The organism is Stenotrophomonas maltophilia (assembly GCF_013464485.1).
Taxonomy (GTDB): domain Bacteria; phylum Pseudomonadota; class Gammaproteobacteria; order Xanthomonadales; family Xanthomonadaceae; genus Stenotrophomonas; species Stenotrophomonas maltophilia_AW.
The window spans coordinates 1-56,257 of the sequence record NZ_RAUX01000010.1 but is presented as its reverse complement, the minus strand read 5'-3'; the positions used below and the strand labels follow the sequence as shown (position 1 = coordinate 56,257).

Below are 56,257 nucleotides of genomic sequence, written 5' to 3'. Positions count from 1 at the left end.
GATGGCAGCTTCCTGCGCCTGAACCCGCTGATGTCGATCATCACCAACATCGATGCGGACCACCTGGAGAACTACGGCAACGACTTCGCCCGCGTGCAGGCCGCATTCGCCGAGTTCCTGCAGCGCCTGCCGTTCTACGGCCTGGCGGTGCTGTGCATCGATGACCCGGAAGTGGCCGCACTGGCCGCCAAGACCCCGCGCCACGTGATGAGCTACGGCATGAGCCCGCAGGCGGATGTGCGCGCGGAGAACGTGGTGCAGGAAGGCTCGCGCATGCGCTTCACCCTGCGCCTGCCGCAGGGCACCAGCCAGGAAGTGGTGCTGGCGCTGCCGGGCAGGCACAACGTGCTGAACGCATTGGCCGCCGCCGCAGTGGGCTGGCAGCTGGGCGTGGCCCCGGACGCCATCGCACGCGCGCTGGAAAGCTTCGCCGGCGTGGGCCGTCGCTTCAATGACCTGGGCGAAGTGACCACCGCCAGCGGTGCCAAGGTCCGCATCATCGATGACTACGGTCATCACCCGAGCGAGCTGGAAGCCGTGTTCGCCGCCGCCCGTGGTGGCTGGGCCGACAAGCGCCTGGTGGTGGCCTTCCAGCCACACCGCTACAGCCGAACCCGCGACCAGTTCGACAAGTTTGCCGCCGTGCTGTCCAGCGTCGATGCGCTGGTGCTGAGCGAGGTCTACCCGGCCGGTGAGGAACCGATTGCCGGTGCCGATTCGCACGCGCTGGCCCGGGCCATCCGTGCGCGCGGCCGCAGCGAGCCGGTGGTGGTGGGCAAGGCCGCCGAACTGGCCAGCGTACTGCCGGACGTGCTGCAGGACGGTGACCTGCTGCTGATGATGGGGGCGGGCGATATTGGCGCTGTCGCAAGCCACATCGCCGTGGAAGGTTTCAAGGCGGAGGGTGAAGCGTGAGCACGCTGACCTTCCCGCCGCTGCGCGTGACCGACCCGGCCGTGTTCGGCCGCGTCGCCGTGCTGCTGGGCGGCAGCTCCAGCGAGCGCGAAGTGTCGCTGGACTCCGGCCGCAACGTGTTGGAAGCCCTGCAGTCACGTGGCGTCGATGCGTTCGCCGTGGACGGCATCCCGGCGCTGGCCAAGGCGCTGGCCGCTGGCGGCATCGACCGCGTGTTCAACATCCTGCACGGCCACAACGGTGGCGGTGAGGACGGCATCGTGCAGGGCCTGATGGATGCCTTCGGCGTGCCGTACACCGGTTCGGGCGTGCTGGGTTCGGCGCTGAGCATGGACAAGATCCGCACCAAGCAGGTGTGGCTGTCGCTGGGCCTGCCGACCCCGCAGTACCGGAAGGTCGACGCGTCGAACGTGCATGCGCTGGCGGCCGAACTGGGCCTGCCGGTGGTGGTGAAGCCGGCCAACGAAGGCTCAAGCGTAGGCATCAGCCGGGTCACCGACGACGCCGGTCTGGATGAGGCCGTGGCGCTGGCCGCGCGCTACGACGGCCAGCTGCTGATGGAGCAGATGGTGGTGGGCGACGAACTGACCGTGGCTATCCTCGGCAATGTTGCGCTGCCGTCGATCCGCATCGTGCCCAAGGGTCAGTGGTACGACTACAACGCCAAGTACATCGCCGAGGACACCCAGTACCTGTGCCCGGGCCTGGACGGTGAGGACGAAGACGAGATCCGGCGCATCGCGCTGGCCGCGTTCCGTGCTGCCGGTTGCCGTGGCTGGGGCCGCGTGGATGTCATGCGTGATCGCAGCAGCGGTCGCTTCTTCCTGCTGGAAGTGAACACCGCGCCGGGCATGACCAGCCATTCGCTGGTGCCCAAGGCGGCCGGCCAGGCCGGCATCAGCTTCGAAGAGCTGGTGTGGCGCGTGCTGGAACAGACCCTGGAGGCCCCGCACGCATGAACGCGGTGCTGCGCATCTTCGTCTGGCTGTTGGCGCTGTCGGTGGTTGCACTGCCGGTGGTGGCCGTGGTCAATGGCTGGGTCGGCGCCGAGCGCTGGCCGCTGGCGAAGCTGCGCGTGCATGGTGAGTTCAAGCGTGTACCGGCCGAACAGCTGCAGCAGGTGCTGCTGCCGTATGCGCGCGCCGGGTTCTTCGCGGTCAAGCTGCAGGATGCCCAGGACGCACTGGAAAAACTGCCGTGGGTGGAAAGCGCGCGGGTACGCAAGCAGTGGCCGGATGTGCTGGAAGTGACCCTGGTCGAGCACAAGCCATTCGCGCGCTGGGGCAACGATCGCCTGGTCTCCGAGCAGGGCAAGCTGTTCCCCACGCCGAAGAAGCTGGCCGACCTGGCGCTGCCTGAACTGGACGGTCCGGACAGCCAGACCGAAGAAGTGATGAAGCTGTACAGCGACTCGCGTGCATTGTTCGCACCGGCCGGCGTCGATGTGCGCCGGGTGACGATGGATGCACGCGGCAGCTGGTCGCTGGTGCTGAGCAACGGCACTGAAGTGGTGGTGGGCCGTGACGACGCGCGCTCGCGCATGCAGCGCTTCGTCAAAGTGCTGCCGCAGCTGAACCGCCAGGACGCGCCGATCGAGCGCGCCGACCTCCGTTACACCAATGGTTTCACGCTGAGCTGGGGTACCCCGGCCACGCCGGCGAAAACGCCGGCGACCTCGGCCAGCAGGACGCAGGAAAGGACATGAATCGCAAGGGTGACAAATCGCTGATCGTTGGCCTGGACATCGGCACCTCCAAGGTGGTGGCGCTGGTGGGCGAGTATTCGCCGGGCAACCCGATCGAAGTGATCGGCATCGGCTCGCATGAGTCGCGCGGTTTGAAGCGCGGCGTGGTGGTGGACATCGAATCGACCGTGCAGTCGATCCAGCGCGCGGTGGAAGAAGCCGAGCTGATGGCCGGCTGCGAGATCCGCTCGGTGTACGCCTCGATCTCCGGCAACCACGTGCAGTGCAAGAACTCGCCGGGCATCGTGCCGATCCGCGACGGGGAAGTGACCTGGGGCGACCTGGATCGCGTGCTCGATGCGGCCAAGGCGGTGGCGATTCCGGCCGACCAGAAGATCCTGCACGCGATCCCGCGCGAGTACGTGCTGGACGACTCGCAGGAAGGCATTCGCAACCCGGTCGGCATGACCGGCGTGCGCCTGGAGGTGCATGCGCACCTGGTGGTGTGCGCGCAGTCGGCCGCGGCCAACATCAGCAAGTGCGTGCAGCGCTGCGGCCTGCAGGTGGATGACCTGGTGCTGTCCTCGCTGGCCTCCAGCGTGGCCGTGCTGACCGCCGACGAGCGCGAGCTGGGCGTGGTGCTGGTCGACATGGGCGCCGGCACCACCGATATCGCCGTGTTCGTGCAGGGCGCGATCTGCCACACGGCCTCGCTGCCGATCGCGGGCGATCACGTGACCAACGACATCGCGCACATGCTGCGCACGCCCACCCCGGAAGCCGAGCAGATCAAGGTGCGCTACGCCTGCGCCCTGGCCCAGCTGGCCACCGCCGAGGAAAGCATCCAGGTGCCGTCGGTGGGCGACCGCCCGCCGCGCCGCATGCCGCGCCATTCGCTGGCGCAGGCGGTGCAGGGCCGTTACGAGGAGATCTTCGAGATGGTGCAGGCCGAACTGCGCCGCTCCGGCTTCGAGGGGCTGGTGCGCGCCGGCATGGTGCTGACCGGTGGTGCTTCGAAGATGGAAGGCGTGGTCGAGCTGGCCGAGGAAATGCTGCAGATGCCGGTGCGTGTGGGCATCCCGCAGCACGTTACCGGCCTGGGCGAAGTGGTGGGCAACCCGGTGCACGCCACCGGCGTGGGCCTGCTGCTGATGGGCAGCCAGATCGAGCACCCGCGGCGGCCGTCGCTGCCCACCGGGCGCGCTGGAAGCATGTTCAAGAAACTCAAGACCTGGTTCCGCGGCGAGTTCTGACGCGGAACCGGCAACACCCGGGTGACCCCCGGCAGCAACACCGGCAACACGACGCAACAACGCAACACACAACCCACACAGCCGCAACGCAGGCATGCAGCAGGACGGCAGGACGCCCGAATGCCCATGCCAGCCAAAGCGGATACAACGAGGACACGGACATGGCGCATTTTGAACTGATCGAAAAGATGGCACCCAATGCGGTGATCAAGGTGGTTGGCGTGGGCGGCGGCGGCGGCAATGCCGTGGCGCACATGGTCAACTCGGCAGTGGATGGCGTGGAATTCATCACCGCCAACACCGACTCGCAGGCCATCAAGAATTGCGGTGCCAAGCTGCAGCTGCAGCTGGGTACCAACGTGACCAAGGGCCTGGGCGCAGGCGCGAACCCGGAAGTCGGCCGCCAGGCCGCGCTGGAAGACCGTGAGCGCATCATGGACGCCCTGCAGGGCGCGGACATGGTGTTCATCACTGCCGGCATGGGCGGTGGCACCGGCACCGGCGCTGCACCGGTGGTGGCGCAGCTGGCCAAGGAAATGGGCATCCTGACCGTGGCCGTGGTCACCAAGCCGTTCCCGTTCGAAGGCCGTCGCCGCATGCAGGTGGCGCTGAAGGGCATCGAGGAACTGAGCCAGCACTGCGACTCGCTGATCACCATCCCGAACGAGAAGCTGATCACCGTGCTGGGCCGCAACGCGACCATGATCCAGGCCTTCCGTGCCGCCAACGACGTGCTGCAGGGCGCCGTGCAGGGCATCGCCGACCTGATCGTGCGTCCGGGCCTGATCAACGTCGACTTCGCCGACGTGCGCACCGTCATGTCCGAAATGGGCCTGGCGATGATGGGTACCGGCACCGCCCGTGGTGATGACCGTGCCCAGGCCGCTGCTGAAGCCGCGATCCAGAACCCGCTGCTGGACGATGTGAACCTGGCCGGTGCCAACGGCATCCTGGTCAACATCACCGCCGGCGCCGACTTCACCATGGCCGAGTTCGACGAGATCGGCCGCACCATCGATGGCTTCGCTTCCGAAGACGCCACCGTGGTGGTCGGCACCGTGCTCGACCCGGACATGCAGGACGAGGTGCGCGTGACCGTGGTCGCCACCGGCCTGAACCGCGTGTCGGCCAGCAAGACCCAGCGTCCGGGCGAGCGCGCGCCGATCAAGCTGGTCCGCAACGCCACCACCGGCCAGCCGGAATTCGGCGACTTCGACAACGGCGGCGACGCCGTGTCCAAGGCCGTCGGCGGCATGGGCCTGGGCCTGCGTCGCGCCAGCAGCGATACCGCGGCGGCTTCGGCTCCGTCGGCGCCGTCCTCCTCGGCCCCGGCCGCGGCGGAACTGCCGAACGATTACCTGGACATCCCGGCGTTCCTGCGCCGCCAGGCGGACTAAGCGGGGCGGCCCGGGGTTGTCCTCCCCGGGTTGCGCCACCATGTCCTGAAAACGCGGGCGCCGGGCCAGGATGGGCCCGGCCGCCCTGCTTCATGTGCGTCCCTTTGGCGCGCCGGTGTGTCCTGCCTGCCTTTCAGCCGGGGTAGGGGGCCGTGCGTGTTAATCTAATGTGTCACTTCCGGTCCATCCCCCATGATCCAGCAACGCACCCTCAAGAACACGATCCGCGCCACCGGCGTTGGCCTGCACAGCGGTGACAAGGTCTACATGACCCTGCGCCCGGCACCGGTCAACCATGGCATCGTGTTCCGCCGCGTGGACCTGGACCCGGTGGTGGAAGTGCCGGCCAAGGCCGAGCTGGTCACCGAAGTGACCCTGTGCACCGGCCTGACCTGCAACGACGCCAAGATCCAGACCGTCGAACACCTGATGTCGGCGCTGGCCGGCCTGGGTGTGGACAACATCATCGTCGAACTGTCCTCGGCCGAGCTCCCGATCATGGACGGTTCGGCCGGCCCGTTCGTGTTCCTGCTGCAGTCGGCGGGCATCGTGGAACAGGATGCGCCCAAGCGCTTCATCCGCGTGCTGAAGACCGTGGAAGTGACCGAGGGCGACAAGGTGGCCCGCTTCACTCCGTACGAGGGCTACAAGCTGGGCTTCACCATCCAGTTCGACCACCCGATGATCCCGGCCAAGCAGTCGCGCCAGGAAATCGAGTTCTCGACGCTGGCCTACACCAAGGAAATCTCCCGCGCGCGCACCTTCGGCTTCATGCGCGACCTGGAGTACATGCGCGAGCGCAACCTGGGCCTGGGCGGTTCGATGGACAACGCCATCGTGCTGGACGAGTTCCGTGTGCTCAACGAAGACGGCCTGCGCTACGCCGACGAATTCGTGCGCCACAAGATCCTCGACGCGATCGGCGACCTTTATCTGGCCGGTGGCCAGGTGCTGGGCGCCTACGAGGGCTTCAAGTCCGGCCACGCGCTCAACAACAAGCTGGTGCGCGCGCTGATGGCCGACGCCACGGCCTGGGAATGGGTCAGCTTCGATTCGCCGGCCACGCCGGACCCGGTCGAATACGCCACCCCGGCCTACGCCTGATTCATGTAACTTATTGAAATTAAAGATAAATGCGCCGCCTTCAAGGGCGGCGTTGTCGTTTCTGGAACCCGCATCGCATTCAGCATGCTTGACGGCCATCAAGGCTGGTTCGAAGTCACGGTTTTGTGAACCTGTTGGATCGGAAGCCTGAATTTAACGTCGTTTTAACAACAATCTAACGACAGGCCCCCGGATGGCAGCTAGGATGCGACCCGGCCCCCGAAATGTTTCACGCCGTGGTGACACGTGCGACGGGGAGCGGAGCCGGATGCTCCGTTGTCGTCAGGACCGCTTCTTCGGCTTCGAAGGAACGTCCTGCAGGCAAGCCAAGGCGTCGCGTAGCCCTTTGTGCGTGGCGGCTGAAACTGCGTGGGGGCCATTCCGGTTGTCGATCGCTGGGGAGCGTGAGGGAGTGGTGGACGCAGTCTTGATGGTCACCCTGGTGGCCTTCAGCCCGATGGAACGGGCCGCGTCGAGCAACTGGGCTTCGGCAAGCCGCAACTTGGCATGCCAGACCGGGGACTCGACGAGAAAAACGAGGTGTTCCCCGTCCACATTGGCCAGCCGGCAACGGCTGCGCAGAGGTGGCGGCAACTGGGGGCGCAACTGACGGTCCAGCGCGTCGAGCCACAAGGCACGCCGCAGCGGGTTCCCGCTTTTGTCCGCCATCACCGCATCCAGCGCCGGTTTCGGCACTGACGCGGGGCGAACGCTGGATTTCGGCTCAGACATGAAAACTCACTGATGGCATTCAAAAAGATCGTAATCAAAACGCGTGAAGGACAGGCCAAATCGTCGCCGATCACGCGTTTGCGGTTCTATTTCGAGGACCGCCCCCGCGCCCTGCTGGGCAGCGTGCTCGGGGTAGGCTGCATTATCGGCCTTGCTGGCGGCATTGGCGCCAGCGCGCTGAATGATTCCCGCCTGCAGGCCAAGGTCGAGCGCCAGGACGCGGAGCTGGCCAAGGTCAAGCGCGATGCGCAGACCCAGGTCAACGCACTGGCGGCCCGCCTCGGCGAGCTGCAGGCGCAGGCCACCCGCCTCAACGCCCTTGGCGAACGGCTGACCCAGATGGGCAAGCTGGAAGACGGCGAATTCGACTTCAACGAGACCCCCGGCCTCGGTGATGGCGATGCCGGCGGCCCGACCAGCGACATCCCGGTCAAGGACGTCAACGCCGACTTACAGGTGCTGGAGCAGCGCTTCGCTGCTTCAGGCCGTCAGTTGTCGGTGATGGAATCGCTGATGTTCGACCACCAGCTGCAGCAGAACGCCGTGCCCTCGCGCATGCCGATCCGCAACAGCTACGTGACCTCCGGCTTCGGCACCCGTGCCGATCCGTTCGGCCGCGGTGCCGCCACCCACAAGGGCATGGATTTCCACGCCAAGGTCGGTGACCCGGTGATGGCCGTGGCCGAAGGCGTGGTCAGCTTCTCCGGCGTGAAGGGCGGCTACGGCAATGTGGTCGACGTCGACCACGGCAATGGTTATGTCACCCGCTACGCACACAATTCGCGCCTGGTGGTGAAGGTCGGCGACCTGGTCCGCGCCGGGCAGGAAGTGGCCAAGGCCGGTTCCACCGGTCGTTCGACTGGCGCCCACGTGCACTTCGAGGTGTGGGAGAACGGCAACGTGGTCAACCCGCGCAAGTTCCTCGGCGACGGCGGCAACACGCCGGTCGGCCGCGTCAGCCGCGGCTGATCCCCGGTCCGGGGGGGGATCCCATTCGCCGTGGCGAAAGGGATTCGACCCCGCATCTGTGTTTCTTTGCCGAATCCGGGGCGATCGCGACCGGATCGGCGCTTGAAACCTCAGCCGGCCGTCCCAAGCTACAATGGGTGTTGCCATCGACAGGGCGCCAGGCGCCCTGTTTCGTTTGCGGCGGACGGATCCCAAGGGGGAGGCCGGGCGTCGTGTCCATCCAACCCGGTTCCTTCAATGATCAACAGCCTGCTTACCCGCGTATTTGGCAGTCGTAACGAACGACAGCTGCGCCAGCTCAACCGCATCGTCGCCAAGATCAATGCGCTGGAGCCGGAGATCGAGAAGCTTTCCGACGAGCAGCTTCAGGCCAAGACGCCGGAGTTCAAGCAGCGCATCGCCGATGGTGAAGCCCTGGACAAGGTGCTGCCGGAAGCGTTTGCGGTCTGCCGCGAAGCCGGCCGCCGCGTGCTGGGCATGCGCCATTACGACGTGCAGCTGATCGGCGGCATGGTGCTTCACCTGGGCAAGATCGCAGAAATGCGCACCGGTGAAGGCAAGACCCTGGTGGCAACCCTGCCGGTGTACCTCAACGCGCTGGAAGGCAAGGGCGTGCATGTGGTCACCGTGAACGACTATCTGGCGCGCCGCGACGCCGCGCAGATGGGCAAGCTGTACAACTGGCTGGGCCTGAGCGTGGGCGTGGTCTACCCGGGCATGCCGCACAGCGACAAGCGCGAAGCCTACGCCTCGGACATCACCTACGGCACCAACAACGAATTCGGCTTCGACTACCTGCGCGACAACATGGCGCTGTCCAAGGCCGACCGCTACCAGCGCGGCCTGCACTACGCCATCGTCGACGAAGTCGACTCCATCCTGATCGACGAAGCGCGTACCCCGCTGATCATCTCCGGCCCGGCCGATGATTCCCCGGAGCTGTACATCCGTGTCAACCGCGTCGTGCCGAACCTGGTCAAGCAGGAAGCGGAAGACGGCGAAGGCGACTTCTGGGTCGACGAGAAGGGCAAGCAGGTGCACCTGTCCGAAGCGGGCATGGAGCACGCCGAGCAGCTGCTGGTCGAGGCCGGCATCCTCGACGGCGAGACCGAAGGCCTGTATGCACCGCAGAACCTGACCGTGGTCCACCACCTCAACGCCGCACTGCGCGCGCACGCGATCTACCAGCGTGACGTGGACTACATCGTGCGCGATGGCGAAGTGGTCATCGTCGATGAGTTCACCGGCCGTACCCTGTCCGGCCGCCGCTGGTCCGATGGCCTGCACCAGGCCGTGGAAGCGAAGGAAGGTGTGCCGGTCCAGCGCGAGAACCAGACGCTGGCGAGCATCACTTTCCAGAACCTGTTCCGCATGTACAAGAAGCTGTCCGGCATGACCGGTACGGCTGATACCGAAGCGTTCGAGTTCCAGAGCATCTATGGCCTGGAAGTGGTTGTGATCCCGACCAACCGCCCGACCATCCGCAAGGACAGCCCGGACCAGGTGTTCCTCAACCGCAAGGGCAAGTTCAATGCGGTGCTGGCGGACATCGAAGAGTGCGCCAAGCGTGGCCAGCCGGTGCTGGTGGGTACCACCTCGATCGAAACCTCGGAAATGCTGTCCGAGCACCTGCGCAAGGCGGGCGTGAAGCACGAAGTGCTCAACGCCAAGCAGCATGACCGCGAAGCGACCATCGTCGCCAATGCCGGCCGTCCGGCGGCGGTGACCATCGCCACCAACATGGCCGGCCGCGGTACCGACATCGTGCTGGGCGGTTCGCTGGAAGCGGAAATCCACGAGCTGGGCGAAGGCGCGACCGATGAGCAGAAGGCCGCGGTCAAGGCCGACTGGCAGAAGCGCCACGAGGCGGTCAAGGCTGCCGGCGGCCTGCACATCGTCGGTACCGAGCGCCACGAGTCGCGCCGTATCGACAACCAGCTGCGTGGCCGTTCGGGCCGCCAGGGTGACCCGGGTTCGTCCCGCTTCTACCTGTCGCTGGAAGACAACCTGATGCGCATCTTCGCCTCCGACTGGGTGCAGAAGGCCATGCGCATGATGGGCATGAAGGAAGACGACGTCATCGAGGACCGCCTGGTCAGCCGCCAGATCGAGAAGGCGCAGCGCAAGGTCGAGGCCCACAACTTCGACATCCGCAAGAACCTGCTGGACTTCGACGACGTCAACAACGACCAGCGCAAGGTGATCTACGCCCAGCGCGACGAACTGCTGGACGCCGAATCGGTGAAGGACAACGTCGATGGCATCCGCGACGACGTGATCTTCGACGTGGTGGCCCGCTTCGTGCCGCCGAATTCGATCGACGAGCAGTGGGACCTGCGTGGCCTGGAAGCGACCCTGGAGTCGGACTTCGGCCTGCAGATGTCGCTGACCGACCTGGTCAAGTCGCACGAAGAGCTGGACGCCGAAGCCATCGCCGCCAAGGTGCAGGAGCGCGTCAACCAGCACTTCGCCGAGAAGGAAGCCGGCGTGGGCGAAGAGACCATGCGCGCGCTGGAGAAGCACGTGATGCTGACCGTGCTGGACCAGAGCTGGAAGGAGCACCTGGCCCGCATGGATTACCTGCGCCAGGGCATCTACCTGCGCGGTTATGCGCAGAAGCAGCCGAAGCAGGAATACAAGAAGGAAGCCTTCGAGCTGTTCTCGGACATGCTGGAAAACGTCAAGCGCGAAGTGGTGACCCTGCTGTCGCGCGTGCGCATCCGCAGCGACGAGGAAGTGCAGGCGCTGGAAGCGGCCGAACGCCAGCAGGCCGAAGCCCGCCTGAGCCAGTCGCAGTTCCAGCACCAGGACGTGGGCGGCTACAGCGCCGACGAGGAAGCCGCGCAGGTGCAGGCTGCCCAGCAGGGCATCGCACAGGTGCAGCGCGACGAGCCGAAGATCGGCCGCAACGATCCATGCCCGTGCGGCAGTGGCAAGAAGTACAAGCACTGCCACGGCCAGCTGAGCTGACCCCGAAGAGCCCCGCGAAAGCGGGGCTCTTCTTTTATGGCGGCTGTTTCGCAGGGCTGATCCGGCCGGATCCGAGATTGCGCGGGCCGCCCTGTTCTGGGCATGCTTCATCCATGCCTTCCCCCACCCGATCGATCCACGTTGTGGCCGCCGTCATCACCGACGCCCGTGGCCGCGTGCTGCTCAACCGCCGTACAGAGAACCGCGACATGGCGGGGCTGTGGGAGTTTCCCGGCGGCAAGCGCGAATCCGGCGAGACCTCCGAACAGGCGCTGGTGCGCGAACTGCGCGAGGAACTGGGCATCGAGGCCGATGTCGGCGAGTGGCTGATGGACGTGCCGCAGCGCTATCCGGACAAGCACCTGACCCTGGAAGTGCGCCACGTGCGCAGCTGGAAGGGCACGCCACGCGGGCGCGAAGGCCAGGCGATCACCTGGGTGGCGCCGGACAAGCTGGGCCGCTATTCAATGCCGCCGGCAGACCTGCCGGTGGTGGCCGCGCTGCGCCAACCGGACAGCTACCTGATCACCCCGGCACCGGGCGAGGATGGCAGTGGCGTACAGCGCTGGCAGGACCAGCTGCAACGCGCCGTCGCGGCAGGCCGGCAGCGCATCCAGCTGCGCCTGCCGCCGGCGCATCCGCAGCGGCAGGCGATGGTCGAGCAGGCTGTGCGTGCGCATCGCCGCAGTGGCGTGCAGTGGCTGCTCAACCGCGATATCGAGCTGGCACGCGCATTGGGCGTGGGCGTACATCTGGGTAGCGAGCAGTTGCTGAAACTGTCGCAGCGTCCGCTACCGGAAGGCCAGCTGGTTGCCGCATCCTGCCATGACCTGCAGCAGCTGCAGGCGGCACAGCAGCTGGGCTGTGACTTCGCGGTGCTGGGCCCGGTGCAGGCCACCGCCAGTCATCCCGAGGCTGTGCCGCTGGGGTGGGATGCGTTCGCCGAGCTGCGTGCACAGGTGTCACTGCCGATCTACGCACTGGGTGGCATGGGCAGCGGCCATATCGCCGAAGCGCGTCGCCACGGCGGGCAGGGTATTGCGGCCATTCGCGGGCTGTGGCCGGAGTAACGCGCGCACGCGGGGCGCTGACCCCATCGGTAGATCCACGCCATGCGTGGATGGATGCCCGCGATCACAACGTGATCCAGAAGCACCCGTACTGTCGCCGCAGCCCCAGTACCGTAGAGGCACGCGCCACGCTACCCGGCAAGGTCTGCTCCAGGCGCAGGCCGACTGGATGCCGCGCCACTGCGGGCTCAGGGTCAGAGCCCTGCGCAGCAGGGCTCTGACCTTCATCCTGCGTTTGCTGCAGTGCCTGTGAGGGATACACCGGCACCACATCCACCAGCGGCCGCCGTGCCAGCGATTCCAGCTGGCCGAGAATGCGCTGCGCGCCTGCGTCGGACACCGCGCCCCACAGGTACAGCGAAGACAGCCGATTGACGTCGTTGCTGAGGATGCCGTTGCGCAATGCGTCCACGAGCTCGCTCAGCCGGCGCGGGCAGCGCGCACCCAGGATGTCGCGCGGTGCGGTGTTGCCGGTGGGGGCGGGCGGCGGTAGCCGTGACCGTGCGCCCACGCTGTCACAGGGGCGGTCGGTGTAGACGCTCTGCCCCTGCGCATCGGTGCAACGGTTCAGGCGCGGGGACTGCGCATGGGCAACAGGGGCCATCGCGCACAGCGGCAACAGCACCAGCAGGAGGGAAAGGCGGATCATCCACGAAGGGTAGCGCCGATCCGGTTCGCATGGCGTGCTTTCAGCCCTGCAGCAGTTTCAGCACCGAGGTGGTCGGCTTGGCCAGGTTCAAGGTGTAGAAATGCAGGCCCGGTGCGCCGCCTTCGATCAAGCGCTGGCACAGCCTGGCCACCACTTCCGTGCCGAACGAACGCACCGATTCGGCATCATCGCCATAGGCCTGCATCTTGCGGCTGATCCAACGCGGAATCTCCGCACCACACTGTTCGGAGAAGCGACGCAGCTGGCTGAAGTTGGCAATCGGCATGATGCCCGGGGTGATCGGAACCTGCACGCCCAGCCGCCGCACTTCGTCGACGAAATGGAAGTACGCGTCCGGGTTGAAGAAGTACTGGGTGATCGCCGCATCGGCGCCGGCATCGATCTTGGCCTTGAAGTGTTTCAGGTCGGCCAGTGCGTCGGAGGCCTGCGGATGCGTTTCGGGGTACGCGCCCACTTCGATATGGAACGCATCGCCGTGCTCGGCGCGGATGAAGTCGATCAGTTCAGCGGCATAGCGCATGTCGCCGGGAAAGCCCATGCCCGACGGCAGGTCGCCACGCAGCGCGACCAGGCGGCGGCAGCCGATGGCGCGGTACAGCTTGAGCAACTCGCGGATTTCCTGGCGGGTGCCGCCGACACAGGACAGGTGCGGCGCGGCATCGAAGCCATGGTGCTGGTTGAGATGGCGCACGGTTTCGGAGGTATAGCTCAGGGTCGAGCCACCGGCGCCGAAGGTACACGACACGTACTCGGGGCCGTAGTCCTTCAGCTTGGCCGCGGCGCGGTCCAGCTGGCTGCGCTGTTCGTCGGTCTTGGGCGGATAGAACTCGAAGCTGATGGCGGTCATGGCGCGGGCGGCGGCGGCAGGTGCGAAATAGTATATCGCTTCATCAAGATGGATGTTTGATGGTTGCGTGAGGGCCCGCCAACCCCGGCCCGCGACCGTTCGCCCCGTCGTGCGGCCGCTGCTCCGAAATCGCAACCGGGACGCCTCGGCCCGGCCCACGCTGCTCCCATCCCGGCAACATCCACCCGACGAAGGAGCAGACGATGAAGATCTTCCTGGCACTCTGGTACGCAATGAAGGCGCTGGCCCGGCTGGCGATGATCGGCATGGCGATGGCCGTGCTTGGCTCAGGTCCGGCCCATGCGGCCGCCGCCACAGGCACCGGCAAGGTGCAGGTCGAGGTGGTCGGCAAGGGTCGCCCGCTGCTGATGATTCCCGGCCTCAACAGCAGCGCCGAGGTCTGGCGCGAGACCTGCCTGGCGCTGAAGGACGTGCAGTGCCATCTGGTGCAGCTGCCGGGCTTTGCCGGCGCTGTGCCCGCCGACCCGCGCCCGGCCGACTTCCTGCCGGCGATGCGCGGGCAGCTGCTGGCCTACCTGCATGACCGGCAGCTGGGCCCGGTGGTGGTGGTCGGGCACAGCCTGGGCGGCCTGCTGGGCCTGCAGATGGCGCAGGCCGAGCCGAAGGCGGTCAGTGCACTGGTGGTGGTCGACGCACTGCCGTTCCTGCCGGCGGCGCGTGACCCGAACGCCACCGCGAACAGCGTGCGGCCGATGGCCGACCAGCTGCGCAAGGGCATGCTCGCCGCCGATGCCGCGCAGTGGCAGGCGCAGCTGAAAGCCGGCCTGCCGGGCATGACCCGTGATCCGCAGCGCCAAGCAGAGCTGGGCCGCTGGGGCGAGAGCAGTGACCGCCAGACCACCGCCGATGCCATGCATGCGGTGATGACCACCGACCTGCGCGACAGCATCGCCTCGATCAGCGCGCCGACGCTGGTGCTGGGCAGCTGGGCCGGCTACCAGCCGATAGGCGGCACCGAGGACAGCACGCGCGCGGTGTTCCAGGCCCAGTACGCGAAGCTTCAGGGCGTGCAGATCGCGATGAGCGCACAGGGCTTCCACTTCCTGATGTGGGATGATCCGCGCTGGCTGCAGGAGCAGGCGCAGCGTTTCCTCGCCGCGCACCCCTGACCCTTGTCCTCGCCGAGAGCCCGCATGGACGCCACCACTTCATCTCGCCGCTTCTGGACGCTCAATGCACTGGCATGGGCGGGTTATGCGATGTACGGGCTGTGGGCGGGGATGCGGATCGGCGGCGGCGTGGTGTTCAGCGGCATCGTGTTGATCACCGTCAGCGTGGCCGCCTGCCTCTGGCTGTGCAGCGGCATGCTGCGCGCGGTGGCGCTGCGCCAGCGCTGGTGGGAGGGGAGCCTGGGCAGCCTGGTGTTGAAACTGGCCGCCGGTGTGGTGGCCGGTGCCAGCGTCGCGCAGGCGATGACGGCGGCGCTGCTGCTGCCGGCGCTGGCACTGGGCTGGGTGCAGCTGCCCGGCGGCCACGCGGATTACCGATGGTCTTCGCTGCTGGTGTACTGGATGAACACCGCGCTGTTCCTGCTGATGTGGACCGGCCTGTGGGCCGGCCTGCACGGCCTGCGCCGGGCGCGCCACAGTGAACTGGCCCGGCTGCGCGCCGAAGCCGAACGCAGTGCACTGGAGCGTGATGCACTGCGTGCACGGCTCAACCCGCACTTCATGTTCAATGCGCTGAACAACCTGCGCGCGCTGATCCTGGAAGACCCCGAGCGCGCCCGCGACATGGTCACGCGCCTGTCGCGCACGCTGCGCCAGGCGCTGGCGCACAACCGCAGTGAGCAGGTCACGCTGGCCGAAGAACTGGCGGTGGTGGACGACTATCTGGCGATCGAGGCCATCCACTTCGAGCAGCGCCTGCAGGTAGCTCGGCGCATCAATGCTGACGCCCTGCAGGCGCAGTTGCCGGCGATGGCGCTGCAGTTGCTGGTGGAAAATGCGATCAAGCACGGCATTGCCAGCCGCCCCGGTGGTGGCGAGGTACAGATCCAGGCCACGCTGGACGGCGATGTATTGCGACTGCAGGTGGACAACCCGCTGGGCAGCACCAGCGAGCCTGCCGACGGGCATGGCGTCGGCCTGGCCTACCTGCGTGCGCAGCTCGGTTCGCGCGGCCTTTTCACCCTGCAACCGGTCGGCGACCGCATGCAGGCCCTGCTGGAGATTCCACAATGAGTGCCATGCTGCGTGTGTTGATCGTTGATGATGCTCGGCTGGCGCGGCAGGAGCTGCGTACGCTGTTGTCGGCGCTGCCATGGGTGCAGTGCGTGGGTGAGGCCGACGATGTGCCTGCCGCGCGCGAGGCGATCGCCACGCTAGCGCCGGACCTGGTGCTGCTGGACGTGCAGATGCCTTCCGGCAGTGGTTTCGATGTGCTGGATGGCCTGGAGACGGTGCCGGCGGTGGTCTTCGTTACTGCCTACGACACCTACGCGGTGCGCGCATTCCAGGCCAATGCGCTGGATTATCTGGTGAAGCCGGTGGAGGCGCCGCGCTTGCTGGAAGCGTTGCAGCGGGCGCGCCAGCGCGAGGTGGTGGCGGGCGAAACGCCGGAGCCGCGCAGCACGCTGGGCGCGCAGGACCAGGTGTTCGTGCGCGAGGGTGATCGTTGCTGGTTCGTGGCGATCTCCGAGATCCGACGACTGGTGGTGGATGGCAACTACACGCGGCTGTGGTTCCGCGACCAGAACGCCCTGCTGACCCGCAGCCTGAGCGCGCTGGAAGCACGCCTGCCGCAGGATCTTTTCTTCCGCGCCAACCGCAACACACTGGTCAACCTGCGCCGTATCCGTGGGGTGTCGCCCAGCATCGGCGACGGCTATGACCTGGCGCTGGATGATGGCAGCGAGGTGGAAGTGTCGCGGCGGCAGGCGCGGGAGCTGCGCGAGCGGATGGCGTTGTAGCTGCCGCTACCGCTCGGCACTGACGGGGCTGGACCGCCGGAGGCGCTTCATGCCTCGGCTGGCTGCCCCCTCAAGCGGGCCATCACCCCGCCACCGCCGTGCTGGATGACCAGTTCGAGCCCGTAGTGGCTGCACAGTCGCCGCATGATATCCAGGCCCAGGCCGTTGCCCTCGCTGCCATCACGCTTGTCGAATGGCCGCGGCTCGGGCCAGTTGCCAAGGAAGGGCGAAGCACCTGCCGTGTTGTGCACCAGCAGCTGAGCGTCCTGCCATGCAATCAGGACCTGGCCCTGCGCGGTATGCGCGAACGCATTGCCGACCAGATTGGCCAGGACTACGCGCAGGGCCGCCTCGGGCGCGCGCAGCGTGGCCCCGTCGGGCACAGTCAGCTGTACCTCGACCGGCCGTGCAGCCAGCAACGGAGACTGCTCGATGATCACTCGTTCCAGCAGCGGCACAAGTTTGACCGGCGGAGCGCCGTGGCTGGCGGTTTCCTCGCGAGCCAGCGCCAGCAGCGCCGCAATGGCCTGCTGCAGCTGCAGTGCCGAAAGACGGATATGCTGCACATGCTGGCGGCCACGCTCGGACAGGCCCGACTCGCTGGCCAACTGGCCTGCCGCACTGGAGATGACGCTCAAGGGTGTGCGCAGTTCGTGGCTGGCATCGCGCGTGAACGCGTGTTCGCGGGCAACGAAGGCAGCGACGCGTGCGGACAATCCATCCAGGGCGCGCGCGAGCACGCCAATCTCGTCATCGTCGAAACGTGCTGCCAGGCGCACGCCGGGGCCTGGTTCCGGCTGCAGCGCTTCAACCTCCTCGACCAGCGCGTAGAGCGAGCGTGTGCTGCGATGGGCGAGCCAGATGCCGAGGACGATCGCCGCGATCAGGACCAACAGTGCTGTGCCGGCAAGCAGCATTACGACCCGATCGCGGATCGGCCGGACCACCAGTTGCGCACTGACCTCCGACACAAGCCAAGCAGGGCGGGCGCCGGCCGGGGGATCGATTCGCTTGAGATGGTAGTGCCGACCATCGACACCCGCGAACTCCGAGCGCCACGGTTCCTTTGCGAACTCGCTGCGCAGATCGTCGGGGAAGGTAGAGGGTGAACGATGCAGCTGGATTGCGGCATCGGCAGGTGTACGCCAGTCCCCTTCGAGCGCGTGCCAGGCGAGCTGAGCCCGTGCTTCACGGTCCAGTTGGGCGTTGAAGATGCTGTCTTCCACCACATACATGAACACCAGCGAGTAGGTGCCGAACACCGTGGCGGTGAACAGCGCGAAGGCTGTGAATGTGATCAGCAGTCGACGGCGCAGGTGCTGGGTGGGCCGAGGTTTCATGGCGAAGCTTCCAGACGGAAGCCGACACCGTGGACGGTGCGCAGCATCTCGCCTTCGAACGGCCTGTCCAGTACCTGCCGCAACAGGTACAGATGCGAGCGCAGCGGGTCGGAAGGAGGTGCTTCATCCCCCCACAGGCGTTGAACGAGCTCGCTGCGGGTGACGGTTCGCGGCCAGGCCTCGGCCAGTACGAGCAGGATGCGCTGCGGAACCTGTGCCAGCTCCAGCAGCAATCCCGCGCGCCAGGCCTGGCCGCTGCGGCGGTCGATGCTCAGCGGCCCAATCTGCAGGAGGTTCGGTTGACCCACGCGATGGCGGCGGGCGAGGGCGAGACAGCGGGCGAGCAGCTCGGCATCGTCGAAGGGCTTGACGAGATAGTCATCCGCGCCCGCAGCGAAGCCCTGCAGCTTGTCGTCGATCGCATCGCGTGCGGTCAGCATCAGGATGGGGACGTGCCGATCACTGCACTCGCGCAACCGACGGCAGACCGTCGTACCATCGGTGCCCGGCAACCCGATATCGAGCAGCAGCACATCCGGCGGTGACGCCAGCGCCAACTGCAGCCCGACGTGTCCGCCAGCGGCGAAATCGACCAGATGGCCATGCGCCTGCAGCATGTCGATGATGGCCGAGGCCAGCGGCAGGTTGTCTTCAATCAACAGCAGGCGCAGGCGCTCGGCGTCCATGGTCAGGGCTGCATGCGGGCCAGGAGAGCGTTAGCTTCGTCCAGACCGGGCTGCTTTTCCAGCACAGCCAGTACCTGCGAACGGGCCAGATCGGTCCGGCCCAGGCGCCAGTGCGCTTCTGCCATCGCGACCTGCAGCCTCGGCTCGTCCATATGCGGGCTGGCCAGCTGCATGATGGACAGCGCGTCGGCGGTTGCAGTGGCGTCCTTTGCTGCTTTCAGCTGGTAGAAACCCAGCATGCCGATCAGCTCGACGTGATGGTCGGACGGGTGCTGCGCCAGTATCTGCGCCGCCTGACCATCACGCTGCTGCAGGTGCTGCTCCACCAGCGCCATGCTGCGCTCATCGCGCCATGCCTGGCGTGCCAGTGGCACACGCCCGCTGGCGCGCACGAAGGCGTCAGCCAGTGCGGCGGTCGAGAACGGGTTCTGACCGGTCAGCAGGCGTCCATCGACTACGACCTTGGGCATCATCAGCGGTGCCTCCTGCCAGCGTGCGCCCAGCTCGCGCATGCGCGGTTCAAGCTGGAACGCGAATTCCTTCGCCCAACGTTTGCCGAACAGTGCTTCTTCCTCTTCCGTGAATCCGGTCATGGCGCGGCCTTCCACCATGGCCCGGCCATCGGGAAGGCGAACACCCGCCAGTGCGGCCGGACCATGGCATACCGCCGCGACCAGTCCTCCCTGCTGCCAGATTCCGGCAATCGTGGCATGCAGGGCCTTGTCGGCCGGAAGGTCGAACATGGCACCCTTGCCGCCGATCACCAGGACGCCCTGGTAGTCGCTGGCACGCAGTTGTGCAGTGGGCACGGTCGCGGCAAGCTTGCCCATGGCCTGGGAATCGGCAAGGACGGCTGCGTTGAAGGCCTCGGAGGGGTTGTACTTGTCAGCCTCGACGGCGCCGCCACGCGGACTTGCCACGTCGATGTCGAAGCCGTTCTGCTTGAGGATGAGCCAGGCCTGGGCGAATTCGTCCATCTCGAAGCCCGGACGGGTCTTCCCTTGGTCCCGGCCTTCGCTGCTGACGACGAGCAGCACGCGCGATGGTGCGGCAGACGCGGAAGATGGGGCCATGGCAGGGAGGAGAAGGACGGCCAGCAGGCCGGACAGCAGGGGGGAGCGGAAGCGGTTCATGCAGGACTCTCCGGGAGATGTGCGCGCACTGTGGCCGGCAAATGTGAAGCAGACTTCAAGCGCATCGACGGTTACCCTGAGGGCCTGTTCCCGTTCGTGCATGCCATGTCCATCGTCCTCACCGACTTCGCCCGTCCCCGCCTGTTCCCGCGCGTGCCGCGTGGCAACACCATCCAGGACTGTACTGCCGAGCAGTTCGAGGCACACCTCAATGCGCACGCGCCGCTGAAGGTGCTCGATGGCTACGCCCCGTTCTGCAAGCTGTTCGTCTACGAGAACTGGACCAGCACGCGTTGCCTGACGGTGCCGGTCACCGAGGCCAACCGCCACCAACTGCGCAGCGGCTATGAGGCGCGCAACCGCGAGGAACTGCCGGTGCTGGTGCGCTGGTTCGAGGGCGTGGAATCACCGCGCGCGAACTACCTGGTGGTGATCCTGTACAGCGCCGGGCAGCTGGCGAAGGAAGGTTCACCGATCGAGGCCGACTGGGGCATCGTCGGCTGCATCTACACCGCCGAGCCGGAAGAGGTACCGATGGCGCCGATCACGATGATGCGCAATGCGCTGGGCGTGGAGGAGGGCGGTTCCGGTGTGCCGCTGGACCGGGAGGCCTACCGGCGCTCGGTGGCGTTCTGGGAGAACAACGCCAACTGGCGGCCCTGAGCCCACGCTGTGGCCGGACAGCCGGCATGTGAACAGCGGGACGGCAGTGAAGCGCTACCATGGCGGTGAATCAACGCAGGGAGCACAGGGATGGATGTTCGCCGTTGGATGCCGTTTGCATGGATCGCCGCAGGCCTGCTGGCCGCAAGTGAAAGCTCGGCAGCAAAGTACGATGCAGGCGCTGCCTGTGGGGCCCTGTCCGACGTGACGCAGATCCGCGACGTGGGCGTGGGTTCACTGCAGGCGCAGGCAACCTCGGGGCGTTGCACGTTCCATGTGGAGGCGGATGACGCAGCAGCGCTTTCGCGTCAGCAGTCGTTGCTCCAGAGCGTGTCGGCGATCGCCTGTGGTGCGCCAGCCACCACCCGGCCTTCGCAAGGGGCTGCGGGCTTCGACCTGCAGATGCCTGCGCGTTGCCCGCTCTCTTCCAGCACGCCGTTGATTGCCCGGGAAGGAGGCTGGCACCAGCGGCGGCTCTCGTCGGTTCCGGCGTATCCTGCGGCCGCCATGCGCGAAGCCCAGCAGGGCGGTGTCGAGCTGATGCTGCTGCTGGATGCACAGGGCAAGACCCAGGCGATCATCCTGTCCCGATCCAGTGGGTACCCACTGCTCGATGCGGCGGCGCTCAAGCACGCACGTGACTGGCGTTATGAGCGTGAAGCGGTGGGCAAGGCGCCAAACATGAGCCTGATACGCGGAACGGTCACGTTCAAGCTCAACTAAGGCGTCTGCAGGGCGGGCTCGGCCTTCCACTCCCACCAGCGGTAGTGGTACTCGCGCTCGGTCGCGCTCCATGGCTGCGCGCAGCAGGTGCACGTCAGCCGGTAGCATTCACCCCAGCCGTCCTCCGCTTCGCCCCGTGCACGCAGCTGCACGTGACCTTGTTCCAGCAGCGGCTCGGGGCTGAAGAACACATAGGTTGGATACAAGGCGCACAGGCAGCCTTCGCGCGCCTGCCAGTAACGCAGCCGTTGCAGGGCCGCCTTGAGGTGAGCCTGGTTGCTGATCAGCATGCCGCCAAGGGCGATGCCTTGGCAGCTGCGTTCGATCGTATCCACATGCGCGACCAGCGCGTCCAACGATGAGGCGCTGAACAGCCGAGCGACCGTACGCGCGGCATCGGTGATGCGCGTTGCATCGCGCGACAGCAGGTCCTGCAGCAGCATATCGGCCTGTGCATCGTCGAGCCGGGGTATCGGCGCTGCAGACCACGGCCAGCGCATCAGCGGACCTTGCCGATGGCAGCGTAGTGGCCGGCAGTCAGCCGCAGCAGGTCGGCCGGCGCCAGTTCCACTTCCAGGCCGCGGCGACCGGCGCTGACATGCAGCGCTGGCAATGCCTGCGCACTGGCATCCAGGAACGTGCGCAGTCGCTTCTTCTGCCCCAGTGGGCTGATGCCACCGACCAGGTAGCCGGTCGCGCGCTGCGCGGCGTCGGCGGCGGCCATCTCGCACTTCTTGCAGCCGGCCGCTTCGGCCAATGCCTTCAGGTCCAGCTGGCCGGCCACCGGCACGATCGCCACCAGCAGTTCGTGTGCCTCAGTGCTGGCCAGCAGGGTCTTGAACACCTGGGCCGGATCGAGGCCGAGCTTGTCGACGGCCTCGCCGCCATACGATTCGGCGTGGGCGTCGTGCACGTAGCTGCGCACGGTGTGGGCGATCTTCTCGCGCTTGAGCAGATTGACGGCCGGAGTCATGGACGCATCGTAGCGCGTGGAAAAGGCAATGCCTTGACCGAGCCTACTGCCTGGCGCTGGCGGATGCAGTGCCGGGCAAGCCCGGCACCCACCAGAAGCGCAGGAACGGTAGACCAATGCAGAACGGGCGCCCGAAGGCGCCCGTTCCGTGTGTCGCATGCACTGGTAGTGCCGGCCGCWGGCCGGCACCCCGCAGGCATCAGTAGCGGTAGTGGTCCGGCTTGAACGGGCCTTCCACCGGCACGCCGATGTAGTCAGCCTGTTCCTGGCTCAGGGTGGTCAGCTTCACGCCGATCTTTTCCAGGTGCAGGCGGGCCACTTCCTCGTCCAGCTTCTTCGGCAGCAGGTAGACCTTCTTCTCGTAGCTGTCCTTGTTCGCCCACAGGTCGATCTGTGCCAGGGTCTGGTTGGCGAAGCTGTTGGACATCACGAAGCTCGGGTGGCCGGTGGCGCAGCCCAGGTTCACCAGGCGGCCTTCGGCCAGCAGGAAGATCGCGTTGCCGTTCGGGAAGATGTACTTGTCCACCTGCGGCTTGATGTTGACGTGCTTGATGCCGGCGAACGACACCAGCGCATCGACCTGGATCTCGTTGTCGAAGTGGCCGATGTTGCAGACGATGGCCTGGTCCTTCATCGCGCTCAGGTGCTCGATGCGGATGATGTCCTTGTTGCCGGTGGTGGTGACGTACAGGTCGGCACGGCCCAGGGTCGATTCGATGGTGTTGACTTCATAGCCTTCCATCGCCGCCTGCAGGGCGCAGATCGGGTCGATCTCGGTGACGATCACGCGCGCGCCGTACGCACGCAGCGAAGCGGCGCAGCCCTTGCCGACGTCGCCATAGCCGCAGACCACGGCCACCTTGCCGGCCAGCATCACGTCCATCGCGCGCTTCAGGCCATCGGCCAGCGACTCGCGGCAGCCGTACAGGTTGTCGAACTTGCTCTTGGTGACCGAGTCGTTGACGTTGATTGCCGGGATCAGCAGGGTGCCGGCCTGGGCCAGCTGGTACAGGCGGTGCACGCCGGTGGTGGTCTCCTCGGAGACGCCCTTCCAGTCCTTGACCACGCGGCCCCAGTAGCCCGGGCGCTCCTTGGCGACGCGCTTGAGCAGGTTCTTGATGACCTGTTCTTCGTGCGAGGCGGAGGCGGTGTTGACCCAGTCGCTGCCGTTTTCCAGCTCGTAGCCCTTGTGGATCAGCAGGGTCACGTCACCGCCGTCGTCAACCACCAGCTCCGGGCCGGTCAGGGTGCCGTCGGCCAGGGTGAAGGTCAGCGCGTCCAGGGTGCAGTCCCAGTACTCTTCCAAGGTTTCGCCCTTCCAGGCGAACACCGGGGTGCCGGTGGCGGCGATGGCGGCAGCGGCGTGGTCCTGGGTCGAGAAGATGTTGCACGAGGCCCAGCGCACGTCAGCACCGATGTCCTTCAGGGTCTCGATCAGCACCGCGGTCTGGATGGTCATGTGCAGCGAGCCGGTCACGCGCACGCCCTTCAGCGGCAGCTCGGCCTGGTACTTGCGGCGGATCGACATCAGGCCCGGCATTTCGTGCTCGGCGATGTCCAGTTCCTTGCGGCCCCAGTCGGCCAGCGTGATATCGCGGATCTTGTAGTCACCTTCGGTGGAGAAGGTCTTGGCAACAGCGTTCATTCGTGTGCTCCGGTTGTGGACGAGCGGGTGCTCGCATCTAGCCGGGCGCCGTTGTTACAAAGCCACCTTACCGAGCCTGGCCGGGCCTCGTGGGATCCGGTCGCAGCGCCCCTCGGCAGGGGAGAACCCCCATTATATCGCGGCCCCGGCATGACATCCCGATGACCCAACCATCGGCAGGTGGGATCGCGTGCACGGCCTGTTAAGGTCGGTGTTTTCACGCATCACACAGGTGGAACGATGAGCATGCACGCGCGCCGCACACGGCGCTGGACCGGCCTGGTCCTGTCGATGGGACTGCTGGCGGTGGCTCCGCTGGCCTGGGCCGCGTCCCCGCAGCCCGCCCAGGTACAGGCCCAGGGCGTCAACGGCTACGAACTGCCTTCGGCGGCGCTGCAGGCGGTGGTCGACGCACCACGCGCGCCCTCGCTGTACCTGTCGCCACGCCGCGACGTCGCCGCGATGATGCAGATGCCGTCGCTGCCGTCGATCCAGGTGGTGGCGCAGCCGGAACTGAAGCTGGCTGGCCTGCGCATCAATCCGCGCACCTTCTCCGACAGCCGCTTCAGCTTCGGCGAGAAGCTGTGGCTGATGAACGTGGCCGACGGCAAGGAACGGCAGATCAGCGGCCTGCCGGCCACGCTGTCGATCGCCAGCGTGATGTGGTCGCCGGACCAGAAGTGGCTGGCCTTCAACCAGGTCGACGCCGCCAGCGGCGCCAATGAACTGTGGCTGGTGGACGTGGCCGGCGGCAGTGCCCGTCGTCTGGTTGCCGGCCTGAACACGGTGATCGGCAGCGGCTACCAGTGGTTGCCGGACGGCCGCGGCTTGGTAGTCTTCACCCGCCCGGCCAACCTTGGTGCGGCCCCGGCCGCCGACGGCATTCCGACCGGCCCGGCCGTGCAGCAGACCAGCCAGGGCGGCGGCGTGGTGTCGATCCGCACCTACCAGGACCTGCTGAAGAACGAGGTCGACGCGCGCCAGTTCGATTACTACGCCACCACCCAGCCGATGGAAGTCAGCCTGGATGGCAGCACCCGCGCGATCGGCGCAGCCGGCATCTTCATGGGCTTCTCGGTATCGCCGGATGGTCGCTTCGTACTGCGCCAGCCGGTGCAGCGGCCGTACTCGTACGTGGTGCCGGTAAGCAGCTTCCCGCGCCGCATTGAAGTGATCGACCGTGCCAGCGGCAAACTGGTGCACACCGTGGCCGTGCGTCCGCTGGTGGAAGGCCTGCCGACCGGCAACGATGCCGAAGTGACCGGCGTGCGCGATATCAGCTGGCGCGGAGATGCCGATGCCACCCTGGTCTGGGCCGAGGCGCAGGATGGTGGTGATCCGAACCGGGAGGCCAAGGTGCGCGATGCAGTGCTGATGCAGGCCGCGCCGTTCGACAAGCCGCCGGTGACCCTGGCCCAGCTCGGCAGCCGCCTGGCCGGCATCAGTTGGGGCCGTGGCGATCTCGCACTGCTGACCGAATCGTGGTGGAAGACCCGCAGGACCAAGACCTGGTTGATCGCCCCGGACAACGCCGGTACCGAGCCACGCCTGCTGTGGGATCGTGACGCGCAGGACCGCTACGCCGATCCGGGCCGGGCGCTGATGGTCAGCGATGCGCGCGGTCGTTCGCTGCTGCAGACCAGCCCCGACGGCAGCAGCCTTTACCTGGCCGGCGCCGGTGCTTCGCCGGAAGGCGACCGCCCGTTTGTGGACCGCTTCGACATCGCCAGCGGCAAGGCCGCCCGCCTGTTCCACTCGCAGGCGCCGAGCTACGCGCTGCCGGTGGCATTGCTGGACGACCAGGCCAGCTCGCTGCTGCTGAGCCGCGAGAGCCCGGATGAGCCGGCCAACTTCTACGTGCAGTCGCTGACCGATGCCGGTGCTGCGCCGCGCGCGCTGACCCACTTCGCCCATCCGCTGCCGCAGCTGAAGGGCGTGCAGAAGGAGCAGATCCGCTACAAGCGCAAGGATGGCGTCGACCTGACCGCGACCCTGCTGCTGCCGCCGGGCTACGACCCGAAGCGCGACGGCCCGCGCCCGCTGCTGATGTGGGCTTATCCGGGCGAGTTCAAGAGCGCGGCTGCGGCCAGCCAGGTGACCGATTCGCCGTATCGCTTCAATGCGGTCAGCTACTGGGGCCCGCAGGCGTTCCTGGCCAAGGGCTATGTGGTGCTGGCCAGCCCGTCGATGCCGATCATCGGCGAGGGCGACAAGGAGCCGAACGACACCTACATCGAACAGCTGGTGGCCAACGCGCAGGCAGCGGTGGATGAAGTGGTGCGCCGTGGCGTGACCGATCGCGATCACATCGCCATCGGCGGCCATTCCTATGGTGCGTTCATGACCGCCAACCTGCTGGCGCACACGCGCCTGTTCAAGGCCGGCATTGCCCGCAGCGGCGCCTACAACCGCACGCTCACCCCGTTCGGCTTCCAGGCCGAAGAGCGCAACTACTGGCAGGCGCAGGACGTCTACCAGAAGATGGCGCCGTTCAATTACGCCGACAGGATCAAGGATCCGATCCTCTTCATCCATGGCGTGGACGACAACAACTCTGGCACGTTCCCGATGCAGAGCGAGCGCATGTTCGCGGCGGTGAAGGGCCTGGGCGGCACCGCGCGGCTGGTGATGCTGCCGAACGAATCGCATGCCTACCGTGCACGCGAGTCGATCATGACCATGCTGGCCGAAAGCGAGCGCTGGCTGGAACAGACCATCGGCCCGGCCGAGCAGGGCAAGGCGAAGAAGAAGCGCTGATGCCTGCATGAGGGCGGCCCCTGCAACAGGGGCCGCCATGACGCGGTGGGGTAGAGTCGACTGTTAGTCGACTGCTCTCCTGTCAGATCTTCGAAAACCCGCGCTGCGCGCGAGAGTCGACTAACAGTCGACTCTACCCAGTCGGAGTTCCCCGCACGGTGGTTCCAGTCGGTGTTTCCCGCACAGTGGTTCCAGTTCGTGCTTCCCCTCCGGTCACATCAGGCGATGCATGCAGATGAAACCATTTTTGCATCGCAGCACGAGGTCCGATCTGGGATAGGCTTGGGCTCAGGATCCGTTGACCGAGGCCCGTGCGTCGCCGATGAACGAGTACCGCAGCAGCATCGAATTCGCTTCCCCCGATCTTCCCCTTCGCGATGACGTGCGCCGTCTCGGCGCACTGGTTGGCGACCTGCTGGTCGAACAGGTGTCGGCCGCCTTCCTTGATGACGTCGAGGACGTGCGCACCCGCGCCATCGCCCGCCGCGAGAACCAGGCGCCGCTGTCCGAGCTGGCCGATGGCCTGGCCGGGCGTACGCCGCAGCAGGCCGAAACCATGGTGCGGGCCTTCAGCACCTACTTCCAGGTGGTCAACATCGCCGAGCGCGTGCATCGCATCCGCCGTCGCCGTGACTATCAGCGCGCCGGTACCGCCGGGGCGCAGCCCGATGGCCTGCAGGATGCGCTGCAGCACCTGAAGGCGCAGGGCGTGGGCCTGGACGAACTGGCGCAGTGGCTGCCGCGCATCGACATCGAACCGGTGTTCACCGCACATCCGACCGAGGCCGTGCGCCGCGCGCTGCTGGAAAAAGAGCAGCTGATGGTGGCCAGCCTGGTCGACAACCTCGACGGCCAGCGCACGCCGGGCGAGGCCACTGCCGATGCCGCGCGTTTCCGCATGGCGCTCACTGCGTCATGGCAGACCACCGATTCCTCGCCGGTGCGGCCCACGGTCGACGACGAACGCGAGCATGTCGGCTTCTATCTGGTGCAGGTGCTGTATCGCGTGATCCCGGTGCTGTACGAATCACTGCAGCAGGCGCTGCGCGATACCTACGGCGAAGAACTGCCGCTGCCGCGCCTGCTGCGCTTCGGCACCTGGGTGGGCGGCGACATGGACGGCAACCCGAACGTGGATGCCCACACCATCCGCAATACGCTGGATGCGCAGCGGCAGGCGGTGCTCGGGCGCTACCAGAAGGAACTGCTGCAGCTGGCCAGCCTGCTCAGCCAGTCCACCGAGCGGGTGGGTGTCAGTGATGCCCTGCAGGCGCGCGTGGCGCACTACCAGCAGCTGCTGCCGCAGGTGCAGTCGCGCCCACGCCATGCCGACATGCCCTACCGCCTGCTCAATGACCGCATGCGTGCACGCCTGCAGGCCACACTGGATGACGGCGAAGGCGCCTACGCCGGTCCTGATGAACTGATCGAGGATCTGCAGCTGATCTTCGACAGCCTGCGCGCCAACCGCGGCGAACATGCCGGTGGCTTCGCCGTGCAGCGCCTGCTGTGGCGGGTGAAAACGTTCGGTTTCCATCTTGCGCGGTTGGACGTGCGTCAGGAATCGAGCGTGCATGCGCGCGCACTGGCTGCGGTGCTGGGCGGCGAAGAAGGCTGGCAGGCGCTGGATGCGCTGGGTCGTGCGCGCCGGCTGGGCCCGCATGCCAGCGGCGAGGAGGCGCTGCCCAAGGGGGATGACGAGGGCAACCAGCGGCTGGATGCGGTGTTCGCCGCACTGGCCGACGCACGCGCCCGGCATGGCAGCGACGCGCTGGGCAGCTACATCATTTCCATGGCGCACGACCGCAGCGACGTGCTGGCGGTGCTGGCGCTGGCGCGCCGTGGCGGCCTGGTGGAAGAGGGCGGTTCGGTGCCGCTGGATATCGCGCCGCTGTTCGAGACCGTGGATGACCTCATGCGCGGCACCGCGACCCTGCGCGACCTGCTGGCCGATCCGGTGTACCGCGCCCATCTGCGTGCACGCGACGACGTGCAGATGGTGATGCTCGGCTATTCGGACAGCAGCAAGGATGGTGGCATTGCCGCTTCGCGCTGGGGTCTGCAGCGTGCGCAGGTGGAACTGCTGGAGGTGGCGGCCGAAGCCGGCATCCGCCTGACCTTCTTTCATGGCCGTGGCGGCTCGATCAGCCGTGGCGGTGGCAAGACCACGCACGCGGTCGATGCGTCGCCGCGCGGCAGCATCGATGGCCGCCTGCGGGTGACCGAGCAGGGCGAGGTGATCCATCGCAAATACGGCATCCGCGCGCTGGCCCTGCGCTCGCTGGAACAGGCCGCCGGTGCAGTGCTGCGCGCCAGCCTGCGCCCGCGTGCCGCCGAGCCGCGCGAGGATGAGTGGCGGCCGGTGATGGACGTGGTGTCATCGGCCAGCAGCGAGGTGTATCGCGCGTTCGTCGGCCAGGCCGGCTTCATGGACTACTTCCGTACCGCCACGCCGATCGACGTGATCGAGCGGATGACACTGGGCTCGCGGCCGTCGCGCCGGCTCGGCCAGGACGCGGCACTGGGCAATCTGCGTGCGATTCCCTGGGTGTTCGCCTGGAGCCAGGCGCGGGCGGTGATTCCTGGCTGGTACGGCGTAGGCAGTGGCCTGCAGGCCGCGGTTGATGCCGGCCACGAACAGACCCTGCGCGATATGGCGCGTGACTGGCCGTTCTTCCGCACCTTCCTGGACGACATCGCGATGGTGCTGTCCAAGGGCGATATCACCATCGCCGAGCAGTTCTCGAAGTTGTCGGGCGAACTGCACGGGCGCTTCTTCCCGCAGGTGCAGCGCGAACTGGAACTGACCCGGCACTGGTTGCTGGCGTTGATGGACCAGCAGACGCTGCTGGACCACGATGCGCGATTGGCGCTGTCGATCCGCCTGCGCAATCCCTACGTCGATCCGATCAGTGTGCTGCAGGTGGATCTGCTGCAGCGCTGGCGGGCCAGCGGCCGCGAGGATGAGGATCTGCTGCGTGCGCTGGTGGCCTGCGTGAACGGTGTTTCGCAGGGCGTGCAGAACACGGGGTGATCCGCATCCGCCGGGCATGGCCCGGCGCTACCTGCCTCGGTGGGTGCGGGGCTTGCCCCGCACGCCCTCATTCCTCCGGCGAAGGCGGGTTAGACGCCAGCAGTTCCAGGTGCCGCTGCTCCATTTCCTGGCGCAGCTGGCGGCGGATCAGCGCGGCCGCCTGGCGGCGCTTTTCGTCCGAGGTGACCGGCTGCAGCGGCGGCACCGGCGTCGGCCGGCCTTCCTCGTCCACCGCCACCATGGTGAAGAAGCAGCTGTTGGCGTGGCGCACGCTGCGCTTGAGGATGTCCTCGGCCACCACCTTGATGCCGATCTCCATCGACGAGGTGCCGGTATGGTTCACCGAGGCCAGGAAGGTGACCAGCTCGCCCACTGCGATCGGCTGGCGGAACATCACCTGGTCCACCGACAGGGTGACCACGTAGCTGCCGGCATAGCGGCTGGCGCAGGCGTAGGCGACCTGGTCGAGCAGGCGCAGGACCGCGCCACCGTGGACCTTGCCGGAGAAATTGGCCATTTCCGGCGACATCAGCACGGTCATGGACAGCTGGTGGGTTTTGAGTTCGGTCGACATGCGCCGATTGTATCGGCAACCGGTAGTGCCGGCCGCWGGCCGGCAACCACGCGATTGTTTMCGGAGACCATKAAAAAGCCGGCCAGCGGCCGGCTCTACCAGAAAGCAGAAGGGCCGCGTGAGCGGCCCTTCGTGCTTCTTACTTCAGCTTCGCATCGGCGCGCAGGGCGGCGGCGCGGTCGGTCTTCTCCCAGGAGAAGGCCGTGGCGTTGACGGTCTCGCCTTCGCCGTTGAGGTAACTGAACTCCTTCGGCTTGCGGCCGAAGTGGCCGTAGGCCGCGGTCTGCTGGTACATCGGGTGGATCAGGTCCAGCATCTTGATGATGCCGTACGGACGCAGGTCGAAGTGCTTGCGGATCAGCTTCTCGATCTTGTCGTCGCTGATCTTGCCGGTGCCGAAGGTGGTGACCGAGATCGAGGTCGGCTCAGCCACGCCGATGGCGTAGGAGACCTGCACTTCGCAGCGGTCGGCCAGGCCGGCGGCAACCACGTTCTTGGCAACGTAGCGGGCCGCGTAGGCCGCCGAACGGTCGACCTTGGACGGGTCCTTGCCGGAGAACGCGCCACCACCGTGACGGGCCCAGCCGCCGTAGGTGTCGACGATGATCTTGCGGCCGGTCAGGCCGCAGTCGCCCACCGGGCCACCGATCTCGAACTTGCCGGTCGGGTTGATGTGGAACTTGGTGCCCTTGTGCAGCCACTTGGCCGGCAGCACCGGCTTGATGATTTCTTCGCGGACGGCCTCGATGAGGTCCTTCTGCTTGATGCCCGGGGCATGCTGGGTCGACAGCACCACGGCGTCGATGGCCGAGACCACGCCGTTTTCATAGCGCAGGGTGACCTGGCTCTTGGCGTCCGGGCGCAGCCACGACAGCGGCGAGTTCTTCTTCTTGCGGATCTTGGCCTGCTGCTCGACCAGGCGGTGCGACAGGTGGATCGCGGCCGGCATGTAGCTGTCGGTCTCGTTGGTGGCGTAGCCGAACATCAGGCCCTGGTCGCCAGCGCCCATTTCTTCCGGTTTCTTGCGGTCCACGCCCTGGGCGATGTGCGGCGACTGCTTGCCGATCAGGTTCAGCACGCCGCAGGTGGCGCCGTCGAAGCCGACGTCGGAGCTGTCGTAGCCGATGTCCGTGATGACCTTGCGGGTCAGCGCTTCCAGGTCGATCCAGGCGCTGGTGGTGATTTCACCGGCCACGATGGCAACGCCGGTCTTGACCATGGTCTCGCAGGCCACGCGGGCGCGCTGGTCCTGGGTCAGGATCGCGTCCAGCACCGCATCGGAGATCTGGTCGGCAACCTTGTCCGGATGGCCTTCGGAGACCGACTCGGAGGTGAAGAGATAGCTGGACATCAGGCGTAATATCCCTTGATTCGGATGGAAAGATGGGCGCGCATGATACACGGGGTGCGCCGCCTGTGCATTGTGAACCGGTACCGGTTGCCGGTGGTTAAGCCCGCGTAGGCCCGGCAAAGGCTGTCCTGCCGGGATTGGGGCCCAGCCTCGAGGCCCAGTGTTCCACCAGCGTGACAACGGGCCGGGCCGGTGCCGGCCTCGACTGCGCGCGCGTCAGGGTCCCCATGACTTGCCGGGCCGTCATCGTTCTGCCCCGAAACCGCCATCTGGCTGCCGTCTGCCGGGCGCAGGCTGTCGGCCAATCCGGCCGCCGGGCATGAGTGGATCCGCCATGCAGGAACTTGAACAGCGTCTCCAGCAACGCTTTCCCGATTGGTTCCATGGCCGTCGCGGCCAGCTGGCGCGGCCGTTGCTGCGCAGCGTCGGCCGCTGGTCGCGCCTGGACCAGATCGAAGCCTTCCTGCAGCGCAGCGCTGGATTGCGCGGATTCGGCTTCGTCGCCGCCGGACTGGAGTTCATCGACGGCCAGTACGAGGTGGACCCGGCGGCGCTGGCGAAGATCCCGGCCACTGGCCGCCTGCTGATCGTCGCCAACCACCCGTCTGGGGCGCTGGACGCACTGGCGCTGTTGGATGCGGTCGGACGCATCCGCCGTGACGTGCGGATCGTGGCCAACGACCTGCTGGGGGCGATCGCGCCACTGCAGGATCTGCTGTTGCCGGTACGCATCCTCGGTGGCAAGGCACAGCGCGGCAGCCTGCATGCGGTCGAGGAGGCGTTGGCTGCCGAACAGTGCGTGATCGTGTTTCCGGCCGGTGAGGTCTCGCGGCTGTCGCTGCGTGGCATCCGCGATGGCCGCTGGCAGCGCGGTTTTGTCCGCTTCGCTCGTGCGGCAGGTGCGCCGGTGCTGCCAGTGCGGGTGGAGACGCGCAATTCGGCGCTGTTCTACGGCGCCTCGACCCTGTTCAAGCCGGCCGGCACCGCGCTGCTGGCGCGCGAGATGTTCACCCGCCGCGGCCGTCCGCTGCGCCTGTGCATCGGTGAGCCGATGCAGCTGGGCAAGGGCGGCGACCCGGGCGCGCAGCTGCTGGCCGTGCGCCGCGCGCTGTACGCGCTGGGCCGCAACGGGGCGACCGGCAATGCTGCTGCCTGCGCAGGTCCCGAGCCATTGGCCGCACCGGTGCCGCCTTCGCAGGTTGCCGCTGGCATCACTGCGGCCACCCAGCTGGGCCAGACCGCCGATGGCAAGCAGATCCTGCTGGCGACCTGCAGCGCAGACTCGCCGCTGCTGCTGGAGCTGGGCCGCCTGCGCGAACTGACCTTCCGCCAGGTGGGCGAGGGCACCGGCCGCAGCCGCGACCTGGACGACTACGACCTGCAGTACGAACACATCGTGATCTGGGACGCGGCGGCGCAGCGCATCGCCGGTGCCTACCGCATCATGCGCGGCGCCCAGGCACTGGCCCGGCAGGGTCTGTCCGGGCTCTACAGCGCGTCGCTGTTCCGCTATTCCGACGACGCCATCACCCACATCGCCGAAGGCCTCGAACTGGGCCGCAGCTTCGTGGTGCCTGATTACTGGGGCAGCCGCAGCCTGGACTACCTGTGGCAGGGCATCGGCGCCTACCTGCAGTGCCGGCCCGGCATCCGCTACCTGTTCGGCGCGGTGTCGATCAGTGCGGCACTGCCGCGTGACGCGCGCGAACAGCTGGTGGCGTACTACCAGCGCTACTACAGCGGTACCGCAGGCCTGGCCGAGTCGAACCGGCCGTTCCAGTATTTCGCCGCACCCCCGAGTTTCGGCGAGCTGGATGCAGGTGCCGCGTTCGATGTACTCAAGGCCAACCTGACCGCACTCGGCACGGGGGTGCCGACGCTGTACCGCCAGTACACCGATCTGTGCGAACCCGGTGGTGCCCGCTTCCTCGCCTTCGGTGTCGACCCGGGCTTCAGTGATTCGATCGACGGCCTGATCGAAGTGGACCTGTGCGCGATCCGGCCGAACAAGCGCAAACGTTACCTGCGCGACGCGGGGACGCCGGCATGAGCGCGCTGGCGAACCTGTTGCCGCACCGGCGCGCAGTGTTCGTTTCCGATGTGCATCTGGGTTCACGTCATTGCCATGCTACCGAGCTGGCACGGTTTCTCTCGCAGCTGCGTTGCGAACGGCTGTACCTGGTTGGCGACATCATCGACCTGTGGTGGATGGCGCACCGCCGTGCCAACTGGCGGCAGTCGCACAGCGAAGTCATCCAGGCTCTGCACGCACTGCGCCGTGCAGGTACCGAGATCATCTACATCCCCGGCAACCACGATGCCTCGCTGCGCCAGGTGTGCGGACTGATGCTGCCGGCGATGCAGGTGCGCCGCCGCGCCATCCACGTGACCGCCGATGGCCGTCGCCTGCTGGTCGCGCACGGGGACGAGTACGACGGCGTGACCCACTTCGGTGGCCTGCAGGAGAAATTCGGCGATTGGCTGTACTACCGCATCCTGACCGGAAACCAGGCGTTGAACGCGGTGCGGCGGCTGCTGGGGATGCGCTACTGGTCGCTGTCGGAGTTCCTGAAGAAGCGCAGTGGTGCGGCCGAGCGCTACATCGAACGCTTCGTGCAGGCCGGGTTGGACGACGTTCGCCGTCGCGGACTGGATGGCATCGTCTGTGGCCACATCCACCGCGCTGCGTTGATTGAACGCGATGGCCTGGTCTATGCCAACGATGGCGACTGGGTGGAGAGCCTGACCGCACTGGCCGAAGACCATGATGGTGCGCTGCGCCTGCTGGACCACAACGGGCAGACCCTGGTGGAACTGCCGGGCGCGCGCCTGTCGCAGGCGGCGTAACCCGCGTCTGTACCCTTGTAGAGCCGAGCCCATGCTCGGCTGCCGTTACACGCAATGAAGAGCAGCCGAGCATGGGCTCGGCTCTACATGCACCGCCCGCAAGCCGCTAGCATCGGCCCATGGATTCCCTGACCCAGATCGTGCTCGGCGGCGCCGTCGCTGCCGCCATCGCCCCGCCCGGCCATCGCCGCGCGGCCCTGCTGGCCGGTGCCGCGCTCGGCACCCTGCCGGACCTCGATGCGCTGTGGCTCGGCTTCACCGCCGCCGACCCGGTGGCGAACATGATCGAGCACCGCAGCTTCAGCCATTCGCTGCTGGTGCTGCCCTGGGTGGCGGCGCTGATCTGGTGGCTGTTCAAGCGCTTCGGCAATGGCCGCGTCGCGCAGTCACCGGTGCGCTGGTTCTGGGCGATCCAGCTGGCGCTGGTCACCCATCCGGTGCTGGATGCGTTCACCGTTTACGGCACCCAGCTGTGGTGGCCGTTGCGGCCACACCCGACCATGGGCTCCAGCGTCTTCATCATCGATCCCGGCTACACGGTGTGGCTGCTGCTGGGCTGCATGCTGGCCTGGTTTGGCCGCGCCCGCCCCTGGGCTGGCAAGGTGCTGGGTGTGGCGATGCTGGTCAGCAGTGCCTACCTGGGCTGGGGCCTGATCGCCAAGGCCCAGGTCGACCGTGCTGCCCAGCAGAGCCTGGCGGCGATGGGGCTGGGTGACGCGCCGCGCTTCTCGGTGCCGATGCCGTTCAATACGCTGCTGTGGCGGGTGGTGGCGATGACGCCCAATGGCTACGTGGTGGGTGATCGCTCGCTGGTGGCCGACCATGGGCCGATGCAGTTCGAAGGCCACGCGTCCAACGTGCAGGCACTGCGCGAAGCAGGGGGCATCCCGGCGGTACAGCAGCTGACCTGGTTCAATCGCGGTTTCATGCGTGCGCAGGTCGTGGACGGCCAGCTGGTACTGAGCGATCTGCGCATGGGCCTGGAGCCGGATTACACCTTCAACTTCGCCGTGGCCGAGCAGGTCGACGGGCAGTGGCGGCCAATCACGCCCGAGCAGCTGCGGGCGGATTACAGCAGTCCCGCCGCGCGCGCCGACGCCGGGCGCCGGCTGGCGGCGATGTGGCAGCGGATCTGGGATGCGCCCGTGGTCGGCGCTGTTGAGTAGATCCACGCCATGCGTGGATGAAGGGACATCGACGGTGGCAGCCACGCATGGCGTGGCTCTACTGCTTCAGTCAGCAGTGCCGTGTCGGCTCAATACACCGTGGCGCGGCCCTGCACGAACGAATAGAAGAACACCGCATTCGGGTCGTTCTGCACCAGCCGGAACTCGCGGCGCATGCCTTCCACGGTTTCCTCGTCCACCGACCCGGCCTGCAGCAGTTGGTCGGCGGCCGACAGCAGCAGCTGTTCCCAGAACGCGATCATCGTCTTGCGGCGTGCCGGTTCGCGGTTGTCCAGGTGGATGGTCTTGATCTCGGTGTGCACGTCGCGGAAGCCGCCGGCCAGCAGCAGGTTGCCCAGCTTGGCGCCAACGAACGGGTCGCCCCCGTGGTCGTACTGGAAATCGTTGAACGCCATCCAGTAACGCCAGATGTGCGGCGAATACGGGTCGAGCAGGAACGAGGCATTCATCACCTCGGTGATGTAGACCGGCGAACCCGGTGCCAGTACCCGGCGCACTTCGCTCAGCACGCGCGCCGGTGACGGCACGTGCTCCAGTACCCAGCACAGGAACGCCGAGTCGAAGCTGCGTGCCTCGAACGGGAGCTCGCCGGCGTCAGCCTGCTGCAGGGTATAGCGATCGCTGCACCACGGCGTGCGCGCCAGGTTCTCGCGCGCGGTGGCCAGCTGGGTCTCGCTCAGGTCCACACCGGTCACGTGCAGCTCGGGGAAGCGGCGCAGCAGGATCTCGGTCTGTGCGCCAACGCCGCTGCCGACTTCCAGCAGGCGCCGCGAGCCGCTGTAGTCGATCTGGCCGAAGATGCTCGATTCCAGCAGGCGGGCCTGGGTCATCAGGCGTTGCTGCTCGGTACCGGAAAACCCGTGCAGATAGGTCGGGGAGGAGATCGGCGGGGTCATGGGGCGGGCTCTCGGTGTTCAAGATGGTCGAGCAGGCTCGACTCTGCGACGCAGCGATGCGGTCAAGCGGCCGAAGACAACGCCGGCTCCCCGGCGATCAGGCGGTCGAAGTACTCGGTGGTCAGCGCGATCTGGCTCTGCGGATCTTCGGCACGGTTGACCACTGCGCGGAAAGCGGCGTTCTCTGGCCGGTCCTTGGCATACCAGCCCAGGTGCTTGCGCGCGATGCGCACGCCCTGCGGCTCGCCATAGAACGCATGTAATGCGTGCAGGTGGCCAAGCAGGATGTCGCGCACTTCCGCCAGTGACGGCGGTGGCAGTTCCTCGCCGGTCGCCAGGTAGTGCGCCACTTCGCGGAAGATCCACGGCCGGCCCTGCGCCGAGCGGCCGATCATCACCGCGTCCACGCCGGTCTGCTGCAGCACGTAGGCGGCCTTCTGCGGTGAATCGATATCGCCGTTGGCGATCACCGGAATGCGCAGCGCGGCCTTGATCTCGCCGATGGTGGCGTACTCCGCCTGGCCGGTGTAGTGCTGGTCGCGGGTACGGCCGTGCACCGCCAGTGCGGCGATACCGCTGTCCTCGGCGATGCGTGCGATCAGCGGGCCATTGCGATGGTCGCAGTCCCAACCGGTGCGGATCTTCAGCGTGACCGGCACGTCCACCGCGTTGACCACGGCCTCGAGGATGCGCGCCACCAGCTGCTCGTCGCGCATCAGGGCCGAGCCCGCCCAGGCATTGCAGACCTTCTTGGCCGGGCAGCCCATGTTGATGTCGATGATCTGCGCGCCGTGGTCGACGTTGTAGCGCGCAGCCTCGGCCAGCTGCTGCGGCTCGGTGCCGGCGATCTGCACGCTTATTGGTGCCGGTTCACCGTCATGGTCCATGCGGTGGATCGACTTGCGCGTGTTCCAGAAGCGCGGATCACTGATGGTCATTTCCGAGGCAGCCAGACCCGCGCCCAGCCGTTTGCACAGCAGGCGGAAAGGCTTGTCGGTAACGCCGGCCATGGGCGCCAGCACGACGTTGGGGGCAATGGTGTACGGGCCGATCTGCATGCGCCCATTGTAGGGCGCGGGCGGCGGTACGGCCGTGTCGGGCGCGGTCCGGTTCAGGCCGATCCGCACCCAGCTCATGCCGTACCGGCATCAACAGATGCTTGACGGTTGCTTCCGCCGCCCCCAAGGGCGGGCGATGGTGGGCGGCTAGCCCAGGCTCTGCCAGGCCTGGCGGGTCGCCGCGGCGAAGGCCAGCCCCAGGCCCAGGCAGACCAGCGAACTGACCACCCAGAAGCGCGTGCCGTTGTACCCCGGTCGGAACAGCGCCAGGCCGAAGCCCATCATGGCGCGCAGCAACAGCAGCGCGGCCATGCCTGGCAGGACCAGGCGGCTGGCAGGCAACGGCGCATGCCAGCCGGCAGCAGCCAGCGCGTACAGCGCCCAGGCAACCAGCAGGGCAGTGATGCCGGCGGTCATCAGCGGCGGCCACCAGTGGCCGGCCTGGGCCAACCGGACCATGCGCGGACCGGCGCCGAAACGCTCGTACCAGGGCGCGCCGAAGGCGATGCAGCCAATGTGCAGCAGGGCCGCGATGGCACTGCCGGCGGCCGCGATCAGCAGCCAGGGGAATCCGTCCATGTCCTGCCCACGCAGAGAAGCTGCGCGGATGGTGGGCGAGGACCCAGATGCGGGCAATGCGACAAGCGGTCGCAGGTGCGCGCGGGCCTGCAGAATGCGCAAATGAAAAGCCCGGGCATCTGCATGCCCGGGCTCGCTCATCCACGCATGGCGTGGATCTACTTCACTTCCGCGTCGGCCGGGGTGAAGCGCGGCATTGCCGCAGCGGCGCCTTCCTTCTCGGTTGAACGACCGGCGAACTGGTTGGCGAAGCGCACGTGGCGGGCGAACGGGGCGTCGGCCACCTGTGCCAGCGACGCGGCCAGCGCACCGTTGAAGGCGTCGCCGGCACCGGTGGTGTCGATCGCCTGCACCTGCTCGGCACCCACGCGGTAGTACGGCTGGGTATCACCGCGCAGGTTCTCGTCGGCATGCGACACGAACACGCCCACCGAACCCAGGGTGACCACCACGGTGCCGTTGCCGACCAGCTTGCGGCACAGCGCATGCAGGCTGGCGCCATCCAGCGCGGCGACGTCGTTGGCATCCACGCGCTCACCCACATGGCGGCCGAGCAGGGCGGCGAACTCAGTCTCGTTCGGAGTGATCACGTCGGCCAGCTTGAGCAGGCCGATGGTGGAGGGGGCATCGGCCGGTGCGGTGTTGAGCACGGTGGTGACGCCGGCCTCGCGGGCGGTGGCCAGTGCCGCTTCGATGGTCTGCACCGGTGATTCCAGCTGCACCAGCACCACCTTGGCGCCGGTCAGCAGCGCCTGCTGCTGTTGCAGGAAGTCGGTGCTGAGCGCGGCGTTGGCACCCGGGCCGATCACGATGGTGTTGCGGCCACGGGCATCCACATAGATGCCGGCGGTGCCGGTCGGCTCGCTGCTGGCCTCGGCGATCAGGCCGAAGCCATCCTGCGCGGCCAGTTCGCGCGCGGTGGCGCCACCGGCGTCGTCGCCCAGCGCACACACGAAGTGGGTGTCGGCACCGGCGCGGCAGGCCGCCACGGCCTGGTTGAAGCCCTTGCCACCGGGGCCGGTGCTGTAACGGCCGGCAATGGTCGCACCCGGTGCCGGCAGCGACTCGCACCGCCACACGTGATCGACATTGAAGGAACCGACGACAACGACACTGCTGCTCATAGGGAATCTTTTCTCAACCAAGGGTTCAACTGAAGTGCGTCAGCACGCCGGCGATGGTCGCCGTCATGAAGGTGGCAATGGTACCGCCCAGCACCGCGCGCAGGCCGAACTTGGCCAGATCGTGGCGACGTTCCGGGGCCAGGCCGCCGATGCCGCCGATCTGGATGGCGATCGAGCTGAAGTTGGCAAAGCCGCACAGTGCGTAGGTGGCGATCAAGCGACCTTCGTTGGACAGGGTGACGCCGGCCACCTGGCCGTTCACGATCTGCGACAGCTCGGTGTAGGCGACGAACTCGTTGATCACGACCTTCTGGCCGATCAGCGAACCGACGGTGGTGGCATCGGCCCACGGCGTGCCGATCACCCAGGCGATCGGGGCCAGCACGTAGCCGAAGATGGTGGACAGGTTGGTCGGCTTGCCGATCATCGTGGCCAGGCCGGTCACTTCGCCGAACCAGGTCAGCGGAGCATTCAGCAGGGCGATCAGGGCGATGAAGGCCAGCAGCATCGCACCGATGTTCAGCGCCAGCTTCAGGCCGTCACCGGCGCCGGCCGCGGCCGCGTCGATGATGTTGCTGGAGGTCTTCTCCACTTCCATCTTGACCGTGCCGCGGGTGAGCGGGGTGCCGGTTTCCGGAATCAGCAGCTTGGCCACGACCAGGGTGGCCGGCGCAGCCATGATGCTGGCTGCGAGCAGGTGCTTGGCGTAGAAGGCCTGCTGCACCGGATCGCCGCCGCCGAGCATGCCCACGTAGGCCGCCAGCACGCCACCGGCGATGTGTGCCATGCCGCCGATCATCATGGTCAGCAGTTCGGACTGGGTCATCTTGGCGATGTACGGGCGCACGGTCAGCGGTGCTTCGGTCTGGCCGATGAACACGCTGGCGCAGACGCTGGTGGTTTCCGCACCGGAGACGCGCATCACCTTGGTGATCGCCCACGCCATCACGCGCACGATCGCCTGCATGACGTTGAGGTGGTACATCACGCCCATCAGCGCGGAGAAGAAGATGATGGTCGGCAGCACCTGGAAGGCGAAGATGAAGCCGTAGTTCTGGGTGTCCATCAGCGAGCCGAAGATGAACTTCGAGCCTTCGTTGACGAAGCTCAGCACCTTGACGAAGCCGTGGCCCAGCGCGTCGAACACGTCGCGCCCGCCCGGTACCAGGATCACCAGCGCCGCAAAGGCGATCTGCAGGGTGATACCGGTAGCAACCAGCTTCCAGTCAACCGCACGCTTGTTATTGGAAAACAACCAGGTGATGCCGATCAGCACCGCCAACCCGAACAGGCCGAAGCCGATCCTGCCCAAACCTTCGACCATGTGAGTGACTCCCCTAGGGCGTCGCGAAAAACGGGAAGCCTAGTGCAGGGCCGGGGCGGGGGCAAGGAAAAGCAGCGTGCGCGCGCCCATCGGTACCGATCAGGCCAGCAACGGCAAGGGCTTGCGGCCGGTGGCGGCAGGTAGAATGGGGATCGATCCCGGCCCGGATGCGGGCCCGCAGCAGGAGATTTGCATGCACTACCGTCGCCTGGGCTCCACCGGCCTGCCGATTTCCGCCCTGTCCTTCGGCGCCTGGGTGACCTTCGGCGATCAGGTTCCGCGCAATGAGGCCCGCAACCTGGTGGCCGCCGCCTGGGATCATGGCGTCAACTTCTTCGACAACGCCGAAGGTTATGCCAACGGCCGTGCCGAACAGGTCATGGGTGACGTGATCACCGATCTGCGGCTGCCGCGCGACGGTTTCTGCGTGTCCAGCAAGGTGTTCTTCGGCAGCGCCAAGGACCCGCGGCCGACCCAGCGCGGGCTGTCGCGCAAGCACGTGACCGACGCCTGCCACGCCGCGCTCAAGCGCCTGCGGGTGGAGTACCTGGACCTTTATTACTGCCACCGCCCGGATCCGGACGCGCCGATCGCCGAGACCGTGCATGCCATGGATACCCTGGTGCGCCAGGGCAAGATCCTTTACTGGGGTACCTCGGAATGGTCGGCGGCACAGATCCAGCAGGCGCTGGACATTGCCGAGGCGCACAACCTGCAGGGCCCCTCGATGGAGCAGCCGCAGTACAACCTGCTGCACCGCGAGCGGGTCGAGGTCGAGTACGCGCCGCTGTATGCCCGCGCCGGGCTGGGCACCACCATCTTTTCGCCGCTGGCCTCGGGCCTGCTCACCGGCAAGTACGACCAGGGCATCCCGGCCGATGCACGGCTGGGGCGCGAAGGCATGGAGTGGTTGCAGGACCTGGTGCTGGGGGCCGACGCCGAGGCCCGCCTGGCTCAGGTACGCCGTTTCAGCGAGGTGGCACGCGTGCTGGGGCAGGTCCCGGCCACGCTGGCCATCGCCTGGTGCCTGCGCAACCCGAATGTCTCCAGTGTGATCCTCGGCGCCAGCCGGGTCAGCCAGCTGCTGCAGAACCTGCAGGCGCTGGATGTGGTGGAGAAGGTTGATGCGGCGGGCTGGGCCGAGGTCGAAGCCGTCTTCGCCTGAACCCCGGGGCCTCGGTCGGGCCGGCTTGGCCGAGGGAACGGGAACAGGCAGGAACGGGAACGGTAGAGTCGACTGTTGGTCGACTGCTTCGAATAGCCGACTGCTTCGAGCATCAGCAGTCGACTGACAGTCGACTCTACACACCTGCGTCACCATTTGATTGACGGAATCTATCGAATTTCAGAATTCGATCATTAATCTCATCAATCAAATTGAGAATGGTTGTTGATTGTCAACTGAGAATCATTATCATTTAAATCGTCCCTCGCACGAGTCCAGATGCTCATGAATGCTCAACCTGTACTGCTGCGCCCCGAAACGCTGACCCTCCGCGATCGTCCGGTCCGCGTCGTTCCGCCGGAAGAGGTCATCGACAGCGAAGCCCTGCTCAAGGGCCGTCGTGAAATCCTGATCCAGCACGGCGACCGCTTCTATCGCCTGCGGCACACCAGCAACGACAAGCTGATCCTGACCAAGTAATCGCGGCCTGGTCGCCTGCCTCCCTCCCTCCTGCCGGCTGCGCCGACAGGGTGGGCGACCCGTCCGCTCCCGCTCTCTCCCCCTCGGTCTACCGCGTGCACCTTCCGGGTGTGCCGGTAACCGGGGGTTCCCCTGCCTGACCGAACGAACCCGATGACTCGCCATACCGCCCTTTGCCTTGCTGTCTGGATGGCGCTGCCGCTGTCCGCCCACGCTGCTGCCACTGCCGCACCCGACGCGCGCGAATTCGATCGGGTGCAGGTCACCGCCACCCGCACCGAGCGGGCCGTGAGCGACGTGGCGGCCACCGTGGACGTCATCGACCGTGAGCAGATGGACCGGCACCTGGTGCAGGACATCAAGGATCTGCTGCGCTACGAGCCGGGCCTGTCGGTCAGCCGCAGTGCGGCGCGCTTCGGCCTGGGCAGCATCCGTATCCGTGGCCTGGACGGCAACCGCGTGCGGGTGCAGACCGATGGCATCGCGATGCCGACCAGCTTCAACATCGGCTCGTTCTCCAATGCCAACCGCAACTTCACCGATCTGGACACGCTCAAGCGCGTGGAGATCGTGCGTGGCCCGGCCAGCTCGCTGTACGGGTCCGATGCGCTGGGCGGCGTGGTCGCCTTCGTCACCAAGGATCCGGCCGATTACCTGAAGGATGGCAAGGACAGCTACGTCGGCCTGAAGTTCGGCTACGACGGTGAATGGAAGGGCCTGCTCGGCGGTGTCACCACGGCGTTCGGCGGCGACCACTGGAGCGGCATGGTCAACATCAACCATCGCCAGGGCCAGGAAACCGACAACAAGGGTGATGTGCGCAGCAACGACAACACCCGCACCGCCCCCAATCCGCAGGACCGCGACGGTCGCAGCGGCCTGGCCAAGCTGGTGTATGCGCCGAGCGAGGACCAGCGCTTCCGCCTGACCGTGGAAGGCAACGAAGACAAGACCGAGACCAACGTGCTGTCTTCGATCGACCGCACCACCACCACCGGCATGAAGGCGCGCGACAAGCAGAACCGCGCCCGCGTGTCGTTCGCGCACGAAATGGATGCGCTGGACAAGGGCTTCGCCGACAGCCTGCACTGGCAGCTGTATACCCAGCACAGCGAAACCACCCAGGTCACCGATGAGGACCGTGCCAACCGCAGCCGCCGCCACCGCGAGTTCAATTTCGACCAGCGCGTGTATGGCCTGCAGGCGCAGTTCAACAAGGCCTTCAACACCGGCAGCGTCGAGCACGCACTGACCTATGGCTTCGAGGGTACGCGCACCGAGATCCGCCAGAAGCGCGATGGTTTCCAGGTACTGGCCAACGGCCAGACCAGCACCACCATCCTGCCCGATGCGTTCCCGGTACGCGATTTCCCGATCAGCAAGACCACCGAGCTGGGACTGTACGCACAGGATGAAATGCGCATGGCCGGCGGCAAGCTGTCGCTGGTGCCGGGCGTGCGCGTGGACCGCTACGAGCTGAAGCCGGAGGTGGACAACATCTTCGCCGAGGACAATCCCGGCGTGCCGGTGGCGAAGCTGACCAAGACCAGCGTCTCCCCCAAGCTCGGCATGGTCTATCGCTTCGCCGACCAATGGTCGTTGTTCGCCGGTTACTCGCACGGCTTCCGCTCGCCGCCGTACAACGACGTCAATCTCGGCTTCACCAACTTCGCCTTCGGCTACACGGCCATTCCCAATCCGGACCTGAAGCCGGAAACCAGTGATGGCATGGAACTGGGCCTGCGCTTCCTGTCGCCGGCTGCCTACGTCAGCGTCAGCGGCTACTACAACGAGTACAAGGACTTCATCGAGTCGCAGTCGCTGGTCGGCACCAATGCGCAGGGCCTGATGGTGTTCCAGTCGCGCAACATCGCCGACGCCCGCATCTACGGCGCTGAACTGAAAGCCGGTGTCGACTTCGGCCAGATCAGCCCGACCCTGCAGGGCTGGGCACTGCGCAGTTCCGTGGCCTGGTCGCGCGGCGACAACAAGACCGAGGACACCCCGCTGGATTCGGTCGACCCGCTGCGCGGCACCGTCGGCCTGATGTACGACACCGATGCCTGGGGTGTCGAACTGGCCGGCACCTTCGTCAAGCGCAAGGACCGCGTCGCCTCGGCCACGGCGTTCCGCCCGGCCGGCTATGGCGTGGCCGACCTGATGGCACATTGGAACTTCGCCCCTGGTGCGACCTTCAACGTAGGCGTGTTCAACCTGGGCGACAAACGCTACATCGATTGGTCCAACGTGGGTTCGACGCTGTCGCCGACCAGCCGCGTGCTGGATCGCTACACCAGCCCGGGCCGCACCTTCTCCGCCAGCCTTGCCGTTTCCTGGTGACCTCATGAGCCGAGCACTGTCCGCACGCAGGAATGACTCCATCGCCGCGCCACACCGCGCGGCGTGGCCGACCCCGGCACAGCTGGCCACGCTTGGCACCGTGTTGTGTCTCTACCACGCCGACGGCAACGAGCTGGGCGGCTGGCGCCAGGCGGTGCGCGTGCATGCCTGCCAGGGCGTGGACAGCGAGGGCCTGCGCGAAAGCCTGTGCTTCCTTGACGGCCGTGGCCGCTGCGTGTGGCGCCTGTACCTGCTGCCGGACAGCGATTTCCTGGCCTGGGACCGGTTGGTGGCGGCGTTGCCGCCGGGCCCGCAGCACGACAGCGACGGCAGTGTCGGCGAACGCCTCTGGCGGCGCCTGGCCGGTCATCTCGGCGGCCAGCGCTGGCGCCTGTGTGCGCTGCGCCTGCATGCCGCCGATGATGGCCGCACCCTGGCGGCCAGCCTGTCGACGCTGTCGTCGCTGGGCGCGGCCACCGCACGCCGCATCGCCCGCCTGGAAGGCGCCGAGGGCGAGCTGGCCATCGACGACTGCTGCTGTGCCGACGCCGCGCGCCGGCCGGCACCACGGATTCCCGGCGACCTGCCGCTGATCCGCCTCTGATCCTTTTCTGATGGAACGCCCGACGGCCACGGATGGCCTCTCAACGAACCTGCAACCCCGAAGGAAGACCCCGATGAAGTTCCAGACAGCCAGCGTCCTGCTGTTGCTCGCCGCCAGCGGCGTGGCCAGCGCGCAGCCCTCCGACATCGCCCGCGACCATGACAGCATCCTGGCCATGCAGGGCGAGTACACCGTGGATTTCGCCTTCGACGAAACCGTGCTGCTGAAGCCGGGCTACGAGCGCGCGCCGGCGATGCGCAGCGGCGGCAACGAAGTGGTCATCGTGGTGGAGGACACCCCGAAGCGCATCGTGCTGCAGCACCTGCTGCTGGACGAGAAGAGCGGTCACATCACCAAGCACTGGCGCCAGGATTGGGTGTACGAAGCGCCGAACCGCTTCGAGTTCAGCGCCGACCAGACCTGGCAGGTACGCACGATTCCGGCGGCCATCAACCAGGGCGCGTGGACCCAGTGCGTCTACGAGGTGAGCGACGCGCCGCGCTACTGCGGCACCGGCACCTGGACCTACGACAACAACGTGCCGACCTGGACCAGCGACATCAGCTGGCGCCCGTTGCCGCGCCGCGAATACACCAAGCGCAGCGACTACAACGCGCTGGCCGTGGTCAACCGCCACACGCTCACCCCGAACGGCTGGACGCACGAGCAGTTCAACACCAAGGTGCAGCGCAACGCCGATGGCAGCCAGGTGGAGATCGCGCGCGAGTTCGGCTTCAACGATTACGTGAAGACCACCGAGGTGGACTTCACCCCGGCGCGCAACTACTGGAAGGCCACCGCCGGCTACTGGGCCAAGGTGCGCCAGCGCTGGGACGGCTTCCTCGGCCGGGCCCCGGGCGTGCACCTGAAGACCAAGATCGACGGCATGGCGATGATCATCCCGATGTTCACCCAGGCCGAAGAGATCCAGGCCGGCAAGAAGGTGAAGGACGCGCAGATCGACGAAGTGTTCGCCAAGTACGTGGAAAAGGCGCCGAAGGAAGGTTGATTGGCACTGCATCCACACCATGCGTGGATGCAGTCATTCCTTGAACATCAGAAACGCCGCCGCCACGATCAACCCGAACGCGGCGTAGTGGTTCCACTTCAGCGGCTGGCCCAGATAGAACGCGGAGAACACCGCGAACACCAGCAGCGTGATCACCTCCTGCATGCCCTTCAGCTGCGGCGCCGAGTACACCGCGCTGCCCAGCCGGTTGCCCGGCACCTGCAGGCAGTACTCGAAGAAGGCGATGCCCCAGCTGACCAGGATCACCGTCATCAACGGCGCGCTCTTGTACTTCAGGTGCCCGTACCAGGCGAAGGTCATGAAGATGTTGCTGCCGAGCAGCAGCAACACCGGGTACAGATAGGCGGCGAACGACGTGCCGGGCATCCGGGTGATCTCGTGGGATTGGGGCGCGCAGCATAGCGCTGGCGCCCCCCGGTGCGTGTCACGGCCGCGTCAGGCCTCGCGCAGGGCCAGCGCCGGCGAGGTGTGCAGGATGCGCCGGGTGCCCCACCAGCCGGCCAGCAGGCTCAACCCGATGCCGACCACGCCGCCCAGCAGCAGGCCTGGCCAGGGTGGCAGCAACGGCAGCTCGAACACCTTCTGCGAGACCGCCACGCCGATGGCCGCGGCCGCACCCACCGCAAGCAACGCGGCCAGCGTGCCCAGTGCGCCAAACTCGACCAGGACCGCACCGCGCAGCTGGCGCCGGGTCGCGCCCAGCGTGCGCAGCACCGCGCTGTCGTAACGGCGTTCGCCTGCGGTGGCCTGCAGCGCGGCCAGCAGCACCAGCACACCAGCCAGCAGGCTGAACACCATCACCAGCTGCACCGCCTGTGCCACCCGTTCCATCACATCGCGCACCTGCGAGATCACCGCGTCCACGTCCAGCAGCGACAGGTTGGGCTGCGCGCGTACCAGCTCGCCCAGTCCGGCTGCCTTGCCGGCCGGCAGGTGGAACGCCGACAGCAGGTTGTGCGGGGTGTCGCCCACCGCATTCGGGTTCAACAGCACGAAGAAATTGGGCCGGAAGGTGTTCCAGTCCGCCTTGCGCACGCTGGTGACGGTGAATTCGCGCTCCTGCTCGCCCACCGCAATGGTGATGCGGTCGCTCGGATGCACGCCGTAGCGTTTGGCCCAGCCGATCTCCACCGAGGCTTCCGGTGCGGTGCTGTCGGCTTTCCAGAACGAGCCATTGACCAGCGTATTGGCCGGCGGGAAGGTGCTGCGCCAGCTGAAATTCAGTGGCCGGTCCTCGTCATCGTCTTCGCGCTGGCCGCCCTGCGCCGGTTGCCCGTCCTGTCCGGGCTCGCGGTCCACCCGCAGGGGCGGCTTGCCGTTGATGGCGATCAGGCGCCCGGTGGCCATCGGTTCGATGCTGGCGTCATTGGCACCCAGCCCGCGCAGCGTTGCCAGCACGCTGTCGCGCTGTTCGGGCTGGATGTTGATCAGGAAGTAGTTCGGCGTGTCTGCCGGCAGCCGCTCGCGCCACTGCTGAAGCAGGCCGGGGCCGGTCACCGCCAGCAGCAACAGCGCGCACAGCGACAGCGACAGCCCGACCAGCTGCATCACCGCCAGCAGCCGGCGCCGGGTCAGTGCGGCCAGGCCCAGTCGCCAGTTGCCATGCAGGCGATGCTGCAGGCCGCGCATCAACTGCAGCAGCACGAAGCCGACCACACCGGCCGCCAGCGCCAGCGCGGCCAGGCCACCCAGCACCCACAGCGCCAGCTTGAGGTCACCGGTGACCTGCACCGCCAGCAACAGGCTCACCCCCAGCGCGGCCACATAGGCCAGCAGCGAGGCCGGCGGCAGGGCGGCGAAGGAACGGTTGAGCACCCGCATCGGCGGCACCCCGCGCAGGCGCAGCAGCGGGGGCAGGCCGAAGCCGAACAGCAGCAACAGCCCGATGCCGGCACCGGTCAGCGCAGGCATTGCCTCGGGCAGCGGCAGGCGCTGCGGCACCAGGCTGCCCAGCACCTGTACCAGCCCTTCCTGCGCGGCCATGCCCAGGCCGATGCCAAGCGCACAGGCCGGTACCGCCAGCATCAGCAGCTGCAGTGCCAGGCCAAGCAGGATGTCGCGCTGGCGCGCACCGAGGCAGCGCAGAATCGCCACTTGGTCGATGCGGCGCAGGGCGAAGCGGTTGGCCGCCAATGCGGTGGCCACGCCCGCCAGCAGCACCGCCAGCAGCGCGCTCAGGCCGAGGAAGCGGCCGGCCAGATCGAAGGCCTGGCGTACGCCGCGCTGGGTGTCATCCACGCTCAGCAGGCGCAGGCCCTTCACCTGTGGCAGCAGCCACTCACGCAGGGAAGCGACCTGTCCTGCCGGTCCTGCAAACATCAGCCGGTAGTTGATGCGGCTGCCTGGGCCAAGCAGTCCCGTGCCTTCCACATCGGCGCGGTTGACCAGCAGGGTGGGGGAGAGCGTCAGCAGGTCGCCATCGGTATCCGGTTCGGCCTCGATGATGCCGGTGATGCGCAGCGTGCCGGCGCCGAACTCGAGATCATCGCCGGCCTTCAAGCCCAGCCCCTGCAGCAGGCGCGGGTCGGCATAGGCCTGGCCCTTGGGCGGCATGCCGGCGTTGGCGATCAGCGCGCCACCGGGCGTGGCCCGTACCCGCAGCGTGCCGCGCAGCGGATAGCCGGCCTGCACCGCCTTGATGCTGGCCATCTGGCTGGCATCGCCGTTGAACAGCACGCTGCCGAAACTGGTGATGCGGGTGTAGGCCAGTCCACGCCGTTGTGCCTCGTCGGCGAATGCCTGGGACGGATCATCGCGCCCGGCAATGCCGAGGTCGCCGCCAAGCATCTCCGCCGCGCTACCGGTCAGCGCCAGGTTGACCCGGTTCACGAGCGTGCCGACCGCAGTCATCACCGCGACGCCCAGCACCAGCGCAGCAAACACGGTGAGCAGGTCGCCGGCCAGGGCTTCGCGACGCAGCGCGCGCCACGCGTGCCGCAGCAGGTTCATGCCTGGGCCCCATGTTCAACCGGCAGCAGCCGGCCGTCGTCGATGCGATGGATGTACTGGCAGCGCTGGGCCAGGCGCAGGTCGTGGGTGACCAGCACCAGGGTGGTGCCGCTGCCTGCGTTCAACTCGAACAGCAGGTCGCTGATGTGCTGGCCGGTGGCGTGGTCCAGCGAGCCGGTCGGTTCGTCGGCGAACAGGATGCGCGGACGGGTGACGAAGGCACGCGCCAGTGCCACGCGCTGCTGCTCGCCACCGGACAGCTGGCGCGGGTAGTGACGGGCGCGATGGGAGAGGCCGACCTGGGCCAGCACTTCATCGACCCGCGCCCGATCCTCGCGCCCGGCCAGTTCCAGTGGCAACGCGACATTCTCGGCAGCGGTCAGCGCCGGCAGCAGGTGGAAGCTCTGGAACACGAAGCCGACCTCGCGCGCGCGCAGCTGGGCGCGTGCTTCCTCGTCAAGCTGGCCCAGGTCCTGGCCCGCCAGCGCGATATGCCCGCGGCTGGGCAGGTCCAGTCCGGCCAGCAGGCCGAGCAGGGTGGTCTTGCCGGAACCGGAGGCGCCGACGATGGCCACGCTGGTGCCTTCATGGACGGTCAGGGTGATGTTGTCCAGTATGTGGACTTCACCCTCCGGGCCCTGCACGGATTTGCCGACCTGGTCGACGGCGATGGCGACGGGCGCGCTGCGGGGGGACAGGCTGTCGATGAGGAGACTCCAATGCGCAAGACGGGATGGGGCCGGCGAGCCGGCGCGATGATGGTGCTGCTGCTAGCGTTCCTGCTGTTGCCGGGGCTGGCCTGTGCCAAAGGTCCGGCCGGCACCGTGCTGGTGCTCGGCGACAGTCTCAGTGCTGCCCACAATATCCCCGCCGACGCCGGCTGGGTCAGCCTGCTGCAGCAGCGGGTCAGGCAGCAGTCGAAAACCCCGGCGCGCATCGTCAATGCCAGCATGAGCGGGGAGACCACTGCCGGCGCGTTGACGCGCCTGCCCGGGTTGCTGGCAAAAGAGAAGCCGACGGTGGTGGTGATCGCGTTGGGCGGCAACGACGCACTGCGCGGGCTGACCCCGGCCCAGGTGCAGGGCAACCTGGAGAAAATGGTGCAGGCCAGCCAGAAGGCCGGCGCCAAGGTACTGCTGCTGGGCATCGATGTGCCGCCCAACTACGGGCCCGCCTACCGCCAGCGCCTGGCTGCGGCGTACAAGGCTCTGGCCACGCAGTACAGGGTGCCGCTGCTGCCCTTCCTGCTGGAGGGCGTGGCGCTGCAGCCGGGCATGATGCAGGCTGACGGCCTGCATCCCACCGCACAGGCGCAGCCGAAGGTTCTCGACAATGTCTGGCCGCTGCTCAGGCCACTGCTCTGAACCGTTTGATTTCCTCTTGACGGAACTTCACATCACGTCCACCGTCGATCCGGCATGTTTCACAAAGCTGAAGTTAGAGGGAATCACATGCGTCAGACGAAGGAGACCTCCGGCTTGGTGCTGGTGGTCGAAGACAACCGCAACATCTCCGAGATGATCGGGGAATACCTGGAAGGTCGCGGCTTCGAAGTCGACTATGCACAGGACGGCCTGGATGGCTACCGCCTTGCAGCGGAAAACAGCTATGACGTCGTGGTGCTCGACTTGATGCTGCCGCGCCTGGATGGCATCGAAGTGTGCCGTCGCCTGCGCAACGATGCGCGCAAGTCCACGCCGGTGCTGATGCTTACGGCACGCGACACGCTGGACGACAAGCTCACCGGCCTGGGTTTCGGTGCCGATGACTACCTGACCAAGCCGTTTGCGATCCAGGAGCTGGAAGCCCGCCTGCGCGCGCTGATCCGTCGCGAACGTCGCCAGGTCGGTTCGGAAGTGCTGAAGGTGGCCGACCTGGTGCTCGACCCGGTCAGCATGCGTGCCACCCGCGCCGGTACCGAGCTGCAGCTTTCGCCGATCGGCCTGCGCCTGCTGACCATCCTGATGCGCGAATCGCCGCGCGTGGTCACCCGCCAGGAGATCGAACGCGAGATCTGGGGCAACGGCCTGCCGGATTCGGACACGCTGCGCAGCCACCTGTACAACCTGCGCAAGATCATCGACAAGCCGTTCGACCGTCCGCTGCTGCACACGGTGCAGAGTGCCGGCTATCGCATTGCCGACATCGCCCAGCCGATGGCCTGAGCAGGACCCGCGCCGGTGCAGCAGCACGCCCGGCCGGGGGATGGCCACGTACGAGGGCAGGGCATGACCGGTCGGCATTGCCGCCGGTCATCGTCCATGCACCCGCACGGCGTGGCGCGCTGCCTATAATCGCAGCGCTCTGACCAGGACCCCGCAATGCCGCACGGCCTGCCGCGCAAGATCCGTATCGCCTTCATCCTGCAGGCAGTGCTGGCCAGCCTGGGCATTCTGCTGGGCGCGTGGCTGGTGTCGCTGGTGATCAAGCACAGTCTGGTGGGCGCGGCCCTGCGCGAGGAGGCGGCGTACTACTGGACGCTGCACGAGGCGTCGCCGGTGCAGCCACCGCCCAATACCCAGAACATCCGCGGCTATCTGCTGGAAAGCGGGCAGTCGGCACTGTCGTTGCCGGCCAACCTGCGCAATCTGGAGCCCGGCTTCCACGAACTGCCCAAGGACGACCAGCTGGTACTGGTCGATGTACGCCCGGCCGGTCGCCTGTACCTGGTGTTCCTGCGCTCACGCGCGGAGATGCTCGCGTTCTGGTTCGGCATCGTGCCAGTGCTGTTGACCCTGCTGGCGGTGTATGGCGCCAGCTGGGTGACCTACCGCGCGTCCAAGCGTCTGGTGTCGCCTGTGAACTGGCTGGCACGGCGCGTCTCGCGCTGGGACCCGGGCCACCCCGAGGCGGCTGACCTGGAGCCGAACAAGCTGCCCGCCGACATGCAGGGTGAGACCCGGCAGCTGGCGGCCGCGCTGCATTCACTGGCCAACCGGGTCAGCGCGCACGTCGCGCGCGAGCGCAACTTCACCCGTGATGCCAGCCATGAACTACGCACGCCGCTGACCGTCATCCGGGTTGCCAGCGACATGGCGCTGGGCGATGAGACCCTGCAGCCGCGCCTGCGCCGCAGCCTGCAGCGCATCCAGCGGGCTGGCCGCGACATGGAAGCGGTGATCGATGCGTTCCTGATCCTGGCCCGTGAGGCCGACGTCGAACCGCAGATCGAGCTGTTCGACGTCAACGACATCGTCCGCTATGAGGTGGACAACGCCAACGAACTGCTGGCGTCGCGTCCGCTGTCGGTGCATCTGCACAGCGATGGCCCGGTACAGCTGCATGCACCGCCACGGGTGCTGCAGGTGGTGGTCAGCAACCTGGTGCGTAACGCCTGCAGCTACACAGACGAAGGGCGCATCGACGTGCATGTGCACAATGACCGGGTGGTGGTGCGGGATACCGGCATCGGCATGTCCGCCGAAGCGCTGGCGCGGGCGTTCGAGCCGTTCTACCGTGCTGAGCCGAGCCGCCCGCAGGGCACCGGCCTGGGCCTGTCGATCGTGCGCCGCCTGTGCGACCGCTTCGGCTGGAAGGTCAGCCTGGCCAGCGAGCCGGGCCAGGGTACTGAGGCGACCGTCATCTTCCGCTGACACGGCGATCTGCCGGGACGATTCTGCTCTGGTGGAGGCCGACCTTGGTCGGCGCTTTCAATGGGATGCACGCGGATGCCGCATGCCAACCGAGGTTGGCATCCACCGGAATGCGTGCGCATGGCACCCGCCGGCACAGTCCTTCCTCAGCCGCAGTTGACCTTCGGCGCCACCGCCCTGGTCCAGATCGCATAGCCGGCCGGGGTCATGTGCAGCATGTCCTCGCGGAACAGCTTCGCATCCGGCTGGCCGTCGGCACCCAGCATCGGCGTGTAGATGTCGGTGAAACCGGTATTGGGCAGCTTGGCCAGGGCAGCCTTGATCAGTGTGTTGGCCTCGTTGATCGCCGGCAGCAGGTGCGCACGCGACGGGCTCGGCTTGATCGACAGGTACTCCACCTTGGTCTTCGGCAGGTCGCGATGCACGCGCTGCACGAAGGCGACCACGTCGTCACGCACCTGCACGGCGCTGCGGCCGCTGTTGAGGTCGTTGTCGCCGGCATAGAAGAACACCTTGCACGGCGCATACGGCACGACGATGCGGTCCGCGTACCAGGTGCTGTCTCGTACTTCCGAACCGCCGAAGCCGCGGTTGAACACCGGCTGGCCGGGGAAGTCGGTGGCCAGGCTCTCCCAGTAGCGGATGGAGGAGCTGCCGATGAACTCGATGCCACCGCGCGGCGGCGGGTTGGCCTGGTCAGCACTAGCGAAGCGGGCCATGTCGCCGGCCCAGGCCACGTTGGAAACCTGCTCGGGCACGCGCGGTGGCCTGGTCGGGCCCAGGGCCTGGGCCAGCGGCGCGGCAGCCAGCAGGCCCAGCATCAGCAGGCAGGTACGGCGATGGGACATCAGGCGCTCCAGCGGGGAAGGGGGAACCATCATAGGAGCAGCGGCAGGCCCGGTGCTTGCCGCTGACAGGCCATTCGCCCGGGCTGCGGGGGGTATGGCTGGCGGCCTTGTGGCAAAATGGCGCCCATCTGCCTATCCCTGTGCACCCATGATTCCCTGCCGTGCGTCTGAGCGGTCGCTGCGCCGCGCCCCTGTTGCTGGATGTTCCTCCCGTGGCTGACCAGTTCGGCCACCTGCCTCGCGGCCCGCGCCGCATCTTCCAGGCCGCCCGCTGGTCCTGGCAGGGCCTGCGCGCCGCCTGGCTGCACGAATCCTCGTTCCGGCTGGAGGTCTACCTGCTGATCCTGCTGACCCCGGTCGCGATCTGGCTGGGCCAGACCCCGGTGGAACGGGCACTGCTGATCGGCTCGATGCTGCTGGTGCTGGCGATGGAACTGGCCAACTCGGCCATCGAGGCGGTGATCGAGCGCTACGGCAGCGAGATCCATGAACTGGCCGGCCGCGCCAAGGACATGGGCTCGGCGGCGGTCTTCGTGCTGATGATGAACGTGCTTCTGTGCTGGGCGCTGGTCGTGGTCCCGCACGCCATGGCCGGCAATTACGGCTGAACCCTCATTCCCCCACTGCCCTGAAGAGTTTCCATGTCCTTTGAGTTCCTCGCCGACCCCAACGCCTGGGTGACCCTGTTCACCCTCAGCGCGCTGGAAATCGTGCTCGGCATCGACAACCTGGTGTTCATTTCCATCGCCGTCAGCAAGCTGCCGGAAGAGCGCCGCCCGTTCGCACGCAAGCTCGGTATCGCGGTGGCGTGCATCACCCGCATCGCGCTGCTGGTGTCGCTGGCCTATCTGGCACACATGTCGGCCAACCTGTTCACCGTGGCCGGTATGGGCATCTCCATCCGCGATCTGGTGCTGATCATTGGCGGCCTGTTCCTGATCATCAAGGGCTACATGGAGATCAAGGAGCTGATCACCGGTGGCGAAGACGAGAATCCGGCCACCAGCAAGGCGTCGGGCGTGTTCGGCATGGTCATTCTGCAGATCGCCATCATCGACATCGTGTTCTCGCTGGACTCGGTGATCACCGCCGTCGGCATCGCCGACCACATCCCGGTGATGGTCGCTGCCATCCTGCTGTCGGTGCTGGTGATGCTGCTGGCCGCCAATCCGCTGGGCCGCTTCATTGATGCCAACCCGACCGTGAAGATGCTGGCGTTGGCCTTCATCCTGCTGATCGGCGCGGTGCTGATCCTGGATGGCCTGGACGTGCACGTGCCCAAGCCCTACATCTACGCCGCGATGGGCTTCTCGGTGCTGGTGGAATGGCTGAACCTGCTGATGCGCCGCCGCGCACGCGAACATCACGTGCCGGGTGCCGGCGACTGGTAAGCGTTTGACTTCGAACCCCCGGCGCTGCCGGGGGTTCTTCGTTCTGCCTTGTAGAGCCGAGCCCATGCTCGGCTGCTTTTGCCGCGGTGTACGGCAGCCGAGCGTGGGCTCGGCTCTACAGGGATGGGGGCAGCGACCACTTGTGAACCCGGATCAACAGTGTTTTCCCGGTGCGAGGCTTAATCGCCCGCGGCAAAGCGCGCAGGCTACGCACCTGCCCGTTTCCGCCCCCAGGAACCCCCATGAACTCCCGAGCCGCCCTGCTGGCCCTTGCCGTCGGCGCCTTCGCCATCGGCACCACTGAATTCGCCCCGATGGGCCTGCTGCCGGTCATCGCCGACGGCGTGGGCGTCGGCATTCCTACCGCGGGCATGCTGATCACCGCCTATGCCGTCGGCGTGATGCTCGGCGCGCCGGTGATGACCCTGCTGATGGGCCGTTTCGGCAAGCGCACCGCGCTGATGCTGCTCATGTCGATCTTCGTGGTGGGCAACCTGCTGTCCGCGTTGGCGCCGAACTACGGCCTGCTGCTGCTGTCGCGGCTGGTCACCAGTCTCAACCACGGTGCCTTCTTTGGCATTGGTGCGGTGGTTGCCGCCAGCCTGGTGCCGAAGGACAAGCAGGCTGCTGCCGTGGCCACCATGTTCATGGGCCTGACCATCGCCAACATTGGCGGCGTGCCGTTGGCCACCTGGGTTGGCCAGCAGCTGGGCTGGCGCCTGTCTTTCGCTGGCACCGCGGTGCTGGGCGTGGTGGCGATCACCGCGTTGGGCCTGGCCCTGCCGGCATCGGCACCGGGACCGCGCCCGGACGTGCGCCGCGAGATGAAGGCGATACTGCAGCCGCAGGTGCTGCTGGCGATGGCCACCACCGTGCTTGGCGCGGGTGCGATGTTCACCCTCTACACCTATGTGGCGCCGGTGCTGACCGAGTTGACCGGTGCCTCCAACACCTTCATTGCGCTGGCGCTGGCGCTGATCGGTATCGGCTTCACCTTCGGCAACGGCATCGGTGGACGCATGGCCGACTGGTCGCTGGACGGTGCCACCCGCATCCTGCTTGCCGTCCTGGCCATCCTTATGTTCGTGCTGCCGCTGGCCTTCATGAGCCATGCGACTGCCGCCCTTGGCGTGTTGCTGTTCGGTGCGGCGACGTTCGCCATCGTGCCGCCGCTGCAGATCCGGGTGATGGAAGCGGCCAGCGAGGCGCCGGGGCTGGCGTCGTCGATCAACGTCGGTGCGTTCAACCTGGGCAATGCGCTGGGGGCTGCGCTGGGCGGGGCGGTGATCAGCCTGGGCCTGGGCTATGCGGCCATTCCGGTGGCGGGTGGCCTGCTGGCGGCGGCGGGATTGCTGCTGGCATGGCTGGGTCGGACGCGCGCTGCGGTGGCCGAGGCTTGCTGAGGGGGGGGGATTCCGGC

At 67.0% G+C, this 56,257-nt stretch carries 49 protein-coding genes, 1 pseudogene and 1 riboswitch (1 of these 51 cut by a window edge); of the genes and pseudogenes, 30 read left to right on the top strand and 20 right to left on the bottom strand.

All coding sequences use genetic code 11. The annotated features are described in order from the left end of the window. From murC to lpxC, 6 genes and pseudogenes are all read left to right on the top strand, one after another. Positions 1-915 carry the 3' portion of a UDP-N-acetylmuramate--L-alanine ligase gene (gene murC / locus D7Y61_RS04635; RefSeq protein ID WP_180865295.1) on the top strand. Its footprint begins 522 nt before the window's first position, so 915 of the gene's 1,437 nt are visible here — the last part of the coding sequence; the start codon falls outside the window, past its left edge; the stop codon is at positions 913-915. Then, entirely contained in the window at positions 912-1,874 is a 963-nt protein-coding gene (locus D7Y61_RS04630) for a D-alanine--D-alanine ligase (RefSeq protein WP_180865294.1), read from the top strand. The genes murC and D7Y61_RS04630 overlap by 4 nt, the downstream gene beginning before the upstream one ends. Continuing rightward, positions 1,871-2,548: pseudogene (locus tag D7Y61_RS04625) on the top strand (cell division protein FtsQ/DivIB); the annotation flags it as partial. The gene D7Y61_RS04630 and the pseudogene D7Y61_RS04625, both read left to right, overlap by 4 nt. 68 nt (positions 2,549-2,616) lie before the next feature. Further along, positions 2,617-3,852 (top strand): cell division protein FtsA, encoded by a 1,236-nt coding sequence (gene ftsA / locus D7Y61_RS04620; protein WP_180865292.1) that lies wholly within the window; start codon positions 2,617-2,619, stop codon positions 3,850-3,852. A gap of 161 nt (positions 3,853-4,013) precedes the next feature. Beyond that, complete coding sequence (gene ftsZ, locus D7Y61_RS04615) at positions 4,014-5,249, top strand: cell division protein FtsZ (protein WP_058980418.1); 1,236 nt, start codon at positions 4,014-4,016, stop codon at positions 5,247-5,249. Between the two features lie 192 nt (positions 5,250-5,441). Beyond that, positions 5,442-6,353 carry a UDP-3-O-acyl-N-acetylglucosamine deacetylase gene (lpxC, locus tag D7Y61_RS04610; protein ID WP_004143722.1) on the top strand — a complete coding sequence of 304 codons (912 nt, stop codon included), beginning with the start codon at positions 5,442-5,444 and terminating at the stop codon, positions 6,351-6,353. Between the two features lie 282 nt (positions 6,354-6,635). Here the strand turns inward: lpxC and D7Y61_RS04605 are convergent, their stop codons facing one another. Continuing rightward, the gene (locus tag D7Y61_RS04605) at positions 6,636-7,085 is read right to left on the bottom strand and encodes a DUF721 domain-containing protein (protein WP_032956682.1); all 450 of its coding nucleotides are present in this window, start codon (positions 7,083-7,085) and stop codon (positions 6,636-6,638) included. A gap of 12 nt (positions 7,086-7,097) precedes the next feature. Here D7Y61_RS04605 and D7Y61_RS04600 point away from each other — a divergent pair, with 12 nt between their 5' ends. From D7Y61_RS04600 to D7Y61_RS04590, 3 genes are all read left to right on the top strand, one after another. Beyond that, positions 7,098-8,054, top strand: a complete 957-nt coding sequence (locus D7Y61_RS04600) for a M23 family metallopeptidase (protein ID WP_180865291.1) — start codon at positions 7,098-7,100, stop codon at positions 8,052-8,054. 237 nt (positions 8,055-8,291) lie between these two features. Next, positions 8,292-11,024 carry a preprotein translocase subunit SecA gene (gene secA, locus D7Y61_RS04595; protein ID WP_180865290.1) on the top strand — a complete coding sequence of 911 codons (2,733 nt, stop codon included), beginning with the start codon at positions 8,292-8,294 and terminating at the stop codon, positions 11,022-11,024. Between the two features lie 113 nt (positions 11,025-11,137). Continuing rightward, on the top strand, positions 11,138-12,094 hold the full coding sequence (locus D7Y61_RS04590; protein ID WP_180865289.1) for a Nudix family hydrolase: 957 nt from the start codon (positions 11,138-11,140) through the stop codon (positions 12,092-12,094). Between the two features lie 64 nt (positions 12,095-12,158). Here D7Y61_RS04590 and D7Y61_RS04585 read toward each other — a convergent pair whose 3' ends face one another. Continuing rightward, the gene (locus D7Y61_RS04585) at positions 12,159-12,743 is read right to left on the bottom strand and encodes a DUF4124 domain-containing protein (protein ID WP_180865288.1); all 585 of its coding nucleotides are present in this window, start codon (positions 12,741-12,743) and stop codon (positions 12,159-12,161) included. 40 nt (positions 12,744-12,783) lie between these two features. Next, positions 12,784-13,611 (bottom strand): methylenetetrahydrofolate reductase [NAD(P)H], encoded by an 828-nt coding sequence (gene metF, locus D7Y61_RS04580; protein ID WP_180865287.1) that lies wholly within the window; start codon positions 13,609-13,611, stop codon positions 12,784-12,786. A gap of 203 nt (positions 13,612-13,814) precedes the next feature. On the opposite strand from metF, the gene D7Y61_RS04575 reads away from it, so the two are divergent. From D7Y61_RS04575 to D7Y61_RS04565, 3 genes are read left to right on the top strand one after another with little or no spacing between them, the layout of a single operon-like run. Further along, positions 13,815-14,741, top strand: a complete 927-nt coding sequence (locus D7Y61_RS04575; protein WP_180865286.1) for an alpha/beta fold hydrolase — start codon at positions 13,815-13,817, stop codon at positions 14,739-14,741. A 24-nt stretch (positions 14,742-14,765) separates the two neighbouring features. Then, positions 14,766-15,815: a sensor histidine kinase gene (locus D7Y61_RS04570; RefSeq protein WP_180865285.1), complete on the top strand. Its 1,050-nt coding sequence runs from the start codon at positions 14,766-14,768 to the stop codon at positions 15,813-15,815. Next, complete coding sequence (locus D7Y61_RS04565) at positions 15,812-16,543, top strand: LytR/AlgR family response regulator transcription factor (RefSeq protein ID WP_180865284.1); 732 nt, start codon at positions 15,812-15,814, stop codon at positions 16,541-16,543. Before D7Y61_RS04570 ends, D7Y61_RS04565 begins: the two co-directional genes overlap by 4 nt. 47 nt (positions 16,544-16,590) lie before the next feature. Here D7Y61_RS04565 and D7Y61_RS04560 read toward each other — a convergent pair whose 3' ends face one another. From D7Y61_RS04560 to D7Y61_RS04550, 3 genes are read right to left on the bottom strand one after another with little or no spacing between them, the layout of a single operon-like run. After that, the gene (locus tag D7Y61_RS04560) at positions 16,591-17,883 is read right to left on the bottom strand and encodes a sensor histidine kinase (RefSeq protein WP_180865283.1); all 1,293 of its coding nucleotides are present in this window, start codon (positions 17,881-17,883) and stop codon (positions 16,591-16,593) included. After that, positions 17,880-18,569 (bottom strand): response regulator transcription factor, encoded by a 690-nt coding sequence (locus D7Y61_RS04555; protein WP_032129701.1) that lies wholly within the window; start codon positions 18,567-18,569, stop codon positions 17,880-17,882. Before D7Y61_RS04555 ends, D7Y61_RS04560 begins: the two co-directional genes overlap by 4 nt. Positions 18,570-18,571: 2 nt before the next feature. After that, complete coding sequence (locus tag D7Y61_RS04550; RefSeq protein WP_180865282.1) at positions 18,572-19,702, bottom strand: type 1 glutamine amidotransferase domain-containing protein; 1,131 nt, start codon at positions 19,700-19,702, stop codon at positions 18,572-18,574. Positions 19,703-19,807: 105 nt separating this feature from the next. Here D7Y61_RS04550 and D7Y61_RS04545 point away from each other — a divergent pair, with 105 nt between their 5' ends. Both D7Y61_RS04545 and D7Y61_RS04540 read left to right on the top strand, forming a co-directional pair. Next, positions 19,808-20,365: a DUF3228 family protein gene (locus D7Y61_RS04545; RefSeq protein WP_180865281.1), complete on the top strand. Its 558-nt coding sequence runs from the start codon at positions 19,808-19,810 to the stop codon at positions 20,363-20,365. Positions 20,366-20,455: 90 nt separating this feature from the next. Continuing rightward, complete coding sequence (locus tag D7Y61_RS04540) at positions 20,456-21,088, top strand: energy transducer TonB (RefSeq protein WP_180865280.1); 633 nt, start codon at positions 20,456-20,458, stop codon at positions 21,086-21,088. Here the strand turns inward: D7Y61_RS04540 and D7Y61_RS04535 are convergent. The 3 genes from D7Y61_RS04535 to ahcY all read right to left on the bottom strand — a co-directional run bounded on the left by D7Y61_RS04535 (position 21,085) and on the right by ahcY (position 23,706). Further along, positions 21,085-21,588, bottom strand: coding sequence for a hypothetical protein (locus D7Y61_RS04535; protein ID WP_180865279.1), 504 nt, complete (start codon positions 21,586-21,588; stop codon positions 21,085-21,087). The genes D7Y61_RS04540 and D7Y61_RS04535 overlap by 4 nt on opposite strands. Next, positions 21,588-22,061, bottom strand: coding sequence for a Cys-tRNA(Pro) deacylase (gene ybaK / locus D7Y61_RS04530; protein WP_180865278.1), 474 nt, complete (start codon positions 22,059-22,061; stop codon positions 21,588-21,590). Before ybaK ends, D7Y61_RS04535 begins: the two co-directional genes overlap by 1 nt. 199 nt (positions 22,062-22,260) lie before the next feature. Continuing rightward, positions 22,261-23,706 carry an adenosylhomocysteinase gene (ahcY, locus tag D7Y61_RS04525; protein WP_014036003.1) on the bottom strand — a complete coding sequence of 482 codons (1,446 nt, stop codon included), beginning with the start codon at positions 23,704-23,706 and terminating at the stop codon, positions 22,261-22,263. A 36-nt stretch (positions 23,707-23,742) separates the two neighbouring features. Then, positions 23,743-23,826: riboswitch (S-adenosyl-L-homocysteine riboswitch) on the bottom strand. 120 nt (positions 23,827-23,946) lie between these two features. On the opposite strand from ahcY, the gene D7Y61_RS04520 reads away from it, so the two are divergent. After that, positions 23,947-26,463 (top strand): S9 family peptidase, encoded by a 2,517-nt coding sequence (locus tag D7Y61_RS04520; RefSeq protein ID WP_180865277.1) that lies wholly within the window; start codon positions 23,947-23,949, stop codon positions 26,461-26,463. A 322-nt stretch (positions 26,464-26,785) separates the two neighbouring features. Beyond that, positions 26,786-29,497: a phosphoenolpyruvate carboxylase gene (ppc, locus tag D7Y61_RS04515; RefSeq protein WP_180865427.1), complete on the top strand. Its 2,712-nt coding sequence runs from the start codon at positions 26,786-26,788 to the stop codon at positions 29,495-29,497. A gap of 67 nt (positions 29,498-29,564) precedes the next feature. On the opposite strand, the gene D7Y61_RS04510 is transcribed toward ppc, so the two are convergent. Further along, positions 29,565-30,071 (bottom strand): acyl-CoA thioesterase, encoded by a 507-nt coding sequence (locus tag D7Y61_RS04510; protein ID WP_180865276.1) that lies wholly within the window; start codon positions 30,069-30,071, stop codon positions 29,565-29,567. Positions 30,072-30,210: 139 nt separating this feature from the next. Further along, positions 30,211-31,422 carry a methionine adenosyltransferase gene (gene metK, locus D7Y61_RS04505; RefSeq protein WP_005408103.1) on the bottom strand — a complete coding sequence of 404 codons (1,212 nt, stop codon included), beginning with the start codon at positions 31,420-31,422 and terminating at the stop codon, positions 30,211-30,213. A gap of 334 nt (positions 31,423-31,756) precedes the next feature. Between metK and D7Y61_RS04500 the strand changes: the two genes are divergently transcribed. From D7Y61_RS04500 to D7Y61_RS04490, 3 genes are all read left to right on the top strand, one after another. After that, positions 31,757-33,472 (top strand): lysophospholipid acyltransferase family protein, encoded by a 1,716-nt coding sequence (locus tag D7Y61_RS04500; RefSeq protein WP_180865275.1) that lies wholly within the window; start codon positions 31,757-31,759, stop codon positions 33,470-33,472. Beyond that, a complete protein-coding gene (locus D7Y61_RS04495) occupies positions 33,469-34,269 on the top strand; it encodes a UDP-2,3-diacylglucosamine diphosphatase (protein WP_180865274.1) in 801 nt (266 codons plus the stop codon). Before D7Y61_RS04500 ends, D7Y61_RS04495 begins: the two co-directional genes overlap by 4 nt. 119 nt (positions 34,270-34,388) lie before the next feature. After that, a complete protein-coding gene (locus D7Y61_RS04490) occupies positions 34,389-35,435 on the top strand; it encodes a metal-dependent hydrolase (RefSeq protein ID WP_180865273.1) in 1,047 nt (348 codons plus the stop codon). A gap of 89 nt (positions 35,436-35,524) precedes the next feature. Here the strand turns inward: D7Y61_RS04490 and D7Y61_RS04485 are convergent, their stop codons facing one another. The 5 genes from D7Y61_RS04485 to D7Y61_RS04465 all read right to left on the bottom strand — a co-directional run bounded on the left by D7Y61_RS04485 (position 35,525) and on the right by D7Y61_RS04465 (position 40,437). Further along, positions 35,525-36,352 carry a class I SAM-dependent methyltransferase gene (locus D7Y61_RS04485; protein WP_180865272.1) on the bottom strand — a complete coding sequence of 276 codons (828 nt, stop codon included), beginning with the start codon at positions 36,350-36,352 and terminating at the stop codon, positions 35,525-35,527. Between the two features lie 62 nt (positions 36,353-36,414). Beyond that, positions 36,415-37,410 carry a tRNA dihydrouridine synthase DusB gene (dusB, locus tag D7Y61_RS04480; protein ID WP_180865426.1) on the bottom strand — a complete coding sequence of 332 codons (996 nt, stop codon included), beginning with the start codon at positions 37,408-37,410 and terminating at the stop codon, positions 36,415-36,417. A 147-nt stretch (positions 37,411-37,557) separates the two neighbouring features. Continuing rightward, positions 37,558-37,989, bottom strand: a complete 432-nt coding sequence (locus D7Y61_RS04475) for a hypothetical protein (protein ID WP_180865271.1) — start codon at positions 37,987-37,989, stop codon at positions 37,558-37,560. Positions 37,990-38,147: 158 nt separating this feature from the next. Further along, positions 38,148-39,113 carry a ribokinase gene (locus D7Y61_RS04470; RefSeq protein ID WP_180865270.1) on the bottom strand — a complete coding sequence of 322 codons (966 nt, stop codon included), beginning with the start codon at positions 39,111-39,113 and terminating at the stop codon, positions 38,148-38,150. A gap of 25 nt (positions 39,114-39,138) precedes the next feature. Continuing rightward, positions 39,139-40,437: a NupC/NupG family nucleoside CNT transporter gene (locus tag D7Y61_RS04465; protein WP_180865269.1), complete on the bottom strand. Its 1,299-nt coding sequence runs from the start codon at positions 40,435-40,437 to the stop codon at positions 39,139-39,141. Between the two features lie 193 nt (positions 40,438-40,630). On the opposite strand from D7Y61_RS04465, the gene D7Y61_RS04460 reads away from it, so the two are divergent. The 5 genes from D7Y61_RS04460 to D7Y61_RS04440 all read left to right on the top strand — a co-directional run bounded on the left by D7Y61_RS04460 (position 40,631) and on the right by D7Y61_RS04440 (position 46,035). After that, positions 40,631-41,602: an aldo/keto reductase gene (locus D7Y61_RS04460; RefSeq protein WP_180865425.1), complete on the top strand. Its 972-nt coding sequence runs from the start codon at positions 40,631-40,633 to the stop codon at positions 41,600-41,602. A 285-nt stretch (positions 41,603-41,887) separates the two neighbouring features. After that, positions 41,888-42,082 (top strand): hemin uptake protein HemP, encoded by a 195-nt coding sequence (gene hemP / locus D7Y61_RS04455; RefSeq protein WP_005412278.1) that lies wholly within the window; start codon positions 41,888-41,890, stop codon positions 42,080-42,082. A gap of 153 nt (positions 42,083-42,235) precedes the next feature. Next, positions 42,236-44,422 carry a TonB-dependent hemoglobin/transferrin/lactoferrin family receptor gene (locus D7Y61_RS04450; protein ID WP_430543694.1) on the top strand — a complete coding sequence of 729 codons (2,187 nt, stop codon included), beginning with the start codon at positions 42,236-42,238 and terminating at the stop codon, positions 44,420-44,422. Positions 44,423-44,426: 4 nt separating this feature from the next. Next, positions 44,427-45,026 (top strand): Hemin transport protein, encoded by a 600-nt coding sequence (locus tag D7Y61_RS04445; RefSeq protein WP_106550134.1) that lies wholly within the window; start codon positions 44,427-44,429, stop codon positions 45,024-45,026. A 73-nt stretch (positions 45,027-45,099) separates the two neighbouring features. After that, positions 45,100-46,035, top strand: a complete 936-nt coding sequence (locus D7Y61_RS04440) for a DUF6607 family protein (protein WP_180865268.1) — start codon at positions 45,100-45,102, stop codon at positions 46,033-46,035. Positions 46,036-46,068: 33 nt separating this feature from the next. On the opposite strand, the gene D7Y61_RS04435 is transcribed toward D7Y61_RS04440, so the two are convergent. The 3 genes from D7Y61_RS04435 to D7Y61_RS04425 form a co-directional block, all read right to left on the bottom strand. Further along, positions 46,069-46,422: a DMT family protein gene (locus D7Y61_RS04435; RefSeq protein WP_106550131.1), complete on the bottom strand. Its 354-nt coding sequence runs from the start codon at positions 46,420-46,422 to the stop codon at positions 46,069-46,071. A 69-nt stretch (positions 46,423-46,491) separates the two neighbouring features. Further along, the gene (locus D7Y61_RS04430) at positions 46,492-49,005 is read right to left on the bottom strand and encodes an ABC transporter permease (protein ID WP_180865267.1); all 2,514 of its coding nucleotides are present in this window, start codon (positions 49,003-49,005) and stop codon (positions 46,492-46,494) included. Next, positions 49,002-49,649: an ABC transporter ATP-binding protein gene (locus D7Y61_RS04425; protein WP_106550129.1), complete on the bottom strand. Its 648-nt coding sequence runs from the start codon at positions 49,647-49,649 to the stop codon at positions 49,002-49,004. Before D7Y61_RS04425 ends, D7Y61_RS04430 begins: the two co-directional genes overlap by 4 nt. A gap of 75 nt (positions 49,650-49,724) precedes the next feature. Between D7Y61_RS04425 and D7Y61_RS04420 the strand changes: the two genes are divergently transcribed. From D7Y61_RS04420 to D7Y61_RS04410, 3 genes are all read left to right on the top strand, one after another. Beyond that, complete coding sequence (locus tag D7Y61_RS04420) at positions 49,725-50,369, top strand: arylesterase (protein ID WP_180865266.1); 645 nt, start codon at positions 49,725-49,727, stop codon at positions 50,367-50,369. An 87-nt stretch (positions 50,370-50,456) separates the two neighbouring features. Beyond that, a complete protein-coding gene (locus tag D7Y61_RS04415; protein ID WP_002811889.1) occupies positions 50,457-51,170 on the top strand; it encodes a response regulator transcription factor in 714 nt (237 codons plus the stop codon). Between the two features lie 156 nt (positions 51,171-51,326). Further along, a complete protein-coding gene (locus D7Y61_RS04410) occupies positions 51,327-52,598 on the top strand; it encodes a sensor histidine kinase (protein WP_180865265.1) in 1,272 nt (423 codons plus the stop codon). A gap of 146 nt (positions 52,599-52,744) precedes the next feature. Here D7Y61_RS04410 and D7Y61_RS04405 read toward each other — a convergent pair whose 3' ends face one another. Then, positions 52,745-53,446, bottom strand: a complete 702-nt coding sequence (locus D7Y61_RS04405; RefSeq protein WP_180865264.1) for an SGNH/GDSL hydrolase family protein — start codon at positions 53,444-53,446, stop codon at positions 52,745-52,747. A 212-nt stretch (positions 53,447-53,658) separates the two neighbouring features. Between D7Y61_RS04405 and D7Y61_RS04400 the strand changes: the two genes are divergently transcribed. From D7Y61_RS04400 to D7Y61_RS04390, 3 genes are all read left to right on the top strand, one after another. Next, positions 53,659-54,054, top strand: a complete 396-nt coding sequence (locus D7Y61_RS04400; RefSeq protein ID WP_049435654.1) for a diacylglycerol kinase — start codon at positions 53,659-53,661, stop codon at positions 54,052-54,054. A gap of 33 nt (positions 54,055-54,087) precedes the next feature. After that, positions 54,088-54,837, top strand: coding sequence for a TerC family protein (locus D7Y61_RS04395; RefSeq protein WP_180865263.1), 750 nt, complete (start codon positions 54,088-54,090; stop codon positions 54,835-54,837). 242 nt (positions 54,838-55,079) lie between these two features. Further along, positions 55,080-56,240: an MFS transporter gene (locus D7Y61_RS04390; protein WP_180865262.1), complete on the top strand. Its 1,161-nt coding sequence runs from the start codon at positions 55,080-55,082 to the stop codon at positions 56,238-56,240. Positions 56,241-56,257 lie beyond the last annotated feature (17 nt).

Bases quoted from the DNA above. Each gene is read 5' to 3' on its own strand.
- D7Y61_RS04450 (WP_430543694.1), top strand. From the start codon at position 42,236: ATGACTCGCCATACCGCCCTTTGCCTTGCTGTCTGGATGGCGCTGCCG.
- D7Y61_RS04605 (WP_032956682.1), bottom strand. From the start codon at position 7,085: ATGTCTGAGCCGAAATCCAGCGTTCGCCCCGCGTCAGTGCCGAAACCG.
- D7Y61_RS04570 (WP_180865285.1), top strand. From the start codon at position 14,766: ATGGACGCCACCACTTCATCTCGCCGCTTCTGGACGCTCAATGCACTG.
- D7Y61_RS04590 (WP_180865289.1), top strand. From the start codon at position 11,138: ATGCCTTCCCCCACCCGATCGATCCACGTTGTGGCCGCCGTCATCACC.
- D7Y61_RS04470 (WP_180865270.1), bottom strand. From the start codon at position 39,113: ATGAGCAGCAGTGTCGTTGTCGTCGGTTCCTTCAATGTCGATCACGTG.
- D7Y61_RS04575 (WP_180865286.1), top strand. From the start codon at position 13,815: ATGAAGATCTTCCTGGCACTCTGGTACGCAATGAAGGCGCTGGCCCGG.
- D7Y61_RS04420 (WP_180865266.1), top strand. From the start codon at position 49,725: ATGCGCAAGACGGGATGGGGCCGGCGAGCCGGCGCGATGATGGTGCTG.
- D7Y61_RS04465 (WP_180865269.1), bottom strand. From the start codon at position 40,437: ATGGTCGAAGGTTTGGGCAGGATCGGCTTCGGCCTGTTCGGGTTGGCG.
- D7Y61_RS04550 (WP_180865282.1), bottom strand. From the start codon at position 19,702: ATGAACCGCTTCCGCTCCCCCCTGCTGTCCGGCCTGCTGGCCGTCCTT.
- D7Y61_RS04555 (WP_032129701.1), bottom strand. From the start codon at position 18,569: ATGGACGCCGAGCGCCTGCGCCTGCTGTTGATTGAAGACAACCTGCCG.
- D7Y61_RS04390 (WP_180865262.1), top strand. From the start codon at position 55,080: ATGAACTCCCGAGCCGCCCTGCTGGCCCTTGCCGTCGGCGCCTTCGCC.
- D7Y61_RS04560 (WP_180865283.1), bottom strand. From the start codon at position 17,883: ATGAAACCTCGGCCCACCCAGCACCTGCGCCGTCGACTGCTGATCACA.
- metK (WP_005408103.1), bottom strand. From the start codon at position 31,422: ATGTCCAGCTATCTCTTCACCTCCGAGTCGGTCTCCGAAGGCCATCCG.
- hemP (WP_005412278.1), top strand. From the start codon at position 41,888: ATGAATGCTCAACCTGTACTGCTGCGCCCCGAAACGCTGACCCTCCGC.
- D7Y61_RS04520 (WP_180865277.1), top strand. From the start codon at position 23,947: ATGAGCATGCACGCGCGCCGCACACGGCGCTGGACCGGCCTGGTCCTG.
- D7Y61_RS04565 (WP_180865284.1), top strand. From the start codon at position 15,812: ATGAGTGCCATGCTGCGTGTGTTGATCGTTGATGATGCTCGGCTGGCG.
- D7Y61_RS04435 (WP_106550131.1), bottom strand. From the start codon at position 46,422: ATGCCCGGCACGTCGTTCGCCGCCTATCTGTACCCGGTGTTGCTGCTG.
- D7Y61_RS04545 (WP_180865281.1), top strand. From the start codon at position 19,808: ATGTCCATCGTCCTCACCGACTTCGCCCGTCCCCGCCTGTTCCCGCGC.
- D7Y61_RS04460 (WP_180865425.1), top strand. From the start codon at position 40,631: ATGCACTACCGTCGCCTGGGCTCCACCGGCCTGCCGATTTCCGCCCTG.
- D7Y61_RS04510 (WP_180865276.1), bottom strand. From the start codon at position 30,071: ATGTCGACCGAACTCAAAACCCACCAGCTGTCCATGACCGTGCTGATG.
- D7Y61_RS04540 (WP_180865280.1), top strand. From the start codon at position 20,456: ATGGATGTTCGCCGTTGGATGCCGTTTGCATGGATCGCCGCAGGCCTG.
- dusB (WP_180865426.1), bottom strand. From the start codon at position 37,410: ATGCAGATCGGCCCGTACACCATTGCCCCCAACGTCGTGCTGGCGCCC.
- D7Y61_RS04500 (WP_180865275.1), top strand. From the start codon at position 31,757: ATGCAGGAACTTGAACAGCGTCTCCAGCAACGCTTTCCCGATTGGTTC.
- secA (WP_180865290.1), top strand. From the start codon at position 8,292: ATGATCAACAGCCTGCTTACCCGCGTATTTGGCAGTCGTAACGAACGA.
- D7Y61_RS04430 (WP_180865267.1), bottom strand. From the start codon at position 49,005: ATGAACCTGCTGCGGCACGCGTGGCGCGCGCTGCGTCGCGAAGCCCTG.
- ftsA (WP_180865292.1), top strand. From the start codon at position 2,617: ATGAATCGCAAGGGTGACAAATCGCTGATCGTTGGCCTGGACATCGGC.
- D7Y61_RS04410 (WP_180865265.1), top strand. From the start codon at position 51,327: ATGCCGCACGGCCTGCCGCGCAAGATCCGTATCGCCTTCATCCTGCAG.
- D7Y61_RS04395 (WP_180865263.1), top strand. From the start codon at position 54,088: ATGTCCTTTGAGTTCCTCGCCGACCCCAACGCCTGGGTGACCCTGTTC.
- ahcY (WP_014036003.1), bottom strand. From the start codon at position 23,706: ATGAACGCTGTTGCCAAGACCTTCTCCACCGAAGGTGACTACAAGATC.
- D7Y61_RS04415 (WP_002811889.1), top strand. From the start codon at position 50,457: ATGCGTCAGACGAAGGAGACCTCCGGCTTGGTGCTGGTGGTCGAAGAC.
- D7Y61_RS04445 (WP_106550134.1), top strand. From the start codon at position 44,427: ATGAGCCGAGCACTGTCCGCACGCAGGAATGACTCCATCGCCGCGCCA.
- metF (WP_180865287.1), bottom strand. From the start codon at position 13,611: ATGACCGCCATCAGCTTCGAGTTCTATCCGCCCAAGACCGACGAACAG.
- ppc (WP_180865427.1), top strand. From the start codon at position 26,786: ATGAACGAGTACCGCAGCAGCATCGAATTCGCTTCCCCCGATCTTCCC.
- ftsZ (WP_058980418.1), top strand. From the start codon at position 4,014: ATGGCGCATTTTGAACTGATCGAAAAGATGGCACCCAATGCGGTGATC.
- D7Y61_RS04495 (WP_180865274.1), top strand. From the start codon at position 33,469: ATGAGCGCGCTGGCGAACCTGTTGCCGCACCGGCGCGCAGTGTTCGTT.
- ybaK (WP_180865278.1), bottom strand. From the start codon at position 22,061: ATGACTCCGGCCGTCAATCTGCTCAAGCGCGAGAAGATCGCCCACACC.
- D7Y61_RS04600 (WP_180865291.1), top strand. From the start codon at position 7,098: ATGGCATTCAAAAAGATCGTAATCAAAACGCGTGAAGGACAGGCCAAA.
- D7Y61_RS04585 (WP_180865288.1), bottom strand. From the start codon at position 12,743: ATGATCCGCCTTTCCCTCCTGCTGGTGCTGTTGCCGCTGTGCGCGATG.
- D7Y61_RS04535 (WP_180865279.1), bottom strand. From the start codon at position 21,588: ATGCGCTGGCCGTGGTCTGCAGCGCCGATACCCCGGCTCGACGATGCA.
- lpxC (WP_004143722.1), top strand. From the start codon at position 5,442: ATGATCCAGCAACGCACCCTCAAGAACACGATCCGCGCCACCGGCGTT.
- D7Y61_RS04485 (WP_180865272.1), bottom strand. From the start codon at position 36,352: ATGACCCCGCCGATCTCCTCCCCGACCTATCTGCACGGGTTTTCCGGT.
- D7Y61_RS04405 (WP_180865264.1), bottom strand. From the start codon at position 53,446: ATGTCCCATCGCCGTACCTGCCTGCTGATGCTGGGCCTGCTGGCTGCC.
- D7Y61_RS04490 (WP_180865273.1), top strand. From the start codon at position 34,389: ATGGATTCCCTGACCCAGATCGTGCTCGGCGGCGCCGTCGCTGCCGCC.
- D7Y61_RS04440 (WP_180865268.1), top strand. From the start codon at position 45,100: ATGAAGTTCCAGACAGCCAGCGTCCTGCTGTTGCTCGCCGCCAGCGGC.
- D7Y61_RS04475 (WP_180865271.1), bottom strand. From the start codon at position 37,989: ATGGACGGATTCCCCTGGCTGCTGATCGCGGCCGCCGGCAGTGCCATC.